The sequence below is a fragment of the Bradyrhizobium sp. dw_78 genome (genome assembly GCF_018449525.1).
In the GTDB taxonomy this organism is placed as follows: domain Bacteria; phylum Pseudomonadota; class Alphaproteobacteria; order Rhizobiales; family Xanthobacteraceae; genus Bradyrhizobium.
Genome location: NZ_JAAVUS010000005.1, coordinates 374930 through 420506, shown reverse-complemented (window position 1 = coordinate 420506; position 45577 = coordinate 374930). Strand labels below are relative to the sequence as shown.

The 45577-nt window shown below is 64.1% G+C and carries 50 protein-coding genes and 1 riboswitch (1 of these 51 only partly in view); of the genes, 22 read left to right on the top strand and 28 right to left on the bottom strand.

The genetic code is table 11. The features are described 5' to 3' along the window. From HB630_RS16350 to HB630_RS16330, 5 genes are all read right to left on the bottom strand, one after another. A partial coding sequence (locus HB630_RS16350) for an RNA polymerase sigma factor region1.1 domain-containing protein (protein ID WP_276571604.1) occupies window positions 1-714 on the bottom strand: 714 nt, incomplete at its 3' end. 338 nt (window positions 715-1052) lie between these two features. Continuing rightward, a complete protein-coding gene (gene dnaG / locus HB630_RS16345; RefSeq protein WP_213773278.1) occupies window positions 1053-3074 on the bottom strand; it encodes a DNA primase in 2022 nt (673 codons plus the stop codon). Window positions 3075-3320: 246 nt separating this feature from the next. Further along, on the bottom strand, window positions 3321-3734 hold the full coding sequence (locus tag HB630_RS16340) for a gamma-glutamylcyclotransferase family protein (protein ID WP_213773277.1): 414 nt from the start codon (window positions 3732-3734) through the stop codon (window positions 3321-3323). 58 nt (window positions 3735-3792) lie between these two features. Further along, entirely contained in the window at window positions 3793-4605 is an 813-nt protein-coding gene (locus tag HB630_RS16335; protein ID WP_213773276.1) for a transglutaminase family protein, read from the bottom strand. 2 nt (window positions 4606-4607) lie between these two features. Further along, entirely contained in the window at window positions 4608-5498 is an 891-nt protein-coding gene (locus HB630_RS16330; protein ID WP_213773275.1) for a transglutaminase family protein, read from the bottom strand. Between the two features lie 97 nt (window positions 5499-5595). Between HB630_RS16330 and HB630_RS16325 the strand changes: the two genes are divergently transcribed. Then, window positions 5596-6399, top strand: a complete 804-nt coding sequence (locus tag HB630_RS16325) for an N-formylglutamate amidohydrolase (RefSeq protein ID WP_213773274.1) — start codon at window positions 5596-5598, stop codon at window positions 6397-6399. Window positions 6400-6570: 171 nt separating this feature from the next. Here the strand turns inward: HB630_RS16325 and HB630_RS16320 are convergent, their stop codons facing one another. From HB630_RS16320 to HB630_RS16310, 3 genes are all read right to left on the bottom strand, one after another. Beyond that, a complete protein-coding gene (locus HB630_RS16320; protein ID WP_213773304.1) occupies window positions 6571-6720 on the bottom strand; it encodes a hypothetical protein in 150 nt (49 codons plus the stop codon). Window positions 6721-6901: 181 nt separating this feature from the next. Further along, a complete protein-coding gene (locus HB630_RS16315) occupies window positions 6902-7384 on the bottom strand; it encodes a MaoC family dehydratase (RefSeq protein WP_213773273.1) in 483 nt (160 codons plus the stop codon). After that, a complete protein-coding gene (locus HB630_RS16310) occupies window positions 7384-7851 on the bottom strand; it encodes a MaoC family dehydratase (RefSeq protein WP_213773272.1) in 468 nt (155 codons plus the stop codon). The genes HB630_RS16315 and HB630_RS16310 overlap by 1 nt, the downstream gene beginning before the upstream one ends. A gap of 201 nt (window positions 7852-8052) precedes the next feature. On the opposite strand from HB630_RS16310, the gene HB630_RS16305 reads away from it, so the two are divergent. Further along, window positions 8053-8346 (top strand): DUF4282 domain-containing protein, encoded by a 294-nt coding sequence (locus tag HB630_RS16305; protein WP_213773271.1) that lies wholly within the window; start codon window positions 8053-8055, stop codon window positions 8344-8346. Between the two features lie 252 nt (window positions 8347-8598). Here HB630_RS16305 and ychF read toward each other — a convergent pair whose 3' ends face one another. The 4 genes from ychF to HB630_RS16285 all read right to left on the bottom strand — a co-directional run bounded on the left by ychF (window position 8599) and on the right by HB630_RS16285 (window position 11895). Continuing rightward, entirely contained in the window at window positions 8599-9696 is a 1098-nt protein-coding gene (gene ychF / locus HB630_RS16300) for a redox-regulated ATPase YchF (RefSeq protein WP_213773270.1), read from the bottom strand. Window positions 9697-9886: 190 nt separating this feature from the next. Further along, a complete protein-coding gene (pth, locus tag HB630_RS16295; protein ID WP_213773269.1) occupies window positions 9887-10498 on the bottom strand; it encodes an aminoacyl-tRNA hydrolase in 612 nt (203 codons plus the stop codon). 131 nt (window positions 10499-10629) lie between these two features. Further along, window positions 10630-11346, bottom strand: a complete 717-nt coding sequence (locus tag HB630_RS16290) for a 50S ribosomal protein L25/general stress protein Ctc (RefSeq protein ID WP_213773268.1) — start codon at window positions 11344-11346, stop codon at window positions 10630-10632. A gap of 264 nt (window positions 11347-11610) precedes the next feature. After that, window positions 11611-11895, bottom strand: coding sequence for an accessory factor UbiK family protein (locus tag HB630_RS16285; protein WP_213773267.1), 285 nt, complete (start codon window positions 11893-11895; stop codon window positions 11611-11613). Between the two features lie 206 nt (window positions 11896-12101). On the opposite strand from HB630_RS16285, the gene HB630_RS16280 reads away from it, so the two are divergent. The 6 genes from HB630_RS16280 (at window position 12102) to HB630_RS16255 (ending at window position 17664) form a co-directional block, all read left to right on the top strand. Beyond that, on the top strand, window positions 12102-12836 hold the full coding sequence (locus HB630_RS16280) for a dienelactone hydrolase family protein (RefSeq protein ID WP_213773266.1): 735 nt from the start codon (window positions 12102-12104) through the stop codon (window positions 12834-12836). Window positions 12837-12936: 100 nt separating this feature from the next. Beyond that, entirely contained in the window at window positions 12937-13806 is an 870-nt protein-coding gene (lgt, locus tag HB630_RS16275; RefSeq protein ID WP_213773265.1) for a prolipoprotein diacylglyceryl transferase, read from the top strand. Beyond that, the gene (locus tag HB630_RS16270) at window positions 13803-14927 is read left to right on the top strand and encodes an SAM-dependent methyltransferase (RefSeq protein ID WP_213773264.1); all 1125 of its coding nucleotides are present in this window, start codon (window positions 13803-13805) and stop codon (window positions 14925-14927) included. The genes lgt and HB630_RS16270 overlap by 4 nt, the downstream gene beginning before the upstream one ends. Continuing rightward, entirely contained in the window at window positions 14924-15691 is a 768-nt protein-coding gene (gene pgeF / locus HB630_RS16265; RefSeq protein WP_213773263.1) for a peptidoglycan editing factor PgeF, read from the top strand. The genes HB630_RS16270 and pgeF overlap by 4 nt, the downstream gene beginning before the upstream one ends. 209 nt (window positions 15692-15900) lie before the next feature. Then, complete coding sequence (locus tag HB630_RS16260; RefSeq protein ID WP_213773262.1) at window positions 15901-16548, top strand: hypothetical protein; 648 nt, start codon at window positions 15901-15903, stop codon at window positions 16546-16548. A gap of 162 nt (window positions 16549-16710) precedes the next feature. After that, window positions 16711-17664 carry a ribose-phosphate pyrophosphokinase gene (locus HB630_RS16255; protein WP_213773261.1) on the top strand — a complete coding sequence of 318 codons (954 nt, stop codon included), beginning with the start codon at window positions 16711-16713 and terminating at the stop codon, window positions 17662-17664. Window positions 17665-17763: 99 nt separating this feature from the next. Here HB630_RS16255 and HB630_RS16250 read toward each other — a convergent pair whose 3' ends face one another. The 9 genes from HB630_RS16250 to HB630_RS16210 form a co-directional block, all read right to left on the bottom strand. After that, window positions 17764-18219 carry a carbon monoxide dehydrogenase subunit G gene (locus tag HB630_RS16250; RefSeq protein ID WP_213773260.1) on the bottom strand — a complete coding sequence of 152 codons (456 nt, stop codon included), beginning with the start codon at window positions 18217-18219 and terminating at the stop codon, window positions 17764-17766. A 9-nt stretch (window positions 18220-18228) separates the two neighbouring features. After that, complete coding sequence (locus tag HB630_RS16245; RefSeq protein ID WP_213773259.1) at window positions 18229-19065, bottom strand: XdhC/CoxI family protein; 837 nt, start codon at window positions 19063-19065, stop codon at window positions 18229-18231. Window positions 19066-19186: 121 nt separating this feature from the next. Further along, on the bottom strand, window positions 19187-20398 hold the full coding sequence (locus HB630_RS16240; protein WP_213773258.1) for a VWA domain-containing protein: 1212 nt from the start codon (window positions 20396-20398) through the stop codon (window positions 19187-19189). Beyond that, on the bottom strand, window positions 20395-21267 hold the full coding sequence (locus tag HB630_RS16235; RefSeq protein WP_213773257.1) for a MoxR family ATPase: 873 nt from the start codon (window positions 21265-21267) through the stop codon (window positions 20395-20397). The genes HB630_RS16240 and HB630_RS16235 overlap by 4 nt, the downstream gene beginning before the upstream one ends. A gap of 116 nt (window positions 21268-21383) precedes the next feature. Beyond that, the gene (locus HB630_RS16230; RefSeq protein WP_213773256.1) at window positions 21384-23804 is read right to left on the bottom strand and encodes an aerobic carbon-monoxide dehydrogenase large subunit; all 2421 of its coding nucleotides are present in this window, start codon (window positions 23802-23804) and stop codon (window positions 21384-21386) included. Further along, the gene (locus HB630_RS16225; RefSeq protein ID WP_213773255.1) at window positions 23801-24301 is read right to left on the bottom strand and encodes a (2Fe-2S)-binding protein; all 501 of its coding nucleotides are present in this window, start codon (window positions 24299-24301) and stop codon (window positions 23801-23803) included. Before HB630_RS16225 ends, HB630_RS16230 begins: the two co-directional genes overlap by 4 nt. A gap of 129 nt (window positions 24302-24430) precedes the next feature. Continuing rightward, window positions 24431-25297, bottom strand: a complete 867-nt coding sequence (locus tag HB630_RS16220) for a xanthine dehydrogenase family protein subunit M (RefSeq protein ID WP_213773254.1) — start codon at window positions 25295-25297, stop codon at window positions 24431-24433. A gap of 352 nt (window positions 25298-25649) precedes the next feature. After that, window positions 25650-26867 carry an MHYT domain-containing protein gene (locus HB630_RS16215; RefSeq protein ID WP_213773253.1) on the bottom strand — a complete coding sequence of 406 codons (1218 nt, stop codon included), beginning with the start codon at window positions 26865-26867 and terminating at the stop codon, window positions 25650-25652. A 120-nt stretch (window positions 26868-26987) separates the two neighbouring features. Beyond that, window positions 26988-27581, bottom strand: coding sequence for a 6,7-dimethyl-8-ribityllumazine synthase (locus tag HB630_RS16210; RefSeq protein WP_213773252.1), 594 nt, complete (start codon window positions 27579-27581; stop codon window positions 26988-26990). A gap of 72 nt (window positions 27582-27653) precedes the next feature. Further along, a riboswitch (FMN riboswitch) is annotated at window positions 27654-27813 on the bottom strand. 449 nt (window positions 27814-28262) lie between these two features. Here HB630_RS16210 and HB630_RS16205 point away from each other — a divergent pair. After that, window positions 28263-28763 (top strand): YbjN domain-containing protein, encoded by a 501-nt coding sequence (locus HB630_RS16205; RefSeq protein WP_213773251.1) that lies wholly within the window; start codon window positions 28263-28265, stop codon window positions 28761-28763. A gap of 234 nt (window positions 28764-28997) precedes the next feature. Beyond that, the gene (gene proC, locus HB630_RS16200) at window positions 28998-29828 is read left to right on the top strand and encodes a pyrroline-5-carboxylate reductase (protein ID WP_213773250.1); all 831 of its coding nucleotides are present in this window, start codon (window positions 28998-29000) and stop codon (window positions 29826-29828) included. Window positions 29829-29958: 130 nt separating this feature from the next. Here proC and HB630_RS16195 read toward each other — a convergent pair whose 3' ends face one another. From HB630_RS16195 to HB630_RS16180, 4 genes are all read right to left on the bottom strand, one after another. Next, entirely contained in the window at window positions 29959-30354 is a 396-nt protein-coding gene (locus HB630_RS16195) for a thioesterase family protein (protein ID WP_213773249.1), read from the bottom strand. 128 nt (window positions 30355-30482) lie between these two features. Continuing rightward, window positions 30483-30686: a tautomerase family protein gene (locus HB630_RS16190; protein WP_213773248.1), complete on the bottom strand. Its 204-nt coding sequence runs from the start codon at window positions 30684-30686 to the stop codon at window positions 30483-30485. A 140-nt stretch (window positions 30687-30826) separates the two neighbouring features. Next, window positions 30827-32344, bottom strand: coding sequence for a histidine--tRNA ligase (gene hisS / locus HB630_RS16185; protein ID WP_213773247.1), 1518 nt, complete (start codon window positions 32342-32344; stop codon window positions 30827-30829). A 125-nt stretch (window positions 32345-32469) separates the two neighbouring features. Further along, window positions 32470-33549 carry a branched-chain amino acid aminotransferase gene (locus HB630_RS16180; RefSeq protein WP_213773246.1) on the bottom strand — a complete coding sequence of 360 codons (1080 nt, stop codon included), beginning with the start codon at window positions 33547-33549 and terminating at the stop codon, window positions 32470-32472. 344 nt (window positions 33550-33893) lie between these two features. On the opposite strand from HB630_RS16180, the gene HB630_RS16175 reads away from it, so the two are divergent. The 3 genes from HB630_RS16175 to HB630_RS16165 are packed head-to-tail and all read left to right on the top strand — an operon-like array spanning window position 33894 to window position 36602. Further along, entirely contained in the window at window positions 33894-34460 is a 567-nt protein-coding gene (locus HB630_RS16175; RefSeq protein WP_213773245.1) for a MarR family transcriptional regulator, read from the top strand. After that, a complete protein-coding gene (locus HB630_RS16170) occupies window positions 34457-35188 on the top strand; it encodes a response regulator transcription factor (RefSeq protein WP_213773244.1) in 732 nt (243 codons plus the stop codon). The genes HB630_RS16175 and HB630_RS16170 overlap by 4 nt, the downstream gene beginning before the upstream one ends. A 25-nt stretch (window positions 35189-35213) precedes the next feature. Continuing rightward, complete coding sequence (locus tag HB630_RS16165; protein WP_213773243.1) at window positions 35214-36602, top strand: ATP-binding protein; 1389 nt, start codon at window positions 35214-35216, stop codon at window positions 36600-36602. Between the two features lie 21 nt (window positions 36603-36623). On the opposite strand, the gene HB630_RS16160 is transcribed toward HB630_RS16165, so the two are convergent. After that, entirely contained in the window at window positions 36624-37178 is a 555-nt protein-coding gene (locus tag HB630_RS16160) for a DUF3617 family protein (RefSeq protein ID WP_213773242.1), read from the bottom strand. Between the two features lie 47 nt (window positions 37179-37225). Beyond that, window positions 37226-37516 (bottom strand): hypothetical protein, encoded by a 291-nt coding sequence (locus HB630_RS16155; protein WP_213773300.1) that lies wholly within the window; start codon window positions 37514-37516, stop codon window positions 37226-37228. 168 nt (window positions 37517-37684) lie between these two features. Between HB630_RS16155 and HB630_RS16150 the strand changes: the two genes are divergently transcribed. From HB630_RS16150 to HB630_RS16135, 4 genes are all read left to right on the top strand, one after another. Further along, window positions 37685-38188 (top strand): hypothetical protein, encoded by a 504-nt coding sequence (locus tag HB630_RS16150; RefSeq protein WP_213773241.1) that lies wholly within the window; start codon window positions 37685-37687, stop codon window positions 38186-38188. Between the two features lie 272 nt (window positions 38189-38460). Beyond that, window positions 38461-39159, top strand: a complete 699-nt coding sequence (locus HB630_RS16145) for a ribonuclease T2 (RefSeq protein ID WP_213773240.1) — start codon at window positions 38461-38463, stop codon at window positions 39157-39159. A 140-nt stretch (window positions 39160-39299) separates the two neighbouring features. Next, window positions 39300-40160: a 23S rRNA (adenine(2030)-N(6))-methyltransferase RlmJ gene (rlmJ, locus tag HB630_RS16140; protein ID WP_213773239.1), complete on the top strand. Its 861-nt coding sequence runs from the start codon at window positions 39300-39302 to the stop codon at window positions 40158-40160. 362 nt (window positions 40161-40522) lie between these two features. After that, window positions 40523-40738, top strand: coding sequence for a cold-shock protein (locus HB630_RS16135; protein ID WP_213773238.1), 216 nt, complete (start codon window positions 40523-40525; stop codon window positions 40736-40738). A gap of 140 nt (window positions 40739-40878) precedes the next feature. Here the strand turns inward: HB630_RS16135 and HB630_RS16130 are convergent, their stop codons facing one another. Next, window positions 40879-41499 carry an outer membrane protein gene (locus HB630_RS16130; protein ID WP_213773237.1) on the bottom strand — a complete coding sequence of 207 codons (621 nt, stop codon included), beginning with the start codon at window positions 41497-41499 and terminating at the stop codon, window positions 40879-40881. Between the two features lie 316 nt (window positions 41500-41815). Here HB630_RS16130 and uvrC point away from each other — a divergent pair, with 316 nt between their 5' ends. From uvrC to prmB, 5 genes are all read left to right on the top strand, one after another. Beyond that, on the top strand, window positions 41816-43915 hold the full coding sequence (gene uvrC / locus HB630_RS16125; RefSeq protein ID WP_213773236.1) for an excinuclease ABC subunit UvrC: 2100 nt from the start codon (window positions 41816-41818) through the stop codon (window positions 43913-43915). A gap of 122 nt (window positions 43916-44037) precedes the next feature. Next, window positions 44038-44664 carry a CDP-diacylglycerol--glycerol-3-phosphate 3-phosphatidyltransferase gene (gene pgsA, locus HB630_RS16120; protein ID WP_213773235.1) on the top strand — a complete coding sequence of 209 codons (627 nt, stop codon included), beginning with the start codon at window positions 44038-44040 and terminating at the stop codon, window positions 44662-44664. Then, window positions 44661-44912, top strand: coding sequence for a molybdopterin converting factor subunit 1 (gene moaD, locus HB630_RS16115; RefSeq protein ID WP_213773234.1), 252 nt, complete (start codon window positions 44661-44663; stop codon window positions 44910-44912). The genes pgsA and moaD overlap by 4 nt, the downstream gene beginning before the upstream one ends. A 23-nt stretch (window positions 44913-44935) precedes the next feature. After that, window positions 44936-45403, top strand: a complete 468-nt coding sequence (locus tag HB630_RS16110; protein ID WP_213773233.1) for a molybdenum cofactor biosynthesis protein MoaE — start codon at window positions 44936-44938, stop codon at window positions 45401-45403. Beyond that, window positions 45403-45577, top strand: partial view of a 50S ribosomal protein L3 N(5)-glutamine methyltransferase gene (gene prmB, locus HB630_RS16105; RefSeq protein ID WP_213773232.1) — the start only. It continues 791 nt past the right edge of the window; the window shows 175 of its 966 coding nt (coding positions 1-175); its start codon is at window positions 45403-45405; the stop codon falls past the right edge of the window. The genes HB630_RS16110 and prmB overlap by 1 nt, the downstream gene beginning before the upstream one ends.

Genomic DNA, 45577 nt, shown 5'->3' with positions numbered 1-45577 from the left:
CCTCCCCGGCTCTCTTCCCAGCTCGGCGGGCCGGCCGTCGGCGCTCGCGGGAGCGCCGATCATCGCCGGGTTCATGTTGTTCTTGGCGTCGGGACCGGCATAGGTCGCTTCGAGATCGATGATGTCGCGAAGGAAGATCTTGCCTTCGTTGAGTTCGTCGCGCCAGATGATGATGGCCTGGAAGGTCAGCGGGCTTTCGCACAGCCCCGCGATCATCGCCTCGCGGCCGGCCTCGATGCGCTTGGCGATCGCGATTTCGCCCTCGCGCGACAGCAGCTCGACCGTGCCCATCTCGCGCAGATACATGCGGACTGGATCGTCGGTGCGCTCGCCGGGCTCGGATTTCTTGACCTCGGTGACGGCCTTCTGCGTGACCTCGACAAGCTCGTTGTCGGTCTCGTCCTCGGCCTCGTCCTTTTCTTCCTCGTTCTCGGCGTCGTCGGCCTCGGACACGTTGATGCCCATGTCGGAGAGCATCGACATGATGTCCTCGATCTGCTCCGGCGAGGTGGTGTCGGACGGCAGCACTTCATTGAGCTGATCGAAGGTCACGAAGCCGCGCTTCTTGGCCTGCTTGATCATCTTCTTGACGGCGGCATCCGACAGATCGAGCAACGGCGACGGCGCGTCGACGGAATCCTTCTCGGGCGCATCTGCGGCCTTGTCGTCTTTTTCCTTGTCCTTGACCTGCAGCGTCTTTGCCTTGGTGGCCATTCATTGCTCCTGAAACGCGCTCATACAGATGCGTCGCCGCGCCTGCCTCGATCCAAACGTCACGTGTGATGCGCAAAGGGCGGCGCTGATCGTTCGCCACCCCCGAATTGCTCCAACCGGTTACGTGCCCCTTAGCCCCGCGCCTCTTCCACAGAAATGACGTGCCATCAGAATACGCGGCATTTTGATATGTCGCATCTTCCAGCGGCGAACCGGTTTGCACTTCGCCGGAAAATGCTACGGACCTCTTAAGCTTTGATTAACCCTGTTTTTGCAGCCAAACCATAGGTTTGGCGAGTCTTTTCCGCGGTTCCGGCCGGGGCCGTCCGCATCATTTTTCAGACGCTTCGCTGGAACCGGCCCGATGATTCGCCGAAGCCCTCGATCAGGGCCTCCGTTCCATCCATCGCGGCCAACCTGTCCTTGACGTCCCGCAGCCACGCCATATTGGCCTCGCTCGCATCCTCGCCCAGGGCCAACTCGGCGTCCTTCAATTCCCTAAGTAAGGAGTGCCACTGGCGATGCAAGGAGACGAGCTGGTGCCAGGTGGAAAGAACGTCCTCGCGCGCCGCGCGGGCCTGCGCGCCCCACACCGCCGAGGTCGTGATCCCCCGCTCAACCCTTTGAAGGATTTGTGAAAATCCGCCAGCCTCGAGGTCGGCGCGCATCTTCTCGCTTTGCTCCGAGACATCCTGGCTGTGGTGGTGGTCATGGGCGAAAGCGGCGATGATTCCGGCGCGCAATTTGTGGCTTTCCGGATGAGCCAATTCCAGCGCCGCCACCTCTTCCAGATGGTCGTGCAGCAGCCAGGGATGGTTAATCAAGGATTGCAGGATCAGGGCCTCCCGGCGCGAGATCGCGCTGCGCTGGCCGCGCATGATCGGGCTCAGGGCCAGCTGGGGGCTCGCCGCCTGGTAGGGTCCACGGGCCAGCGCCGAGGGTCCAGTTATCCCCTGCCCTCTCGGACCGGCGGAAGCGAACCGGCCGCCGGCACCGGCGGTGCGGGGGGTAAAGCGCCGGGGTGATTCGGCGCCGCCTCCCCGATAATTGCCGTGATAATTCCTTTGGCCGTAGCCGCCGCGCGCGCCCTCCGGCGCGAACATCCGCTGCAACCGCTCGGTCAGGTCCTGGCGATAATAGCGCCGCACCACCTCGTCGCGGATGCCGTTGGTGAGTTCGCCGATCCGCGCTTCCAGCGCGGCGCGGCGCTCGGGCGTGGCGTAGGAGCCGCCCTCGATCTCGCGCGACCAGACCATCGCGGCGAGGCCGCGCGCGGCCCCGATCACCTCCTCGATCGCGCCGCGGCCGCCGGAGCGCGCCAAATCGTCGGGGTCCTGGCCCTCCGGCAACAGCGCGAAACGAAGACTCTTGCCGGGTTTCAGATGCGGCAGCGCCAGGTCGGCGGCGCGCCAGGCCGCCTTCTGCCCGGCGCGGTCGCCGTCGAAACACAGGATCGGCTCGTCCGCCATCTTCCACAACAGCGCGAGCTGGTTTTCGGTCAGCGCGGTGCCGAGCGGCGCGACGCTGGCGGCAAAGCCCGCCGTCACCATGGCGATGACGTCGACATAGCCTTCGACCACGACCAGCGGCGCGCCGTCATGCGCGGCCTGCCGCGCGGGGCTGAGGTTGTAGAGATTGTCGCCCTTGTGAAACAACGGCGTTTCCGGCGAGTTCAGATATTTCGCGGCGACGTCCTTCTCCAGCGCGCGGCCGCCGAAGGCGATGATGCGGTTGCGCAAATCCGCAATCGGAAACATCACGCGGTCGCGGAAACGGTCATAGGGCACCGGGATATCGTCGCCCGCGATCAATAATCCCGCTTCGACCATGTCCTCGACCGGAATACCCTGCGCGCCCAGATATTCCTTCAGCGCGAAACGCTCGCCGGGCGCATAGCCGAGCCGGAACTGCACTTGCGTCGCGGGCGAGATCGCGCGATCGGCGAGATAGCCGCGCGCCTTGGCGCCATGACGCGAGGCCAGCGTGTCGGCGAAGAACTTCGCCGCCAGTTCCATCACGTCATAAAGCGTCCTGCGGCGCTGCTCGTGCCGCGCGGCATCCGGCGTCACCGCCGGCAGCGCCATCCCGGCCATCGAGGCCAGCCGCTCGACGGCTTCGGGAAAGGAGACGCCCTCGGTCTCCATCACGAAGTCGAAGATGTTGCCGTGCTTGCCGGTCGAGAAGTCGTGGTAGAATTGCTTCTGGTCGTTGACGGTGAACGAGGGCGTCTTTTCCTGCTGGAACGGCGACAGGCCCTTCCACTCCCGCCCCGCCCGCTTCAGCTTCACCCGCTTGCCCACGACTTCCGACACCGGAAGCCGGGCGCGCAGATCTTCGAGGAATTGAGGCGTGAAGCGCATGAGAGAGGTATGAACTGTGTCTGGAGTGTTGGGCGGCTGCCAACCGGATATGGTTATAGGGCGGCCGGAGCGAAACACGAGGACCATCGGATTCTCCCCCTGCTATTCACAGGGGCTCCTTCCGTCATTCCGGGACGGCTCGAAGAGCCAGGCCTCAGATGCGCAATTGCGCATCGGAGAATCTCGCGCAACAATCTCGAGATTCCGGGCTCGCGACCTCGTCGCGCCCCGGAATGACGGCCTCCGCTATTTCTCCATGAACCGGCCCGAGGCGATCCGCGGCAGCTGCGTTACCGGCCAGTTATAGACATAGGTCCAGGCCTCCAGCACCTGGGGCTCGCCGGCGGCGCCATCGCCCAACGTGACCGGCAGCATCTGCCGGAGATATTCGGTCGGCTCCGGAAAACCTTCGCCGCAGGCTTCGTACATGTCGAACTCGCGCAGCAATTCCCTGGGCTGGCGCAGCCGGTACAGTTCGCCGAACACGGCGTCGGCGGAATCATCCGACAGCACCAGGCCGGGATAGTGCTTCACCAGATAGAGCCGGCCCCGGCAGCGCGCCTCGCCGAGAAAGTCGGCGCTGCGCGACAACAATTGCGCCATCGGATGATCGAAGCCGCGCATCAAGGTGCCGTAAACGAAGAGACGATCGGAGGTCATGGATTGGGTTATACCGTCATTGCGGGCGCAAGCGAAGCAATGACGGTGCGGCGACGGCTCACGCCGGCACGACCTCGTCGGTGACGACGAAGAATTTCACCAAGTCCATCCGGCCGAAGCTGGTGGTCAGCGCCACGTCGGCGGCGTCGCGGCCGGTGCCCATCAGGATGCGGCCGATCCGCGGATGATTATGCCGCGCATCGAAGGTGTACCACTGGCCCGACAGGTAGACCTGGAACCAGCCGGAGAAATCCATCGGCGCGGGATCCGGCGGCACGCCGATATCGCCGAGATAGCCGGTGCAATAGCGCGCCGGGATGCCCATGCAGCGGCAGAAGGTCAACGCCAGATGCGCGAAGTCGCGGCAGACGCCGGCGCGACTCTCATAGACGTCATGCGCCGACTTCCAGTGATGCGCATGCTGATAGCCGAAGGTGACGTGGTTGTGTACGAATTCGACGATGGCCTGGACCCGCGCCCAGCCGGGCGGCGTGTTGCCGAACAGCGACCAGGCGATATCGGTGAGCTTGTCGGTCTCGCAATAGCGGCTCGGCATCAGATAGAGCAGGAGTTCGTCGGGCAGTTGCTCGACCGGAATCTGCTGCGCATCCGGGTTCACCGCATCAGGCAAGCCGCTGTCGCGCACCAGCGCGCTGCCGCGAAAGGTCACGCCGCCGGCGGGCGCCACCAGCCGGCCGCAGACATTGCCGAAACTGTCGCGGTAAAAGCCGATCGGCACATTCGGCTCGGCCGCAATGCTTTCGGTACCGACGATGTCGGAAAAGCGCGAGGGATGGATCGAGAGCATGATCACCATCGGCGTCGGCTGCGCCGCGGCATAGGCAATCTCGAAACCGACCTTGATTTCCATGTTCAGGTCCCCGCATCCTCGGAGGCAGCCACGACATTGATGCTGACGTCCATGCCGGCAAAGGCATCCGGCGAGCCGAGATAGGTGCCGTGCAGCGGAACCGCCTGGCGCGGATCGCGCGCCACCGCGACGCGGATCAGATCGCGGGTGCCGATGATGCCGTTGGTCGGATCGAACTCGATCCAGCCGGCGCTCGGCAGATAGACCTGGACCCAGGCGTGGGTCGAGCCGCCGCCGACATATCCCTGATCGCGCTCGCCATGAACGAACAGATAGCCCGACACGAAGCGCGCGGCGATGCCGAGCCGCCGCAGCGCCTCGATCATGAACAGCGCATAGTCGCGACAGGTGCCCGATCCCGTCTGCAGCGTATCGAGCGGATGCTGGGTGCCCTGCTCGTGCCGCTTGCGGTAGGCGAAACTGTTGCGGATGCCGTGCGTCATGCCGCTCAGGATGTTGAATGTCGGCGTCGGCCCGTCGGCATAGAGATATTGCCGCGCCCAGGCCGACAATTCGCCGTTGGGATCGCCATATTGCGGCGTGATGAACTGAGCAAGATCGGGGAATTCCTCCTCGTCGTAGAGGAACGGATAGAAATAGGCGGGATCGTCGGCGGTCAGCGCGAATTCGTCGGCCGGGTTGTGCTCGACCGTGGCGGTGCTGGTGAACGACAGGGTCTGCGCGCGCCGGTCGAAGGTCGCGATCGCGACGCTGTTGCCGAACACGTCGTGGATCCAGCGCAGCGACGCCGGCTCGGGCACGATCTCGAGATCGCTCGACAGCAGGCGCAGGTCATGGCTGTCGCGCGGGCGCAGCATGATGCGATGCTCGCCGAACGCCACCGGGTGGGTGTAGCGATAAAGGGTCTTGTGATGAACGGTCAGTAGCGGCATCGTCGGGCAATCATCGTCAATTCGGGCCATCTAATCTATACTGACCGCTGCTCATTTCCAGGCCGGTATGCCGCTTAGATAGGCAACACGCGAGAGAATGATTTTGAACGGCGTCAGCGGCATATCACGACTCCTCGGCAGCGAAGAGGTTCCTCCGGTCCACGAACGCCATGAAACGGGACGTTCGCCATTCCTGCTCGCCTGCGACCATTACGGCCGGCTGATCCCGCGCCGGCTTGGCGATCTCGGGCTGCCCGAAAGCGAACTGACCCGCCACATCGCGTGGGACGTCGGCATCGCCGGCGTCGCGGAAACGCTGTCGAACCATCTCGACGCGCATCTGGTCGCGCAGCGCTATTCGCGCCTTGTGATCGACTGCAACCGGCCGCCGGGCGCCGCAAGCTCGATCCCGCTCATCAGCGAGGCCACCACGATTCCCGGCAACGAGGGCATCGCGCGCGAGGCGGCCGAAGCGCGGCGGGCACAGATCTTCGAGCCCTATCACCGGCGCATCAACGAGGTGATCGACGAACGTTTGCGCAACGGCCTGCCGACGCTGCTGGTGTCGCTGCACAGCTTCACGCCGGTCTATGCGGGGATCGCGCGGCCCTGGCATATCGGCACGCTCTATCATCGCGACACCAAACTGCCGCCGCTGTTGCTCAAGCATTTGCGCGCCGAGGCCGATCTGGTGGTCGGCGACAACGAGCCTTACGCGGTGAGCGATGCGACCGACTACACCATCCCCGTGCATGGCGAGGCGCGCGGCCTGATGAATTCAGGGATCGAGATCCGCCAGGATCTGATCGCCGATCAGGCCGGCCAGCAACAATGGGCGGAACGGCTGGCGCGTGTTTTTGGCGAGATCGAAGCCGTGCTGCGGAAGGAGCGGCTGATCTAGATTTGGTGTCGCCGCGTCAAGGCCCCGCTTCGCTCGGGAGCGCTGCGTCCGAAAGCGCCGCATCGCGGCGTATGGTTAGCGAAGTGGATACCGGTTCGCGTGAAGAAAACGCGTCGAAACAACAATCCAGAGCTTCGGTCCTGATTCAATCAGAACCGATCACGCTCTAGCCTATTCGCCGCCGCTCGACGCGGCCTCGAGCGAGTAGGCGCCATCGGCATATCCCTTCACCACCATTCCAGTGGTCAGCATCACCGCCAGCGTCACGGTCGCGAAAATAAAACCGACGAGCTTCAAGCTGCCGCGGTCCGCCATCGTCATCCCCTGTCTTTTCTTCACCCGCGCCGACTATGGCAGGCACAACGTTCAAAATGCGTTAGCAAAAAAATCGTTCCGCAGCGCGCGTGATGACAACCGAGCATGGCAACAATCCGGTCGCCGTAAGCCAAATAGTAACCATATTGCGGATGTTTTCCGGCCCGCGCGTCAACCGGTCCCGATTTCAGACGCCGCCGCTCCGCCGCGGCACGAAGGCGATCACCAGCATCGAGAACACGCGTTCGCCGCGCTGGTTGGTCCCGATGTTTCGGGCCTGCAGAATGCCCCATTCGGGGCGCGACTCCGACGGCCGCAGCGACTCGACCTCGGTGGCGAAGCTGACGGTGTCGCCCGCCAGCACCGGCTTGATCCAGCGCAACTCGCGAAACCCCGGCGAAGGCCCCCAGACCGCAACCTTCTCGCCGCGCGCCACCTCTTCCTCCGCCTGGCGCTGGCCGTCGGCCACCAGCAGTTTCATGCTGACCGACCCGACATGCCAGCCCGACGCCGCCAGGCCGCCGAACAGCGATTGGCGTCCGGCTTCCTCGTCGAGATGAAAGGGCTGCGGGTCGAATTGCGCCGCGAATTTCTTGATCAGCTCGGCGGTGAAGGTGAACGATCCCAGTTCGCGCCGGTCCCCGACCGCGATATCCTCGAAGAAACGCATCAGGCGCTGGTCTCCGCTGCGGCGCCGGCGCGCCGTCCGATCAGGATCGGCGACACCATCTCGCACAGGACCTGTCCGGCCGCGTTGCGCATCATGCATTTGAACGTCACGATGCCGGTTTCGGGACGGCTGCGCGAAAGGCGCGCCTCCGTGACCTCGACATCGAGGGTCAGGTCGTCGCCGGGCCGAAACGGCGCCAGCCAGCGCAGTTCATTGATTCCGGGCGATCCCAGCGAGGCGGCGCGGCCGATAAAGCCGTCGCACATCATCCGCATCATGATCGAACCGAGGTGCCAGCCCGAGCCCGACAGGCCCTTGAGCATCGAGTGCCGGGCCGCCTCCTCGTCCAGATGCATCGGCTGCGGATCGAACTCGGCGGCAAAAGCGAGGATCTCCTCGCGCGTGACATGGCGCGGCCCGAACGTGCCGAGATGACCGGGTTTGAAATCTTCGAAAGTGAGCGTCATGGCTGGGGATGCCGGAAGGAAGGCCCGATTGTGGCCGCACTTTACAGCAATCTCAAGCCGCCCGGGGACATGGCTCGTCTTCTGCGGTCACGCATCGCCTCGGTGCTCGTTCCCGGCTTGCCCAAGACGACATTCAGAGCTAGGGCCTGTGCCGTCAGGGGCAGACGCGAATTCCATTCGGCTTGTGGGGGAGAACGGGCGATGTTTGATTTTCAGGATCTGTTTCAATGGGACCGCTTCATCACGCCCACGATCATCAAGACCTTCTACTGGCTGGTCATCGTCCTGATCGCGCTGTTCGGCATTTCCGGAATTTTCTCAGGGTTAGCCATGATGGCGGTGAGCCCGTTCGGCGGATTTCTTGCGGTGCTTTATTCCATCACTGGCGTGATCGTCGGAATTATCTTCTCGCGCATCGCCGCTGAACTCGTCCTGATCGTGTTCCGCATCAACGAGCATCTCGGCGCGATCCGCGACCAGGGCGGGATGAAATAGGCAGGGACGATATTGCAAGGGACGCAGTCGTGATCGTGATTCCGGGATGGTGCCGCCGGATCCGCGCCGGGCACGGCCCGATCACAGGCTCCGCGTGACAATTCAGACTCTGTCATGCCAGGGCGGGCCGTCAGGCACGAGCCCGGAATCTATTCTGCCACCTTATCTGCTGAACCGTAGATTCCGGGTCTGGTCCTTCGGACCAACCCGGAATGACGGAGCCTCGTTGCCTGTCGCTACGTTGCCCCAGGACTATGTATTGAACCGGAAATGCATGACGTCGCCGTCGGCGACGACATATTCCTTGCCTTCCAGCCGCAGCTTGCCGGCGTCGCGCGCGCCGGCCTCGCCGCCCAGCGACACATAATCCTCATAGGCAATGGTCTCGGCGCGGATAAAGCCCTTTTCGAAATCGGTATGGATCACGCCGGCCGCGGCCGGCGCCTTGGTGCCGCGGTGGATGGTCCAGGCGCGGGCTTCCTTCGGGCCGACGGTGAAATAGGTGATGAGGTCCAGGAGCTGATAGCCGGCACGGATCAGGCGATCGAGGCCGGCTTCCTCCAGCCCGAGCGTATCGAGGAAGTCGGTGCGCTCCTCGCGCGACAGGGTCGCGATCTCGGATTCGATCTTGGCCGAGATCACGACCGCGACCGCGCCTTCCTTTTTGGCGCGCTCGAACACCTGTTGTGAAAAGTTGTTGCCTTCCTTGGCGGCGCTTTCCTCGACGTTGCAGACGTACAGCACCGGCTTCGAGGTGAGCAATCCCAGCATGCCGAAGGCGCGCTCTTCGTCGGGCTTGCGCTGAAGCGCGCGCGCCGGCTTGCCGTCGCGCAGCAGGATCAGCGTGCGGTTGACGAGATCGAGCTGCTCCTTGGCGTCCTTGTCGTTGCCCTTGGCCTTCTTGGTTAGGTTGTCGACGCGCTTTTCTAGGCTGTCGAGATCGGCCAGCATCAATTCGGTCTCGATGGTATCGATGTCGCTGAGCGGCGCGATCTTGCCTTCGACATGGGTGATGTCGGAATCCTCGAAGCAGCGCACCACATGCGCGATCGCATCGACCTCGCGGATGGTGGCCAGGAACTGATTGCCGAGGCCTTCGCCTTTGGAGGCGCCGCGCACCAAGCCCGCGATATCGACGAAGGTCAGCCGCGTCGGAATGATCTGCCCTGATTTGGCGGCGGCGGCGAGCTTGTCGAGCCGCGGATCCGGCACCGCGACCTCGCCGACATTGGGCTCGATGGTGCAGAACGGATAATTCGCCGCCTGCGCCGCCGCCGTCTCGGTCAGCGCGTTGAACAGCGTCGACTTGCCGACGTTAGGCAATCCGACGATACCGCATTTGAATCCCATTTCAGCCTCGATATTTTTGCTTCGTCATAGCCGGGCATAGCCGTTAGAAGAACGGCGTCGCTTTCGCTCGCCTACGCCCGGCCATCCACGTCTTTTTCGTTCACCGCTTTAAGAAAGAAAACACGTGGATGCCCGGCACAGGGCCGGGCATGACGGCAGAGCATGTTGTCCTTGCACAAGCCGCGAGAAATCAGTCCGGCTTCCCGCCGCCCTCTTCCTTTGAAGTGAATCCCTTGGCCTGCATCGCCAGATGCACCTTGTTCTGGAACGTCGAGTCGTGGCCCTTGGCCAGCAATCCGGCGTTATCGGCAACCGCTTCGCAGAGCGCTTCGACCCATGGCCGGTCACTCTTGGCGAAATCCGACAGCACATGGCCATGCACCAGCTCCTTGACGCCGGGATGACCGATACCGAGCCGCACCCGGCGATAGTCATTGCCGAGATGAGCCGAGATCGAACGCAGCCCGTTATGGCCGGCGATACCGCCGCCGAGCTTGACGCGCAGCTTGCCCGGCGGCAGTTCGAGTTCATCCTGAAACACGATGATCTCGCCGACGCCGAGCTTGAAGAAGTTTGCCGCTTCCTGAACCGCGCGCCCCGACTCGTTCATGAACGTCGCGGGACGCAGCAGCACCACCCGTTCGCCATCAAGCGTGCCTTCGGAGGTCTCGCCCTGAAAACGGCGGCGCCAGGGTGCGAAACCATGACGCCGCGCGATCTCGTCAACGGCCATGAAGCCGATATTGTGCCGGTTATGCGCGTATTTCGCGCCGGGATTGCCGAGACCGACAAACAGCAGCATGACGCGGCATCCCGCGGCTAGCGTGCGATCGGCAAAAGTGATCGCCGGTTTTGTGTCCGATCGCGCGCCAACTCATAAATCGACGCATGATCTTTCGCCAAACCGCTCACACTTTGGCGGATCATGCGCGTTTACTTCTTCTTGTCGCCACCACCGGCGGGCGCCTTGGCGCCCGCTGCGGGAGCAGCGGCCGGCGCCGCAGCCGCGCCTGCGGCCGGAGCACCGGGCGCCGCGGCGGCGCCACCGGCAGCAGCAGTGGCCGCAGCCTTCTGCTCTTCGGCGTAACCCGACGGCGGCACGATGGTCACCAGCGTCGCATCCTCGCGCGACAGCGATTTCACGCCGGTCGGCAGCTTGACGTCGGACAGATGCAGCGAATGGCTGATCTCGAGGCTGCCAACATCGGCCTCGATGAATTGCGGAATGTTATCGACCGAGCATTCCAGATCGAGAGTGTGGGTGACGATGTTGACGGTGCCGCCGCGCTTCACGCCAGGCGCGCTTTCCGCGTTCTGGATGTGCAGGGGCACGCTGACGCGGATGGTGGCGCCTTCGCCGAGCCGCATGAAATCGACATGGATCGGAAAATCGCGCACCGGATCGAGGTGGAAGTCGCGCGGAATCACGCGGTGCTTCTTGCCCTCCAGATCGATGTCATAGATCGTGGTGAGGAACCGGCCGGCCAGGATGCGCTGGCGCAGTTCGGCGTCGTCGACCGAGATGGTCACGGGGGGCTGGTTGTTGCCATAGATCACTCCGGGCACTCTCCCGGCGCGACGCACAGCCCGGGCGGCCCCCTTGCCGCTGCTCGAACGTGTGGTCGCCTTCAATTCCTTGACGGTCGCCATTGCGTTAAGTCCTTGTTTTTAAAAAGTTAAAGGCCGCATCGCGGCCCATTTGCTCACTCCGCAGCAAGCCTCCAGGGGTGCGGGGGCTGCGGACGTGGCGGCGTTCTAGCCGCAAAGTCCGGAAATGACAAGGAAATGAAGGGATTTTCTTGGCCCGGGCAACAGCTCCATTGCCGTCCTTGCCGGGCGTCGTAGTCTGCCTTGCGCAGACGACGTGAACTTGCCTGCGCTCCCGGCCATGACGGGGAGAGGCGATCGTTGCCCCTAACCGTCTGTCTTCGTGCTGCCGGTATTCGGCGACACCCCGAGCTTGGCCTCCAGCACGGCGAGGCGCGTCTTCAGCGCGTCGTTTTCCTCCCGCGCCAGCCGCGCCATCTCCTTGACTGCCTCGAACTCCTCGCGCTTGACGAGGTCGAGGTCGCGCAGGATTTTCTCGGCCTGGTTGCGCACCACCGCATCGACCTCCCGCTTCACGCCCTGGGCGGCGCCGGCGGCATCGTTCATCAGGCGTCCGATCTCATCGAAGAAGCGATTGGTGGTCTGGGTCATTCTCGGATGCTCCGGTCGCTGCGTTGGCCGCCATCATAAACCGTCATGATAGCATGACGTCATAACACAATGGCGATCCATTCCGCGCGGTTCAAGGCCGCCATGCCTCGCCAAAGCCCCGATTACCTTGTCATGTTGCGGTTTCCTTGCAATCGTATTCCGCCGCCAGCCCCAAAACCAGAATCACGACAGCCGCAGAAACGCCCATGATCGACCACCAGATCGAGATTCCCACCAAAGACGGCCGCACCACCACTTTCATCAGCCATCCCGAGCGTGGCGGCCCGCACCCCATCATCCTGTTCTACATGGACGCGCCCGCGATCCGCGAAGAACTGCGCGACATGGCGCGCCGGCTGGCAACCTCGGGCTATTACGTGATGTTGCCGAACCTCTATTACCGCTCCGGGGTGATGGAGCTTGGCCAATTGCCGGCCGATCCGAACTCGCCCGAGCGCAAGCGCATGTTCGAATTGATGGCCTCGATCAACATTCCCATGGTAATGGAGGATACGCGCGGGCTGCTCGCTTACGCCGAGGGCCAGGCCGCTGCGCGCAAGGACATGATCGGCGCGGTCGGTTACTGCATGAGCGGCCGCTATGCCATCAACGCCGCCACGCATTTTCCGGATCGCGTCAAGGCCGCCGCCTCGATCTATGGAACGCATCTTGCGACCGAGGAGCCGGAAAGCCCGCATCTCGCGGCCGGCAAGACCCAAGCCGAGCTCTATTTCGGCTGCGCCGAGACCGATATCTACGCGCCGGCGGAAGTCGTCGAGAAGGTCAGGCAAAGCATGAACGGCGCCAATGCCGAGGTGGAGATCTATCCGGGCACCCATCACGGCTTCGCCTTTCCGAAGCGGCCGGTATATAACCGCGACGCGGCGGAACGGCATTGGGAGCGGCTGTTGGCGCTCTACCGCCGCAACCTCTCGGCCTGATCTTTACGTTGTGGTTTTGACGCGTTTTCTTCACGCGAACCGGAAGCCACTTCGGATCAGGTCCGGGGCAGGCTTTCGCTCGACAACGCTATAGGACTTGATGCCCTTCCTCGCCATCGCCTTTCCGACCTTCAACCCGATCGCGATCGCGATCGGACCGATCGCGATCCGCTGGTATGCGCTGGCCTATATCGGCGGCATCGTCATCGGCTGGATCTATGCGCGCGCGCTGCTCAAGAACGACAAGCGCTGGGGCGGGCCAGCGCCGATCACGCTCCTGCAACTCGACGACTTCATCCTGTGGGTCACGGTCGGCATCATTCTCGGCGGCCGCACCGGCTATGTGCTGTTCTACAACCTGCCGTTCTTCCTCCAGAACCCCGCTGAGATTTTCGAACTGTGGAAGGGCGGCATGTCGTTTCACGGCGGCTTTCTCGGCTGCGTCACCGCGGTGATCTGGTTTGCCCGCAAGAATGACATTCCGATCCTGTCGCTCGGCGACATCACCACCGCGGTCGGGCCGATCGGATTGTTCCTGGGCAGGATCGCCAATTTCATCAACGGCGAATTGTGGGGCCGCCCGGCGGATCCTTCCCTGCCCTGGGCGATGGTGTTTCCCACCGGGGGCCCGCTGCCGCGCCATCCGAGCCAGCTCTACGAGGCGACGCTGGAAGGGATCGTGCTGTTCACGATACTGGCGATCATGATCCGCAGCGGCGCGTTGAAGCGGCCGGGCCTGATCCTGGGCAGCTTCATCGCATTTTACGGCCTCGCCCGTATTGCCGGCGAATGCTTCCGCGAACCCGACCCACAGCTCGGATTTTTGTGGGGCGGGCTGACCATGGGCATGTTGCTGTCGGCGCCGATGGTGATCGCGGGAGCGACCATGATGTGGATGGCATGGCGCGGTAAATTTCCGAGGCACGTCCCCGGCTCCCATATCCCCGGTTCGCATCAAGGCACGCCGTGACTGAACTTTCGCCGCTCGCGTCCGAACTCAGCAGGATGATCCATTCGTCGGGACCGATCCCGGTCTGGCGCTACATGCAGATCTGCCTGACCCATCCCGAATATGGCTATTATCGCGCCCGCGATCCGCTGGGACGCGAGGGAGATTTCATCACCGCGCCCGAAGTGAGCCAGATGTTCGGCGAACTGCTCGGATTATGGTCGGCGTCGGTATGGAAGGCGATCGGAGCCCCGTCGGTGTTCCGGCTGATCGAGCTCGGCCCCGGCCGCGGCACCATGATGGCGGATGCGCTGCGCGCGCTGCGGGTGCTGCCGCCGATGTACCAGGCGCTCAGCATTCATCTGGTCGAAATCAATCCGGTGCTGCGCGAGAAGCAGAAGGCGGCGCTTCACGGTGTGCGCAACGTCGCCTGGCACAACACGATCGACGAGGTGCCCAGCGGCCCCTGCGTCATTCTCGCCAACGAATATTTCGACGTGCTGCCGGTGCATCAGGCGGTGAAGCGCGAGACCGGCTGGCACGAACGCACGGTCGAGCTCGACAGCGACGGCCAATTGGCGTTCGGCGTCGCGCCCGATCCCTTGCCGGGATTCGAGGTGCTGCTGCCGCCGCTGGTCCGCGGCGCGCCGCTCGGCGCGGTGTTCGAATGGCGGCCCGATACCGAGATCATGAAGCTCGCACGGCGCGTGCGCGACCAGAAAGGCGCGGCGCTGATCGTCGATTACGGTCATCTGCGCAGCGACGCCGGCGATACGTTTCAGGCGATCTCCCGCCACAGTTTCACCGATCCGCTGCAGAATCCAGGCCAGGCCGATGTCACCGCCCATGTCGATTTCCAGGCGCTGGCGCACGCTGCGGAAGATCTCGGCGCGCGCGTCCACGGCCCGGTGTCGCAGGGCGATTTCCTCAGGCGCCTCGGCATCGAAACCCGTGCCGTCGGCCTGATGGCGAAGGCCTCGCCCGAAATCTCACAGGATATCTCGACCGCGCTGAAACGGCTGATCGGCGGCGGACGGGGCGGCATGGGCTCGATGTTCAAGGTGCTGGCGATCTCGGGACCGCATCTCCCACCGCTGGCGGGCTTCGCCGACGAGCCGAACGAACAGACGGGGCCCCGATGATGCTGACATCGCCGTTGCTTTCCGCCGTTCCCGGCCTGCGCCACGCGTTCTTCTCGCGCGAAGGCGGCGTCTCCGGGGGCATCTATGCGGGCCTCAATGCCGGCGTCGGTTCGCAGGACGATCCCGCCCACGTCGCCGAGAACCGCCGCCGGATGGCGGAGCAGATGGGCGTCGCACCCGCGCATTTCCTCACCGTGCATCAGACTCATTCGCCCGACGCCGTGGTCGCCACGCTCCCTTGGGACACCGCGTCGCGGCCGCGCGCCGACGCCATCGTCACCCGTACCGAGGGCCTTGCGATCGGCGCCACCGCGGCCGATTGCGGACCGATCCTGCTGGCCGATGCGAACGCCCGCGTGATCGGCGCCGCGCATGCGGGCTGGAAGGGTGCGCTGTCGGGCGTGCTGGAATCCACCATCGCCGCGATGGAAAAACTGGGTGCCGCGCGCGGCGGCATGATCGCCGCGATCGGCCCCCTGATCCGCCAGCAGAGCTATGAGGTCGGCGGCGAATTCGTCGAACGCTTCATCGAGGCCGACGCCGAGAACGGGCGGTTTTTCATGCCGTCGGTGCGCGCGGGTCATTCGATGTTCGACCTCGCCGGCTTCATCCGGCTGCGGCTGGAAAATGCCGGCGTGCTGATGATCGACGATACCGGCATCGACACCTATTCCGATGAGCGCTTCTACAGCTACCGCCGCTCGGTGCATCGCAACGAGCCGGATTACGGCCGCCACGTCCATGCGATCGCGCTGGAGCCTTGAGGCGAGAGCGTTTTCGAGCGAAAGCCTGCCCAGACCTGATCCGGGGTGGCCTCCGGTTCGCGTGAGGAAAACGCGTCAAATCAAAATCCAGCGCAGCTGTTTCAAACTGGTGCGGATTTCGCCGCCGGGGGCCAGATATTAAGGCCCGTTTACCTTTGTGAGAGCGCTGCCCTAGACCTTAATGCATTTTAACGATATCGCTGGAGGTAATGAGGGATGCGTCATTCATTCGAGTCCGGATCAGCCGGACGGCTGCACGCGCCGCGCTGGCAGTAGCCTTGTTGGCCATGACCGGCGCGCTCGGCGGATGCGCCGGCAGCGGGGCCGTCAGCGACGCCTACGCGATGGCCGGCAATGGCGGCGGCCATAGCAACGGACCGACCGTCACCTTCGAATCGATCGACGGCCCGCCGCCGCAAGTGTTCGACCGCATGGTTGGTGTGCTCAACAGCGAATCCAAGCTGCGCAACCTTTCCATCGTGTCCCGCGAAGGCCAGGCCTCCTATCGCGTGCGCAGCTATCTCGCCGCCGAAGTCAACCACGGCCGGACCACGATCGCCTGGGTCTGGGACGTCTATGACGCCAATCAGCAGCGCGCGCTACGCCTGTCCGGCGAGGAACCGGCCGGCAGGGCCACAGGCGACGCCTGGGCGGCCGCCGACGACCTCCTGTTGCGGAAAATCGCGCAGGCCGGCTTCAGCGGGCTGACCGACATGGTCAATGGAACCGCGCCGGCGGCCGCACCGCCCCCGGCCGCAGCCCCGGATAAAGGAGATCCCGCGGTGGCGAGCGCCGAGCCGTCGCCGCCGTCGGCGGATGAAGCCGGCGCCAGCGCCCTGAGCTATGCCGCCCGTTGACGCCTGATTAGCCTCGGTGGTCGTTTTGCGCAGGAAAACCGGCGCGACGGGTTGCCAGCCAAGCCATGTCCTTGATATCACGTCGCTCGTCGAGGTCGCCGGTTCCGTGGGTATTCCGATATGCTGAACATCGTTTCCAACAAGGCGCGAGGAGAGGCGTCGATGTCAGCTAAGAACGGCTCCATCAAACTGGTCGCCGGCAATTCAAATCCCGCGCTGGCGCAGGAAATCGCCGACTGGCTGCATCTGCCGCCGACCAAGGCCATCGTCCGCCGCTTCGCCGACATGGAGATCTTCGTCGAGATCCAGGAGAACGTCCGCGGCTCCGACGTGTTCGTGATCCAGTCGACGTCGTTTCCGGCCAACGACCATCTGATGGAATTGCTGATCATCACCGACGCGCTGCGCCGGGCCTCCGCCCGCCGCATCACCGCGGTGGTGCCCTATTTCGGTTACGCCCGGCAGGACCGCAAGGCCGGACCGCGGACGCCGATCTCGGCCAAGCTGGTCGCCAACCTGATTACCCATGCCGGCGCCGATCGCGTCATGACGCTCGACCTGCATGCCGGCCAGATCCAGGGCTTCTTCGATATCCCGACCGACAATCTCTATGCCTCGCCGGTGATGGTGCGCGACATCAAGGAACGCTTCGATCTCGCCAACGTCATGGTGGTGTCGCCCGATGTCGGTGGCGTGGTGCGTGCCCGCGGGCTTGCCAAGCGCATCAACGCGCCGCTCGCGATCATCGACAAGCGCCGCGAACGCGCCGGCGAATCCGAGGTGATGAACGTGATCGGCGACGTCGCCGGCTACACCTGCATCCTGGTCGACGACATTGTCGATTCCGGCGGCACGCTGGTCAACGCCGCCGATGCGCTGCTCGCCAACGGCGCCAAGGAAGTCTACGCCTACATCACCCACGGCGTGCTGTCGGGCGGCGCGACCGCGCGCGTCACCGGCTCCAAGCTGAAGGAGCTGGTCATCACCGATTCAATCATGCCGACCGAAGCGGTTCGCAAAGCCGCCAATATCCGCACGCTGTCGATCTCCGGATTGATTGCGGAAGCGATCGGCCGCACGGCAGCCGAAGAGTCGGTGTCGAGCCTGTTCGACTAAGAAGATGGATGCCGTCATGCCGGGGCGGCTCGCAAAGCCGAGCCCGGAATCCCGAGATTCCGGATCGCCGTTTCGCGCCGTCCGGAATGACGGTGGTTCCTAAGCCACCTCCGCCCCGCCGACCACCTTGCCGAATGAAGCGAAGAACTCGCCGGCCAGTTTCTTCGCCGTCGAGTCGATCAGCCGTCCGCCGAGCTGTGCGAGCTTGCCGCCGATCTGCGCGTCTACTTCGTAGTGAAGAATCGTGACGTCGGGACTTTCGGCTTCCAGCCGTACGGTGGCGCCGCCTTTGGCAAAGCCGGCAACGCCGCCGGATCCCTCGCCGGAGATGCGGTAGCCGTTCGGCGGATCGAGATCGGACAGCGTCACCTTGCCGCCGAAGGTCGCCTTCACCGGCCCGACCTTGAACACCACGGTCGCGGTCATTTCGGTCGGCGAGGACATGTCGAGCGACTGACAGCCGGGAATGCACTGCTTCAGCACGTCGGGATCGTTGAGCGCCGCCCACACCTTTTGCCTCGGTGCGGGAATGCGCTGGCTGTCGTTCATCTGCATGGTGGGTCCTCAGCTACTTTTGACGAGAGAAAGATCGCGCTGGCCGCGGCGGCGCTCGACGGTGATCTCAGCCAGGATCGACATCGCGATTTCCTCCGGCGTGATAGCGCCGAGATCGAGGCCGGCCGGCGCCTTGACGCGGTCGATCGCCTCAAGAGCGACGCCTGCAGCAGCCAGCTTCTCGCGCAGCGACGCCATCTTGCGGCGGCTGCCGACGAAGGCATGATAGGGCGCATCGATCGCGACCGCCGCGCGAAGCGCTGCCTCGTCGCCCTTGCCCTGCGTCGAGACCACGACGAAACGCTTGGCCTGATGGAGTTCGCCGGCCGCAAAGCCGTCGACCAGCACATCCGCGTCGGGCGCGACCGAAAGATCGGAAGCAGGCGCAGCCAGCGTGACGTGATAATCGAATTGCCGCGCCTGCGACGCCAGCGCCATCGCCACCGGGCTGGCGCCGAAGATGACCAGCGCCGGATGCGGCAGCACTGGCTCGACGAAGATGTCCATGGTGCCCTTGCTCGGACACATGTTGCTGGCGAAGCGGATGCCGTCGCGGTTGTCGCCCGGCTTGACGCCGAGTTCGGCCAGCATGTCTTCCGGCTGCACCGAGACCATGCGCGGCTCGCCGTCCGCAAGCGCCTCGCGCGCCGCCTTCAGGACCGCGCCACGGGCGCAACCGCCGCCGATCCAACCGGCCACGATCCTGCCGTCGGGCCGGATGATCGCCTTGGCGCCGGCTTTGGCCGCGGTCACCGACACCGTGCGCACCACGGTGGCGAGCGCGAACGCCTGCTCCGCTGCTTTCATTTGCGCGATGAGATCCAATACTTCGACATGAGCGGTCATCGGGGTGCTCCTGTCAGATCGAACTGCGGCCACACGGGACGCGCGAACTTCCTCCCCCCTTGCGGGGGAGGGGATAAGAGACGGCGGCGGGCGATCGATTCTACCAAAGCCATCACGGCCTCTATAACTTCATGAGATAAGGTTCGAGCGCGGTCAGGCTGTTCAGCGTATTGGCCGGCGCGTAGAGATCGACATGCGGCAACGCCGCCTTGATGCCCGCGGCCTCCGGTGCATAGCCCTGCCACGCCATCATCGGATTGAGCCAGACGATGCGGCGGCAGCGCCGCGCCAGCGCCGCCATTTCGCGCCCCAACAGCGCGGCGTCGCCGGTCTCGTAACCGTCGGAGACGATCATCACGCAGGTGCGCGAATGAATCACGCGCGCGGCATGCCAGCGGTTGAAGGTCTGCAGGCTTTCGCCGATCTTGGTGCCGCCGCCGGCGCCCTGCGCCATGATCGACAGCCGGTCGAGCGCGCGCGCCGCATCCTTTTCCTTCATCGCGTCGGACACATAGGCCAGCCGGGTGTGGAACAGGAACGCCTCGGCCTGCCGGAATTGATCGAGCACGCCGTGGATGAAGCGCAGGAACACGCCGGTATACATGCTCATCGAGCCGGAAGCGTCGAGCAGCACGACCAGACGCAGCGGCGTCTCCTTGCGCCGGCGCCTGACGAGACGGATCGGCACGCCGCCATGGCTGATATTGCCGTGAATGGTGCGCCGCAGATCGAGCCGGTAGCCGCGGCGGCGCGCCAGGTCGCGGCGGGTCAGCCGCGTGCGCATGATCCTGGCCAGCCGCGCCGCCGCCAGATGCGCCTGCTCGATCTGGGCTGGATCCGCCATGTTGCGAAAATCGACCTCGGCGAGATTGTCCGCGCGCGAAGCGCCTTCCATGCGGCCTTCGCCGTCGCGTTCGCCGGGCGCCTCATCGGCCGACGGAATCTGGTCCAGCGCCGATTCATCGCCGCGGCGCGGCGCGGTGCTGTTGCTGGGCAGGCTCTTCAGCGACGGATTATTGGCCGCCTTGGCCGAGCCGGTGGCGATCGACCGCGACCGCACCCGCTTGCCGAGCCAGAACGCATCGAACAGCCCGTCGAATTTTTCCCAGTCGGATCTGCGCGACGAGAACAGATGCTTGAATGCCGAGCGCAGCAGGCCCGGCCTTGCCGCATAGCCCGCCCCCATCAACGATGCCGCGTCGCGGCCCTCGGCGAGGCCGACCGGAAAACCGCTGTCGCGCAGGGTCTCGAGAAAGGCGGCGAGCCTGGCGGAGACGAAGCGCGACACCTCGTCGATCTCGCTATAATTCGCGCCGGGGCCACAGCAGCTCATGCGACTTTCCCCAATAGCCGGTCCGTCACCTCGCGTGTGACGCGCGATTTGTCCTCGTGGGTCTTGAGCAGGCACATCATGGTTTCATGCACCGTCTCCGGCGCGTCGTGCAGGTCGCGCACGTCGATGCCGACCAAGGCTGCGGCCCAGTCCAGCGTCTCGGCGACACCCGGCACCTTGCGCAGTTCTTCTTTCCGGATGCCTTCGACCATGCGCGCGATCTGCAGCGACAGCGACGCGCCGGCGCCCTCGATCCGCGCCATGATGATGCGCGCCTCGCGGTCGGCGTCGGGATAATCGACATAGTGATAGAGGCAGCGGCGGCGCAGCGCGTCGGAAAGCTCGCGGGTGCCGTTCGAGGTCAGCACCACATGCGGGATCGTGATCGCCGAAATCGTGCCGAGTTCCGGGATCGACACCTGGAAATCGGACAGAAGCTCCAGCAGGAACGCCTCGAACTCGTCATCGGCGCGGTCGACCTCGTCGATCAAAAGCACCGGCGGCCTGTCCCGGCGGATCGCGGCCAGCAACGGCCGCTCCAGCAGATATTTTTCCGAGAAGATGCGGTCCTCAACCGCGTCAGCATCGTCGCCGCGATGGGCCTGGATCGAGAGCAATTGCCGCTGGTAGTTCCACTCGTAAAGCGCGGCCGACTGGTCGAGCCCCTCATAGCATTGCAGCCGGATCAGTTCGGTCGCATGCACCGCGGCAAGCGCCTTCGCCACCTCGGTCTTGCCGACGCCGGCTTCGCCTTCGAGCAGCAGCGGACGCTTCAGCAACTGCATCATCGAGATCGCGGTCGCAAGTTCGGTATCGGCGATATAGCCGGAAGCCGCCAGGGCTTGCGCGATCTCGTTACGGTCTTTCATCTTCCATCAAACCTTCAGTCATTCCGGGGCGTCGCGGCAGCGACGAACCTGGAATCTCGAGATTCCGGGTCTGGTGCTAGCGCACCATCCCGGAATGACGGCTGCGGACAATGACACTACACAAACACTCCCAGTTCCTTGGCCGCCCGCCAGTTGCGCCAGAAGTCATGCGGCATCTGGATGTGGGTCGAGCCTAGAAACGAAAACGCGTCGTTGACGGCGTTGGAAAACGCCGGCACGCCGCCGACATTGGGGCTTTCGCCGACGCCCTTGGCGCCGATCGGATGATGCGGCGACGGGGTGACGGTGAAGTCGGTCTCCCAATGCGGCGCTTCGACCGCGGTCGGCATGAAGAAGTCCATGAACGACCCGGTCACGACATTGCCTTCGTCGTCGTAGCGGATCTCCTGGCCCATCGCGATCGCGAAGGCCTCTGTCAGCCCGCCATGCACCTGGCCCTCGATGATCATCGGGTTGATGCGGGTGCCGCAATCGTCGAGCGCGTAGAAGCGCCGGACCTTGTAGACGCCGGTATCGACGTCGATATCCATCACGCAGATATAGGCGCCGAACGGATAGGTCATGTTGGGCGGATCGTAATAGCTCACCGCTTCCAGACCGGGCTCCATGCCCGGCGGCACCGAATTATACGCCGCCCAGCAGATGTCCTTCATCGACATCGTCTTCTCCGGCAGGCCCTTGACGCGGAAGCCGTCGATGTCCCATTCGAGATCGTCCTCGTGAACTTCGAGCTTGTAGGCCGCGATCATCTGCGCCTTGGCCCTGATCTTGCGCGCCGCCATCGCGATCGCGGCGCCCGCCACCGGCGTCGAGCGCGAGCCGTAGGTGCCGAGCCCGTAAGGTGCGGTGTCGGTATTGCCCTCCTCGACCATGATGTTGTCGGCGGGAATCCCGATCTCGGTGGCGATGATCTGGGCCCAGGTGGTCTCGTGGCCCTGGCCCTGGCTCTTGGTGCCCATGCGGGCGATGCCCGCGCCGGTCGGATGCATGCGGATCTCGCAGGAATCGAACATCGCAATCCCCAAGATGTCGCAATTCTTCGACGGGCCGGCGCCGACGATCTCGGTGAAGAACGACACGCCGAGGCCCATGATCTCGCGGGTCTCGCCGCGCTTGAACGCCGCGCGCTTCTCGGCCTGCTGCTTGCGCAGGCCGGCATAGTCGACCGATTCCATCATCTTGCGCATCGCGGTGGCGTAGTCGCCGGAATCATATTCCCAGCCGAGCGCCGAGTGATAGGGGAACTGCTCCGGCTTGATGAAGTTCTTCAGCCGCAGTTCGGCCGGATCCATGCCGAGCTTCTGCGCCAGGATGTCCATCGCCCGCTCGATGCAATAGGCGGCCTCGGTGACGCGGAACGAGCAGCGATAGGCGACCCCGCCCGGCGCCTTGTTGGTGTAGACGCCGTCCACCGCCAGATGCGCGGTCGGAAAATCGTAGGAGCCCGTAACGATATTGAAGAAGCCCGCCGGCCATTTCGACGGATCGGCGCAGGCATCGAAGGCGCCGTGATCGGCCAGCACATGCACGCGCAGGCCGGTGACCTTGCCTTCCTTCGTGGCGGCGATCTCGGCCGTCATGTGGTAGTCGCGCGCGAACGAGGTCGAGGTCAGGTTCTCGATGCGGTCCTCGACCCATTTCACCGGCTTGCCGGTGACGATGGAGGCCACCGCCGCGCAGATATAACCCGGATAGGCGCCGACCTTGTTGCCGAAGCCGCCGCCGATGTCGGGCGCGATGACGTGGATCTTCTGTTCCGGAATCTTGGCGATCAGCGCCACCACGGTACGGATCACATGCGGCGCCTGGAAGGTGCCCCAGATCGTCAGTTCGCCCTTGATCTTGTCGAACGAGCACAGGCACTGGCAGGTCTCCAGCGGCGACGGATGGGTGCGGTGATAGGAGATCATCTCCTTGATCGTGACCTCCGCCTTGCGGAAGGCGGCATCGGTCAGGTCCTTGTCGCCGACGGTCCATTCGAAGATGTGGTTGTGATGCTTGCGCGGGCCGTGCGCGCCCGTGGTCTTGCCGGCGAGGTCCTCGCGCAGCATCGGCGCATCCGCATCCATCGCCTTGAACGGATCGACCAGCGGCGGCAGCGGCTCGTATTCGACCACGACCTTGTTGATGCCATCGTCGGCCGCATAGCGGTCGGTCGCGACCACAAAGGCGACCTCCTGGTTCTGAAACAGCACCTTGCCATCAGCCAGCACCATCTGCACGTCGCCGGCCAAGGTCGGCATCCAGGCGAGGTTGACGGTTTTCAGCGTCTCGGCGGTGATCACCGCGAGCACGCCGGGCACCTTCAGCGCTTCGTCGGAATTAATCGATTTGACGCGCGCATGCGGATGCGGGGAGCGGACGAAATCGCCATGCAGCATGCCCGGCAACTTGACGTCGTCGACGTAAGTGCCCTTGCCCTGCGTGAAGCGGATATCCTCGACACGCTTGCGCTTGCAGCCCATGCCTTCGAGTACGGCGGTGCGTTGTTCCCGCGTGGGGGTCATGTCGTTCATTCCGCAGCCTCCTGGAATTCGACGCCGTTGATCTTGGCGGCGGCATATTGAATCGCCCTGACGATGTTCTGGTAACCGGTGCAGCGGCAGAGATTGCCCGAGATCCCCATGCGGATTTCGGCTTCGGTCGACGACGGATTTTCCATCAACAGCCGCTGCGCGCGCACAATCATGCCCGGCGTGCAGAAGCCGCATTGCAGACCGTGCATCATGCGAAAACCTTCCTGCAGCGCGGAGAGCGAGCCGTCGGCATTGGCCACGCCTTCGATGGTCGTGATCTCCGAACCGTCGGCCTGCACAGCGAAGACGGTGCAGCTTTTCACCGACATGCCGTCGAGATCGACGGTGCAGGCGCCGCAATGCGTGGTCTCGCAGCCGATATGGGTGCCGGTCATCTGCAAATTCTCGCGGATGAAATGCACCAGAAGCGTGCGCGGCTCGACGAGGCCCTCGACCTCGGCGCCGTTCACTTTCATGGTTACGTGGGTTTTAGCCATATCTCCATTCCTCCCTGAACGATCGATTCCAGTCACCGCCCTCATGGTGAGGCGGCGCGCTTGCGCCGTCTCGAACCATGAACGCCGCACGTGTCGCCATCCTTCGAGACGCGCACAAAAGCGCGCTCCTCAGGACGAGGCCCGTGCAAATGCGCGCGTGAGCGCCCGCGTCACCATGATGCCGCCGACATGCTTGCGGTATTCGACCGGGCCGCGGGCGTCCGCAGCCGGCGACATGATCGCTTCCGCCGCCGCGGCCGCTTTTTTCAGCGTCGCCGCATCGAGGCCGGTGCCGATCACGGCCCTGGCGGCGTCTTCGGCCGATAGTGGCGTTTCGGCCAGATTGGTGAGGCCGATCGTGCAGGTCGCGACCTTGCCGCTCGCCATCGTCAGCACCACGGCCGCCGCCGCGGTGGCGTAGTCGCCGACCTTGCGCTTCAGCTTTTCATAGGCGTAGCCGTGACCGGCGGCAGGGGCCGGAATCGAAATCGAGGTCAGCAGTTCGCCGGGCTCGAGCGCGGTGAAATAGGCGCCCTGGTAGAATTCGGAGGCAGCGACGTCGCGCGCGCCGGACGATCCTTCGAGCCGGTAGCTCGCGCCGAGCGTCATCATCAGCGCCGGCATGTCGTTGCCGGGATCGCCATTGGCGACATTGCCGCCGATAGTGCCGCGGTAGCGTACTTGCGGATCGGCGATCAGGAGCGCGGCTTCGTGCAGGATGGGAGCAGATCTGGCGATCTCGTCCGACGCCAGCAATTCATGCTGGGTGGTCATCGCACCGATGACGATCCGGTTTCCGTCGCGGCGAATGCCTTTCAGCCCTTCGACGCCGTGCAGATCGACCAGATGCTCGGGCGTCGCCAGCCGGAGCTTCATCATCGGCACCAGGCTGTGGCCGCCGGCCAAAGGACGGGCATCGTCGCCGAGACTGGCCAGCAGCTTGACCGCATCGGCCACGGTCGCCGGCCGGTGATAGTTAAAGGGGCCCGGAATCATCGTTTCCTCCATCCGTCATTTGGTGCCCTCGGGAAGCACAAGACGTTGACAGAAACGCTCTCTCCGGAAACGTTTGCGCGCAAGATCGCGGCGCCGACGGCGTCACAAGGCGGCGAAATTCGCACGAACTGCGCTTGGCCACACACGAAATGCGTCAGCCTTGGCGACCTAACGATTTGAGAAGCAGGCTTGGCATGATCGCGGGTTCAATCCGTACGCCCATCTCAAGATCGTCGTCGGGAGAGTGCAATGCAGCGAAGTCGAACACAAGCTTCGCCCTTCGAGACAGCCGCTGAGAGGCCTCCTCAAAGCGGCGGCGATGACAACAATGATGTGAGCCTTTATCCCGCCCTTAGGCGTGGCGCCGGACCAGGCCGAGCCGGGCCTTGACCTCGGCGATCTTGGCGCGGCTGACCGGTACCCGATGCGGTGACGGACCATCGAGCTCGATCACCGCGCCGTCGCCTTCCTTGCGCACCAGCGTGACATGCGGGATCGCCACGATATGGCTGCGATGGACGCGAAGGAACAGGCTGGGATCGAGCTGGGCTTCGGCCTCCGAGATCGACCACGGGCACATGCGCTCGCGGGTGCCGTCATGCACCTTGGTATAGTGAGCGTCGGCGCGGACGCTGCGCACATCGGCGGTATCGATGAAATGCGTGCCGTCGGCGCTTTCGACCGGAAGCCGCGGCGCCGGCGCGGCACGGGGCGGCTGGCCGAGACCGCCAAGCGGCGTCGGCCTCAACCGCATACCGGCCGAGGCTACGGCCGCCTCGGTGGCGGGAATGTCGGCCTGGAGAGCGTCCGCCTCCGCCACCGAAGCCGCCACAGCGGCGGATTTGGCCGCCGCCTTTCGGCGCGGGTCCGGCACCAGCGACAATAGAAAGCCCGCGGCGATGACGAAGCACAACAGCGCCACCACCAGCGACAGAATTTGCGGCGATGCACTAAGCCCGTCGATGTGATGATGCGATTCGCCGGCCGGCGGCACCAGATGCATGCCCATCATGGCGGTGTAGTGCATGCCCGAAACCGCGATGCCGAACGCGATCGCACTGAGGATCAGTTGCACGCCGCCCCGGCGGGCCAGGAACGCGCGCAACCCGCCATAGGCCGCCGCGATCGCGATCACGACCGACAGCGCGACCATCGAGACGTCGTGCTCCATCGCGAAAGGACCGGACAGGCCGTGCATGCCGACATAATGCATGCTGGCGATGCCGAGCCCGAGCAGCACCGCCGAGCACACGACGCGCAACAGCGACGGCTCGCCGATGCTGACGAAAAACAGGGAAATTCCGACCACCAGCGCGCAGATCAGGAACGAGACAATGGTCGGCAGCACCAGATAGACCGTGCCGGCCGGCAGCGGCGCCGCCAGCATGCCGACGAAATGCATGGTCCAGATACCGACCGCGAGGAAACCCGCGGCTCCCGCGAGCAGCAGACGATGACTGGCGTCCGGCGTCCCGCGGATGCGCGCCGCGAGGCCGAAACCGGTGTAACCTCCCAGAATCGCGATCGCCACCGAGAGCGCGACGAGATAGGGATCGTGTCCTTCGAACATGATCGTCTCGGCCGCCCGTCATCACGGACGTGCCTCCTCCCGGCCCGAGTTTATAGGCGCGGCGATGGAAATGACAATCGGCCGATAGGAGTTCTCTATTAAATCGGAGTCCCCAATTAGTTAGACGATCCCCGCGGCGACCTGGCTGCGCAACCGTTCGAGACTATGCAGCGTCTGGGCGCAGGCTTCCGCGACTTCGATTCCCTTGATGACGAAGTGTTTACGGAAGAATTCGACATGCACCGCGCTCTCGTGGAATTGCTGCGGCGTCAGCACGCCCGAGAACACCGGGACTTCCGTTCGCAACTGCACATCCATCAGCGCCTTGATCACGGTGTCGGCGACGAATTCGTGGCGGTAGATGCCGCCATCGACCACCAGGCCCGCAGCCACGATCGCGGTATAGCGCCGTGTCTTGGCGAGCAGCTGCGCATGCAGCGGGATCTCAAACGAACCCGGCACCTCGAACAGATCGACCTGCGCGCGCGCGATGCCGCGCGTCTCGATCTCGTCGAGGAATGCGACGCGGCATTCATCGACCACCTCGCGATGCCAGCAGGCCTGCACGAACGCGACCCGCTGCGGCTTGAGAAATCGCGGATGCGGCGGTGTCGGCGGACGGTCGGGCGTTTCGGGAGGGTCTTTTAGGTCGGAGACTTCCAGATCGGGGGTTTTTAGTTCGGCAGCTTCGGGTTCTTGCAGCGTCTGATTCATGGCTTTCCTCTTTCAGGACCAGAACCAGGGCACACGGAACGACAACGCCGCGCGACCTGCGCGGGCTACCGCAACCGTTCTCTTTCATCCGGACTTTAACCGTCGGCCTCGGCTTCGCACCGAATCTGCTGACCCTTCACCTCAAGGAAACCTAAGGAAGAAGGCGCTCGCGGGCTTGGGCGACGTCACCCTTACCGCCGGTGGGGAGTTTCACCCCGCCCTGAGAACATCAGCCGCCCGGGACGAGCGGCTTGGGAAGAGATATGACCGCTTGCTGGCGGACCGGCAAGGACCCCGACTATCGGGAATCCGCATGACCCCCATGATTCCAAGGACATGACTCCGAAAAACGCAGCCCGCTCCGACGGCGCGGAGTCTGCTCCGGTGCCGGCCTCCTCCGCGAAGGGCCGAAAAAAATTAACGATTAAGGCGAGAAGCGGATTCCGATTCCGGTTTGTTCTTATCCCGACAATCAGGACGCGTAAGAGCTGTGGACGGGCATCGCATTGGCTGTGGACGGACTCGGCGTGCGGTTGCGCGGATTCCGCAAATCACATCACTTCACGCTGGCAGGCTGCAAGGCGTTTAAGGGGATTGCGGCCGGCAGCAGCGCGATACCTCCAGCGCGTGCCAATTCTCGCGTGCGTATCAACATAATCAAGAAGCAAGGGTCGAGACGGCATGTCCCTCCTCGAAGGCATCATCGATTCCCCGAACCATCCGCTCGCGGTGGTCGAGGATATTGCGACCGACAACAACTGGCCGTTCGAACGCTCCGGCGACGACGAAGTGACCATCGTGTCCAAGGGCGAGTGGACCGATTATCAGATGTCCTTCACCTGGATGAACGAGATCGAGGCGCTGCATCTGGCCTGCGCTTTCGACATGAAAATTCCAGCCCTGCGCCGCGCCGAGGTGCAGCGGCTGATCGCCGCGATCAACGAGCAATTATGGATCGGGCATTTCGATATCTGGACCCACACCGGCATGATCATGCACCGCCAGGCGCTGGTGCTGCCCGGCGGGATCACCGCCTCCTCCGCGCAATGCCAGACCATGCTGGCCGGCGCGATCCACGCCTGCGAACGTTACTATCCGACGTTCCAGTTCGTGGTCTGGGCCGGCAAGACCACCGCGGAGGCCATGAGCGCCTCGATGTTCGACACCGAGGGCGAGGCGTAAGGCGGCACGGTCCCCCTGCTCCTAATGTCGTCCTTGCCGGCAGGAGGGCTCGCGGCACCGTGGCCACGCATGACACCCGCGACCGGCTCCGGCGCAAAATGCCGGTGGCGCTTCGATTTTACTGCTGGAGCATGATCTTTTCGGAAAACCGGTTTCCACTTTTCCGGATCATGTTCTAGAACCGCCCGGGGGTTAGGTTCCGGTAGTCGCCGGGACGACGAGAAAGTGTCCCTGATGCCGTCAGTCACCGCCACTCAAGCGCTCTCGCAAATCAAAGGCACCATCGCGCTGGCCGGCGCGGGCAAGATGGGCGGCGCGCTGCTGCTGGGCTGGCTGACCGGCGGGCTGGACGCCAGCCGTGTCGTCGTGATCGACCCCTATCCCTCCGACGAGATCAACGCGCTGGCCCGGCGGGGCATCCGCCTGAACCCGCCGGCACGGGACGCCGTCGATACGCTGGTGATCGCGGTGAAGCCGCAATCGTTCCGCGAGGCCGGCGCCGCGTTGAAACCATTCGCCGGCCCGTCGACGCTGGTGGTCTCGATCATGGCCGGCATGACCATCGCCTCGATCTCGGAAATCTGCGGCGGCGCGGTGGTCCGCGCCATGCCCAACACCCCGGCCGCGATCGGCCGCGGCATCACGGTCGCGGTCGCCGCCGGCACTGTCAGCGCCGCGCAGCGCGCGGTGGCCGACGCGCTGCTGCGCGCCACTGGCTCGGTCGAATGGACCGGTAACGAGCAATTGATGGATGCGGTCACCGCGGTCTCCGGTTCCGGTCCCGCTTACGTGTTCCTGCTGGCGGAAGAACTGGCGCGGGCCGGGATCGAGGCCGGCCTGCCGGCGGAGCTCGCCACCAGGCTCGCGCGCGAAACCGTCGCCGGCTCCGGCGAATTGCTGCATCGCCTGGAGATTCCGGCCGCGACGCTGCGCCAGAACGTGACCTCACCCGGCGGCACCACCGCAGCCGCGCTCGACGTGCTGATGGGACCGGAGGGCATCCAGCCGCTTCTGACCCGCGCGGTCGCCGCCGCGACGAAACGCTCGAAAGAGTTGGCGAAATAATTGATCCCTCGTCCTGAGGAGGCGCGAAAGCACCGTCTCGAAGGATGGCGATAGGGAGGTTTGCGTCTCATGCTTCGAGACGCGGCTAAGAAGGCCGTTCCTCAGGATGAGGGCGGTATTGACGGCTTAGCTAGCCCGCGCCGAAGTGCCGCATGAAAGTGTCGGCATTGACCAGGCCGCGGGCGTGGCGGCCGTCACCGATCCGGCGCTTGTCGTTGAAGGCCTCGACCTCGAAGCGGATCACCCGGCGCTCCACCGCGATCACCCTGGCGACCGAACGCACGCGCCAGCCGACCGGCGTCGCGGCCGTATGCCGGATGTCGACTTCGGTGCCGAGCGTGATCCAGCCGGGTTCGAGATACGGGGCGATGGCATCGGCGGACGCCATCTCCATTTCCAGGATCATCATCGGCGTCGCATAGACCAGCGGCATGTCGGCGACGAAATGCCCGACGGTGCGCTCCGCCGGCACCACCAGCAGTCGCTCGGCGCTCATGCCGACCTTGATGACGTCGCGTGCGTCCATGATGAACCAAAATTGCTGCCGTCATTCCGGGACACGCGCTTGCGCGTGGACCCGGAATCCATACTCCCGATCGTGGTTATGGATTCCGGGTCTGCGCCAAGCGGCGCATCCCGGAATGACGAAAGGGGCTACTTCTTCGCCGCGGCGGCGCGCTCCACGAACGTCTTGCCGCCCTTCATCTTGTTATGCAGCGGCGCCTCGTTGATCTGGATCACGACGGAATCGGCATCGACGCCGAGATTCTTCACCAGCGCCTGCGTGATGTCGCGCATCATGCTGGCCTTCTGTTCGTCGGTGCGGCCGGCGGCCATGCTCACGGTGATCTCAGGCATCCTAACTACTCCCTTTGCTATTGTTCACTCGCCAGATCGTTATTGCCGGGCAAAAGCGCGGAGCGCGTCTTTGACATCGATGACTCGGCAATCCATCATTTTAAAGATGGATACGCGGGTCAAGCCCGCGCATGACGATTTCAGTTTCCCCATTTCACCTCATGGCGCGCCAGAACTTCCCGCACTTTTGCGACCAGTTCATCCTCGCTGCATGAAAACTGCGCGGGCCGGGTCTCGCGCCATTCCTGGTTGGAGGCGATCGCGGCGGCGGCTTTGGCGCCCTCGATCAGATCCTTGATCTGCACCTCGCCGCGCGCCTTCTCATCGCTGCCCTGGATGATCACGCAAGGCGAATTGCGGCGATCGGCGTATTTGAGCTGGTTGCCCATGTTCTTTGGATTGCCGAGATAAAGCTCGGCGCGAATATTGGCGTTGCGCAATTGCGCGACCATCTTCTGATAATCGGCGACGCGGTCGCGGTCGAACACGGTGACGACCACGGGACCGAATTCAGGCGTGGTGTCGATCTTGCCGAGCATCGTCAGCGCGGCCTGCAACCGCGACACGCCGATCGAAAATCCGGTCGCCGGCACCGGCTCACCGCGAAACCGCGAGACCAGACCGTCATAACGCCCGCCGCCGCCGACCGAGCCGAAGCGCACGGGACGGCCCTTTTCGTCTTTGGTTTCGAGCAGCAGTTCAACCTCGTAGACCGGGCCGGTGTAATATTCCAGACCGCGGACGACGGAAGGATCGATGCGGATGCGGTCTTCGCCATATCCCCCTGCGGTGACCAGCTTTGCGATTTCTTCCAGTTCGCTGACACCGATCTGGCCGGTCTCGCTCTTGGCTAGATAGATATCCGCCGCGGCAATCGCCTCTTTCCAATCGTGGCGCTGTTCCGTGACAGCAAGAACGACATGTGCATCGGCCGAACTAAGTTCAGCACCTTTCGTAAAGTCCCCTTTGCCTTCTTCGCCACCATCCCACCTGCCAGAACCAAGCAGCTTGCGAACCTCGTCGGCAGGAAATTTATCTAATTTGTCGATCGCCCGCAGCACCGTTAAGCGACGCCCCGCATTCTCGTCACCGCCAAGCCCGATGCTTTCCAGCACCCCATCGAGCACCTTGCGGTTGTTCACCTTCACCACGTAGGAGCCGCGCGGAATCCCCAACGCTTCCATCGTGTCGGCCGCCATCATGCACATTTCGGCATCGGCGGCCGGTGAGGCGCTGCCGACCGTATCGGCGTCGAACTGCATGAATTGCCGGAAGCGGCCGGGGCCCGGCTTCTCGTTGCGATAAACGTAGCCGGCGCGATAGCTGCGATAGGGCTTTGGCAGTGAATCGAAATTTTCCGCCACATAACGCGCCAGCGGCGCGGTCAAATCGTAGCGCAGCGAGATCCACTGCTCGTCATCGTCCTGGAACGAGAACACGCCCTCGTTGGGCCGGTCCTGGTCGGGCAGGAATTTGCCGAGCGCATCGGTGAATTCCATCGCCGGCGTCTCCACCGGCTCGAAGCCGTAGCGTTCGTAGACGGCTCGGATCTTCTCCACCATCTGCCGCGTCGCATGGATCGCGGCGGGGCCGCGGTCTTCCAGACCGCGCGGCAGGCGGGCTCTCAGTTTTTGCAGTTTTTTCGGTTTATCGGCCATATCAAGCTCTATCAGTCAACGTTGACTTACAACATAAACGTTGACTTACAACGTAAATGTCGAGCTATCAGCCACTCGGCCGACCGCTTCCCTTCCCTTCTCCCACAAGGGGAGAAGGAAACCGGTCACAGCACCTTTCTGATCCAGTCGTGCGGGTCGGGCGCGCGGCCGTACTGGATGTCGACCAGCTTCTTGCGCAGCCCCATGGCGACCGGGCCGGCCGCGCCGCCGTTGATGAGAAAATCGCCGCTGGCGGAACGCACCTTGCCGATCGGCGAGATGACGGCCGCCGTGCCGCAGGCGAAGGCTTCCTTCAGCTTTCCGCTGGCGGCGTCAGCGCGCCACTGCTCGACCGTGTAGAGTTCCTCGCGCACGCGGGTGCCGGAATCCCTGGCAAGCGCGATGATCGAATCGCGGGTGATGCCGGGCAGGATGGTGCCGAGCGGCGGCGTCGCGAGCGAACCGTCGTCGAACACGAAAAAGATGTTCATGCCGCCGAGTTCCTCGATGTAGCGGCGCTCGACCGCATCGAGGAAAACCACCTGGTCGCAGCCGTGATCCATCGCCTCGGCCTGCGCGCGCAGGCTGGCGGCGTAATTGCCGCCGCATTTGACGGCGCCGGTGCCGCCGACCGCAGCGCGCGTGTAGTGCTCCGACACCCAGATCGACACCGGCGCGGGTCCGCCCTTGAAATAGGAGCCGACCGGCGAGGCGATGACGGCGAAGATGTATTCGGCGGACGGTTTCACGCCGAGGAAGATCTCGCTCGCGATCATGAACGGCCGCAAATAGAGACTGCCCTCGCCGCCCGGTATCCAGGCGCGGTCGATGCGCACCAGTTGCTCGATCGCTTCGATGAACACCGGCTCGGGCAGCGGCGCCATCGCCATGCGCTCGGCCCCGTCCCGGAAGCGCCGGGCGTTGGCGTCGGGGCGGAACAGGTTCACGCCGCCATCGTCGCGCCTGTAGGCCTTGAGGCCTTCGAAAACTTCCTGTGCATAATGCAGCACGGCCACGGCCGGATCGAGCGAGAAATTCGCGCGGGATTCGATGCGCGCACCGTGCCAGCCCTTTGCCAGATCGTAGTGGAGCACAGCCATGTGATCGGTGAAAATCTGGCCAAAGCCCAGGTCCATCAGCCTTGCCGCGCGCTCCTGCTCGGACACCGGATTCGCCGCAGGCTGGATTTCGAATTTCAAACTCATTCCCTTGCTTTCCGCTATCGGAACCGACGCGATTTCCGGCGCCGGCCTCACTCTCCGGCTCCGCTGGCCTGATGGGTCCGGACTTCACCTGCACCAGCCTTGGTGCGCCAGCCTTGCCGCTGGTTTCCGCCGCCAACGCGTCCCACAGGACATGCTTTTGCGGAATGAGGAAGTCCAGTATGTTTGCCGTGGAAATGCCGTTCGACAATCGCACGGTAGTAGAAATTAACGGTCGGCACCGCAACCGGTGGAATTCGGCCATTTGGGGTGCAGCCGGTCGCGAAACGATCTAATATTTCACGATGACTGGCAGTTTTGTAACATTGAACCCAAGATATGTCAACATGACTGACATTAATTTCTCAAACCCGTCAGCCGGCCGGGATTCGGGGGAGTCTTCCGGCTCCTCCGCTTCCGGCCCCCTCCCCTCCGGCTTTGGCGAAACGCGGTGGGATATTATCGAACTGCTGTTCTTCGCCTACCGGGACTTTGTCGGCGACGCCGATCAGGAGCTGGAAGCGTTCGGTTTTGGCCGGGCGCATCACCGGGTGCTGCATTTCGTCCACCGCTATCCCGGCCTGAAAGTGGCCGATCTGCTCGACGTGCTGCGCATCACCAAACAGTCCTTGGGCCGGGTGCTCAAGCAATTGCTCGACGAAGGCTATATCCTGCAGCGGACCGGCAACAACGACCGCCGGCAGCGCCTTCTTTTCGCCACCGCAAAGGGCGAGGCGCTGGTGGCGAAGCTCGCCGGGCTGCAGACCGACCGGATCAACCGCGCGCTGCGGGAGATCAGCCCGGCCGGGGCGGATGCGGTCAGGGCGTTCCTGCGCGCCATGATCGATCACGACGATCCCGACAAGGTGCTGGAGATCATCCTCAAGCCCGGCAATCCAACCGCAAAGGAATGAGCGTGGCCCAGGCCGCAACCCGACCTCGCATGCCCCCGCAACCGGCCGACGACGCCCCGCATCTGCTGCTGGTCGACGACGACCGCCGCATTCGCGACCTGCTGTCGCGCTTTCTCGCCGGCGAAGGCTACCGCGTCACCACGGCGACGAGCGCCAAGGATGCGCGGGCCAAATTGCTCGGCCTGCATTTCGACATGCTCATTCTCGACGTCATGATGCCCGGCGAAACCGGCTTCGACCTCGCCCGCTTCATCCGCACCTCGTCGTCGGTGCCGATCATCATGCTGACGGCGCGGCATGAGGCGGAAAGCCGGATCGAGGGCCTGCAGATCGGCGCCGACGATTATGTGGCCAAGCCGTTCGAGCCGCGCGAACTGGTGCTGCGCATCGGCAATATCCTCAAGCGCACCGCGCCGCAGCCGGTGGAGACCTTCGAGTCGATCGCGTTCGGGCCTTACGTCTATCACCTGGAGCGCGGCGAGTTGCGCTCCGGCGACGAGGTGGTCCATCTCACCGACCGCGAGCGCGACATGCTGCGCATCCTGGCGGCGACGCCGGGCGAGACCGTGCCGCGCGGCGCGCTGACCGGCGGCGACGGCTCGGTCAACGAGCGCGCGGTGGACGTTCAGATCAACCGGCTGCGGCGCAAGATCGAGCGCGATCCCGCAAGCCCGCTCTTCCTTCAGGCCGTGCGCGGCGTCGGCTATCGCCTGGTCGCTTCCCCATGAACCGCTGGCGGCAGATCATTCACCGATGAGCACGATCGACACCGGCCTGACCCTGATCCGCACGGCGTCGCGGCGCGTGTCCGCGGCCAATGGCTGGATGGGCAACGCGTTCAAGGGCTGGATGCCGACCGGCCTCTATGCCCGCGCGCTGCTGATCATGATCGTGCCGATGGTGGTGCTGCAGTCGGTGGTGGCGTTCGTGTTCATGGAGCGGCACTGGAACACGGTGACGCAGCACCTGTCCGCCGCGGTGGTGCAGGACATCGCCAGCCTGATCGACATCTACAACGACTATCCGCAGGACAAGGACCGCGCGCTGTTGCGGCGCATCGCCCAGCAAAGACTGAACCTCGTGGTCGATTTCCTGCCTACGGGCGACCTGCCGCCGCCCGGCCCCAAGCCATTTTTCTCGCTGCTCGACCAGTCGCTGTCGCGACAGCTCGGGCGGCAGATCGGGCGGCCGTTCTGGATCGACACCGTCGGCAATTCCAACCTGGTCGAAATCCGCATCCAGCTCAACGACACGGTGATGCGGATCTTTGCCCAGCGCAGCGCGGCCTACGCCTCGAATTCGGAAATCTTCCTGTTCTGGATGGTCGGCACTTCCTCGATCCTCCTGATCGTCTCGGTCCTGTTCCTGCGCAACCAGATCCGGCCGATCCTGCGGCTGGCGGATGCCGCCGAAAGCTTCGGCAAGGGCCGTGAGGCGCCGAATTTCCGCCCGCGCGGCGCGCGCGAGGTACGCCGCGCGGCCCAGGCTTTCCTGGAGATGAAAACCCGCATCGAGCGCTCGATCGAGCAGCGCACCGCGATGCTGGCGGGCGTCTCGCACGATTTGCGCACCATCCTGACCCGCTTCAAGCTCGAACTGGAATTGATCGGCGACAGCCCCGAGGTCGACGGCATGCGCAAGGATGTCGACGAAATGTCGGGGATGCTGGAGGACTATATCGCCTTCGCCCGCGGCGACAGCGGCGAGAACGCGCAGCCGACCGACATGACCAAGGCGCTGGAGGAATTGCGCAGCGATGCCGAACGCAACGGCCACAACGCCAGCGTAAAATTCCACGGATTGCCGGTGGTCACGGTGAAGCCGGCATCGTTCAAGCGCTGCCTGGGCAATCTGGTGTCGAACGCGGCCCGCCATGCCGATGCGATCGCGATCACCGGCCACCGCGATCACCGCTATCTGACCGTCACGGTCGACGACGACGGGCCCGGCATTCCGGCCGCCATGCGCGAGGAAGTGTTCAAGCCGTTCCTGCGGCTGGACGACGCCCGCAACCAGGATGAGGGCGGCTCGGGACTCGGCCTCGCCATCGCCCGCGATATCGCACGCTCGCATGGCGGCGACATCATGCTCGGCGACAGCCCGATGGGCGGCCTCCGCGCCATCGTGCGGATCCCGGTTTAGTCGGCTTTCCAGTTCCCGGGGCTACTTCTGCATCGATTTGGGCAGCAAACTCTTCAGCTTGTCCAGATCGTGGATGTTCATCTTCAGGCCGCCGGGCATGACGATATCGCCCGGCTTCTGATCCGGCTTGCAGGCCCCGAGCCATTTCGCCTCGATCGTCATCGCGTGGTCGCCTTGCATGGCGGCTGGACCGCCCTGGGCATTGGAGGTGGACTTGACGGTGTAGGCGGAGCTGAAGTCGCCCGTGATCTCGGCATGCGAGGTGATCGATACCCCGGCGGCGCCGCAAACGGAATCGCTGACATAGCCAGTTGCGGTTTTCTGGATATCCTTCCTGGAGCAGACTTCCTTCGACATCGGCGAGAACGTCGTGAACAACTCCCTGTCGGAGGCCTCGTCGGTGCATTGCTGGATCGTCGTCTCCGGCGAAGACGAATTGGCCCGCGCCATCTTCATTTCCCACAAGCCGGCCTTTCGCAGCGGCAGCTCGTCGGCGCGTGCGCCGAACGCCGGCAACAGCAGGCAGGACGCCAGCAAACAGGGCGTCAGACAAAGCGAGATAAGCCGTTGCGTCATGTCATGCGCCTTCCGGTAAATCTTTTCCGACGAAGCTCGCGCCCCTGTCAGTAGCGGGCGCGCACCGGCCGATCGAGCGCGCCATACGGCGCCCAGCGGCAGGCAAAGGAAATGTAGCCGCCGTAATGCGGCTCTACCGCCAGGAACTTCACCACCTTGCCGTATTGCGCGCAGTGGTCGATCGCGAGCGAACGGATATCGGTCTGCTGGGTCAGGGGATAGGCGATGATGCCGCCGGTATCGTTGCCCCGGAAGGGAGGAACGGTATCGGCATGGGCCGACGAAAACGCCAGCATCCCGCAGGTGGCAACCAAGCTCGCGGCCCGAATCATTCGCATCATGGACTCCCTCATCATCGGGACATCTTAAAGCGCATCCGCGGCCGTGAAAAGAACGCCGGTGCGGAAGACCAAGGAGTTGCCGCCAAGTGTTGCCGCGTTGCACTTGACCTCGCCCCGGCTTCGCGGCACCGTCGCGCCTTGAAATATCACCTTGGCGGATCGCCCATGCTCGACATCTTCAAGTCTTTGAAACAATCCAGCCTTGGAAAAAAAGCAAATCTTGGAAAGGCCGGCGCCGCCGCTGCGCTCGGCGTGGCTCTGGGACTGCTGGCATTCGGCCAGGCCGCCGAAGCGGCCAATCCGCTGGAGCTGAACTTCTGGCTTTCCGGCCCGAAATATGACGGCCGGGTGGCTCCCTGCGAGTCGGCGCTGTCGACCATCTCCTCGCAGTTTCACGAGAAGGAAAGCACCTTCTGGAATTCCGATCTCGCCATCACCGGATTCGGCAACATTCGCGAAACCGCGTTCCGGCCCTGGCAGTCCGACAATATCCCGCGGCGCTATTGCAGCGGCGACGTCATGCTGAGCGACGGCAAGCTGCGCCACGTGCATTACTCGATCATCGAGGATGGCGGATTCGCCGGGTATGACCAGGGCGTCGAATGGTGCGTCACCGGGCTCGATCGCAACTGGGCCTATAATCCGAGCTGCCGTTCCGCCAAACCCTGATTCGCCCAAAATCCCTCCGCTGACGGCACCAGCCGCTGTTCGCGGCCGGTGGCTGCGTGTTTGTTCTTGAAATGTTCCGGCAGCCTGCTAGGCTGCAAAACGATTGAGCCTTTTGGCCTGAGCGAATCGGCGCCGAGGTCCGATCATCTTGTTGTGACGTGTTTTCTTGACGCCAACCGGAGGCCGCCTCGTTCTCAAGGTCCGGGGCAGGCCTCGCTCCAAGACGCTGTAAATGGCTGGCTGTCAGTGGCTGTAAGTTAAGGGGCATCGCCATGTTTCGTTTTCGCCGGACTTTGATCTGCGGACTGATCGCCTGCGGCCTGCTGGTCGTGGCGGCCACACTGAACGCAGGGACGGCATTGGCGCAGGACAGCCGGCAAAACGCGCCGGGCGAGTTCGACTATTACGTGCTGTCGCTGTCCTGGTCGCCTTCGTTCTGCGAGGAGGCGGAAGCGCGCGGCAGCGGCCGGCGTTCGCAGGCCCAATGCGGCGGGCGGCCATTTTCGTTCGTGGTGCATGGCCTGTGGCCGCAATATGAGCACGGCTTTCCCGAATATTGCCAGCGGCCCTCGCCGCGGCTCGCCCGCAATATCATGACGTCGATGCTCGATTTGATGCCGGCCCCCGGCCTCATCTACAGCGAATGGGACAAGCACGGCACCTGCTCGGGCCTGGACGAGCGCGCCTATTTCGAAACCATCCGCAAGGCGCGCGCGGCGGTGAAGATCCCCGAGGAATATCTCCAATTGTCGGAAGAAAAGACGGTGGCGCCCGCCGAGATCGAGGCGGCCTTCGTCAAGGCCAATCCCGGTCTCAGCACCTCCGCGATCGCCGTGACCTGCAACCGTACCCGGCTCAGCGAAATCCGCATCTGCATGAGCAAGGATTTGCAGTTCCGCTCCTGCGAGGAGATCGACCGCCGCGCCTGCCGGCGCGACCAGGTATCGATGCCGCCGCTGCGCGGCGGCTAAGCCTCAACCGTCATTCCGGGGCGATGCGCGAGCATCGGATCCGGAATCTCGAGGGTGCTAACGCACCATTCCGGAATGATGATGGCCAAGGTTACGACGGCCGGGGTTACATTCGTCGCCCGATGTCGTAACGCTTTGGCATGAACTACCGTCATGCCTTTCACGCCGGCAATTTTGCCGATGTCATCAAGCACATCGTGCTGGTGCGCATCCTGACTTATCTGCAGGAAAAGCCGGCTGCGTTCCGCGTCGTCGATACCCATGCCGGCGCGGGCGTGTACGACCTGACCTCCGAGGAAGCGCGGCGCGGCGGCGAGTGGCTCACCGGTATCGCGCGGGTGATGCAGGCGCGGTTTTCGCAGGAAGCAGGGGCGCTGATCGCGCCCTATCTCGACATTGTGAGGGCCTTCAATCCGCAGCGCGATCTCGGAACCTATCCGGGGTCGCCTTTGATCGCGCGCGCATTGCTGCGGCCGCAGGACCGGCTGACCGCATGCGAGATCGAGCCCCATGCGCGCAAGCGCCTGATCGGGGCGTTGCGCCGCGACACCCAGGCCCGTGTGGTCGATCTCGACGGCTGGATGGCGTTGCCGGCCTTCGTGCCGCCGAACGAGCGGCGCGGCCTAGTCCTGATCGATCCGCCGTTCGAAGCCAAGGATGAGTTCGAGCGGATGGCTGCAGGCTTCGCCGAAGCCTTCGCGAAATGGCCGACCGGCAGCTATTTGCTGTGGTATCCGGCGAAAAGCCGGCGCGCCACCGACAATCTGGCGCACCATGTCGCCGGGATCGTCGCATCGGCTGCATCACCCGGAAAATGCCTGCGCCTGGAATTCAGCGTCGCGCCGCAGGTTGCGGGCACGGCGCTGGCCTCGGCCGGCCTTTTGCTCGTCAATCCGCCCTGGATGCTTGCGAACGAGCTCAGGATCATCCTTCCCGAGCTTGAAAAGCCGCTCGGCCAGGGCGGCGCCGGCCGCTTCAGGCTCGAAGTGCCTAAACCTTAGAGCCTTTTCGGTTCTGATGGCATCAGAACCGAGGCTTGCTTCTTTTGTTTTAACGCGTCTTCTTCACGCCAACCGGAAAGCCACTTCGCTCGAAAACGCTCTAAATCTATCAACAGCGCTTGCTAAAAGTCTGATTTCGTCCGTAGGCAATTTGCCGAAATCTGATTATGCTTAGTTGCTATAATGGACTGGCTTTACGTTCCGCTTCCGCGAATGGTAGCGGCGGAGTGATTGGGCCTCAATTTTTTTAAGGCGGATCGGCGGTGTCGCCTCATCCGCAAGTGATGGCCAAGCTTCCGGCAGCGAATGTCCGGTCGGGCCGATACGCAAAAAGCGTAGCGGCTGAGCGGGGGAGTTTCCCGATGGCCATGACTGGGACGGTTAAGTTCTTCAATGCGGAGCGCGGTTACGGCTTCATCAAGCCCGACGATGGCGGTCGCGACGTGTTCGTTCATGTCACCGCGGTCGAACGCGCGGGATTGAAGGACCTGGCCGAAGGACAACGGATCACCTTCGAGGTTGAACCGGACAAGAAGGGCAAGGGCCCGAAAGCGGTCAACCTGGTGGTTTCATCGTAGGGTTGTTGCGGTTCCGACAAGATCGGAGCTTTAGCTTTGGTTTGGCGCGTTTTTCGGCGCGAATTTTGTTCGAAAACACGACAAAAAAATCCCGGCCGCAAGCGGCCGGGAGGTTTTGACACGGTATTTTCTTGTTGATCTCAGAAATGATAGTTCACGCCGGCGCGCAGCACGCCGAACTGGTAGCCGTTCGACGCCCCGGTGATGCTGAAACGCTCGTCCGAAAGATCGACATAGAGATATTCGACCTTGGCGCTCCAGTTCGGCGCGATGCCGAATTCCGCACCGACACCCGCCGTCCAGCCCGCAGTGGTGTGGGATTCCGACAGCCCATAGGTCTCGCCGCGCGTTTCGCCGAACGCCAGACCGCCGGTGCCGTAGAACAGGATGTTGCTGAAGGCGTAGCCGACCCGGCCGCGCACCGTTCCGAACCACGGGTTCGAGAATTTCCAGGGCGCGAAGGTGTCGTCCGCGCCACTGATCTGGATGTCGCCTTCGACGCCGAACACCAGCGGACCCGATTGCCAATTGTAACCGCCCTGCAGGCCGCCTTCCAATCCGGACGGGCTGGTCGGATTGCGATCGACCGAACCCCAGGCGTAGCCGAGATTGCCGCCGAGATAGGGACCGGCCCAGCTATAGGCGTTGAGCGGCTGGTTGACCGTGTAGGGAGCCCGCCCATAGGGCAGATCGGCCGCCTGCGCCGACATGATCCCGCTTCCGGCGATCACCGCCAAAGCCCGCAAAGCAACCTTACTCATCACCCTACTCCACATTACGCGACAGCCGCGACCGCGGTTCGAGAACCCGCATGGTTACGGAATTCCAATTCTTTCAAGCGGATTTATCGAGAGTTTTAAGTTAAAGGCCTGTTAAGCGCCGTTAGCGCTCCGCTCATCATTGTTAAGAGAACCTTACCGGGACGGAACCGGCGCAGGGCGCGGCCGGCAAACCCGGGCAAGCCTTGGGCGTCAAGCCTTGAGCGTCAGGCCCTGGGCGTTTCGCATCAAACTTCCCGGTCCCGGCGGCCACCCCAGGAACTTCAAATCGGCCGCATCCGCGCTTAAGTTCAGGTCCATGGCTCACGATTCCACTGAACAACCGGGAACATCGGCTCCTCGGGAGCGCCCGCGCGGCCCCGAGGCGGAGCTGCCGACGCCGGACGGATCCGCAGGCGATATCGATCCGGCGACCGCCATCGCCGAGGACGATGACGAGGTGCGGCTGCCCGATGTCCCGGAGGAGCCTGTCGAAGCGATCGCGGAAGGGACGCTGGCGGTCGGTCACGGCGCGATCGAGAACGCGGTGCGGCTGGCACCGACCTCGCCCGGCGTCTACCGCATGCTCAACGCGGCCAACGACGTGCTCTATGTCGGCAAGGCCAAGAACGTCCGCAAGCGGCTGTCGTCCTATGCGCGGGTCAACGCGCCGCTGCCGGCACGCATCCTGCGCATGATCGCGGCCACCGTCACGGTGGAGATCATCTCCACCACGACGGAGACCGAGGCGCTGCTGCTCGAGGCCAACCTGATCAAGCAGCTGCGCCCGCGCTTTAACGTGCAGCTGCGCGACGACAAATCATTCCCCTATATTCTGATCACCGGGGATCATTGGGCGCCGCAGATCCTCAAGCACCGCGGCGCGCAGTCGCGGCCCGGCCGGTATTTCGGCCCGTTCGCTTCCGCCGGCGCGGTCAACCGCACCATCACGGCGTTGCAGCGCGCGTTCCTGATCCGCTCCTGCACCGATGGATTTTTCGAAAGCCGCACCCGGCCCTGCCTGCTCTACCAGATCCGGCGCTGCTCGGGCCCATGCACCGGCGAGGTCGATTTTCCCGGCTATACCGAACTGGTGCGCGAGGCGACCGGATTCCTGTCCGGCCGCAGCCGTTCGGTGAAGCAGGAACTCGCCGCCGAGATGGAAAAGGCTTCGGCCGAGCTCGAATTCGAGACCGCGGCGGTCTATCGCGACCGCCTCGCCGCGCTGTCGGCGATCCAGTCGCAGCAGGGCATCAATCCCCGCACCGTCGAGGAAGCCGACGTGTTCGCCATCCACCAGGATGGCGGCTATTCCTGCGTCGAAGTGTTCTTCTTCCGCACCGGCCAGAACTGGGGCAACCGCGCCTATTTCCCGCGCGCGGAGAAATCCTTCACCCCGGAAGAGGTGCTGGGCTCGTTCCTGGCGCAGTTCTACGACGACAAGCCGCCGCCGAAACTCGTGTTACTGTCGCACAAGATCGAGGAACCGGAACTGCTGGCCGATGCGCTGTCGGTCAAGGCCGGGTTCAAGGTCGAGGTCTCGACGCCTCAGCGCGGCGAGAAGAAGGAACTGGTCACGCACGCCCTGACCAATGCGCGCGAGGCGCTCGGGCGCAAGCTGGCGGACACCGCGACCCAGAGCCGGCTGTTGCAGGGGCTGGCCACGACGCTCGGCCTGCCGCAACCGCTGCGGCGGATCGAGGTCTACGACAACAGCCACATCCAGGGCACCAACGCGGTCGGCGCCATGATCGTGGCGGGGCCGGACGGCTTCATCAAGAACCAGTACCGCAAGTTCAACATCCGCTCCGAGGGCCTGACGCCGGGCGACGACTACGCGATGATGCGCGAAGTATTGCAGCGGCGCTTCAAGCGGCTGCTCGCGCCTGCGGACGATGGCGCCACGGCCGGGACCGACGGAACCAAAGCGCACGGCAGCAAGGCGGACGACGATTCCTTTCCGCAATGGCCCGATCTCGTCATTATCGACGGCGGCCGCGGCCAGCTCAACGCCGTCAGGGAGATTTTCGAGAGCCTGGGGCTATCGCGGGTTTCGCTGCTGGCGGTCGCCAAGGGACCAGACCGCGACGCCGGCCGTGAAACCCTGTTCATGCCGGACCGCGAGGCGATCAAGCTCGAACCGCGCGACCCCGTGCTGTATTTCATCCAGCGGCTGCGCGACGAGGCCCATCGCTTCGTGATCGGCTCGCACCGCAAGCTGCGCAAAAAGGACATCCGCGAGGCCGGATTGCAGGAAATTCCCGGCATCGGCCCGTCGCGGAAACGGGCCTTGCTGCATCATTTTGGAACGTTGAAGGAGATCGAACGGGCGTCGATCGCCGACCTCGGCAAGGTCCCGGGCGTCAGCGCGGAAAGCGCCCGCAAGATTTTCGAGTTTTTCCACGCGCAGCCGGGTTGAGGGCAGGTTTCGCGTCATATTTGCATGGTCTACAGCGGATCAGTGGTCTAGAGCAGACCGGTTGAACGGACCATTTGCGCCATACGGTTGACCTTCATGCTGCGGCGGTATTGGTAAGGCGGATGAACATCGCGACAACACGAACGACGAGGGGCACGGCGAAAGGCACGTTGTCCCTGCCGAATATCCTGACCTGCGCCCGCATCATCGCGATCCCGGTGGTGGTGGGCTGCATCTATGCGCAGGCCATCATGGACGGGCCGCTGTGGCTGCGCTGGGTGGCGCTGGCCGTGTTCATCGCCGCGGGCATCACCGATTATCTCGACGGCTATTACGCGCGGATCTGGAACCAGCATTCCGCCTTCGGCCGGATGCTCGATCCGATCGCCGACAAGCTCCTGGTGGCGTCCTGCCTGTTGATGCTGGCGGCGGACGGGATCATCCACGGCTGGACGCTGTGGGCCGCAATCGTGATCCTGTGCCGCGAAATCCTGGTGTCGGGCCTGCGGGAATATCTCGCCGGCCTGCGGGTCAGCGTGCCCGTGACCCGGCTCGCCAAGTGGAAGACGACCATGCAGCTGATCGCGATCGGCTTCCTGCTCGCGGGCGAGGCCGGGGACGAGATCGTTCCGGTCATCACCCAGCTCGGCCTGCTGCTGTTGTGGGCATCGGCGATCTTCACGATCTATACCGGCTGGGACTATTTCCGCGCCGGCATCCATCACCTCATCGAGGAGGATGAAGGATGAAAGTCAAATATTTCGCCTGGGTGCGCGAACGGATCGGCAAGCCGGAGGAAACCATCGAGCCGCCGGCCGATGTCCGCACCGTCGAGGATCTGATCGGCTGGCTGGCGCGTCAGGGCGAGACCTATGCCTACGCCTTCGAGCGGCCGCGGGTGATCCGCGCCGCGATCGACCATAGCCATGTCAGGCCGGACGCCATGATCGCCGGCGCCCGTGAGATCGCTTTTTTCCCGCCAATGACCGGCGGATAAACCTTCACCATCGCGACCACCGCATGACCGCCATCGTAACCATCCGCGTCCAGGAAGCCGATTTCGACGTCGCGCGCGAGATCGAAGCGCTGACGCGCGGCCGCAAGGATATCGGCGCGGTGGTGAGCTTTTCCGGGATCTGCCGGGACGGCGACGGCGGCGCCTCGCTCGCCGCGCTCACGCTTGAGCATTATCCCGGCATGGCGGAAGCCGAGATCACCCGCCACGCCAACGAGGCGATGTCGCGCTGGCCGCTGACCGGCCTGACCGTCATTCACCGCGTCGGCCGCATCACGCCCGGCGAGAACATCGTGCTGGTGCTGACCGCCTCGCAGCACCGGCAGGCGGCGTTCCAGGCGGCCGAATTCCTGATGGATTACCTGAAGACCAGCGCGCCGTTCTGGAAGCGCGAGGAAAACGCCGATGGCGCGGACTGGGTCGAGGCCCGCGATCGTGACGACGCGGCGGCCGCACGCTGGACCCGGTCCTGATGGCGAAACGCGCCAAGACGGCCGCCAAGCGCGGCCGCACCGTCTCCCGGTTTCCGAAAGTCGCTCCCGGCGAACTGCTGACGCCGATCGATTTCGTCCGCTATGCGGTGAGCCGTTTCGCCGAGGCGAAGCTGGTGTTCGCGCACGGCACCACCGATCCCGTGGCCGAGGCCG

What these genes read in the sequence shown, in the direction of transcription:
- dnaG (WP_213773278.1), bottom strand. Translation starts at nt 3,074, where the DNA reads ATGCGCTTCACGCCTCAATTCCTCGAAGATCTGCGCGCCCGGCTTCCG.
- HB630_RS16340 (WP_213773277.1), bottom strand. Translation starts at nt 3,734, where the DNA reads ATGACCTCCGATCGTCTCTTCGTTTACGGCACCTTGATGCGCGGCTTC.
- HB630_RS16335 (WP_213773276.1), bottom strand. Translation starts at nt 4,605, where the DNA reads ATGGAAATCAAGGTCGGTTTCGAGATTGCCTATGCCGCGGCGCAGCCG.
- HB630_RS16330 (WP_213773275.1), bottom strand. Translation starts at nt 5,498, where the DNA reads ATGCCGCTACTGACCGTTCATCACAAGACCCTTTATCGCTACACCCAC.
- HB630_RS16325 (WP_213773274.1), top strand. Translation starts at nt 5,596, where the DNA reads ATGATTTTGAACGGCGTCAGCGGCATATCACGACTCCTCGGCAGCGAA.
- HB630_RS16320 (WP_213773304.1), bottom strand. Translation starts at nt 6,720, where the DNA reads ATGACGATGGCGGACCGCGGCAGCTTGAAGCTCGTCGGTTTTATTTTC.
- HB630_RS16315 (WP_213773273.1), bottom strand. Translation starts at nt 7,384, where the DNA reads ATGCGTTTCTTCGAGGATATCGCGGTCGGGGACCGGCGCGAACTGGGA.
- HB630_RS16310 (WP_213773272.1), bottom strand. Translation starts at nt 7,851, where the DNA reads ATGACGCTCACTTTCGAAGATTTCAAACCCGGTCATCTCGGCACGTTC.
- HB630_RS16305 (WP_213773271.1), top strand. Translation starts at nt 8,053, where the DNA reads ATGTTTGATTTTCAGGATCTGTTTCAATGGGACCGCTTCATCACGCCC.
- ychF (WP_213773270.1), bottom strand. Translation starts at nt 9,696, where the DNA reads ATGGGATTCAAATGCGGTATCGTCGGATTGCCTAACGTCGGCAAGTCG.
- pth (WP_213773269.1), bottom strand. Translation starts at nt 10,498, where the DNA reads ATGCTGCTGTTTGTCGGTCTCGGCAATCCCGGCGCGAAATACGCGCAT.
- HB630_RS16290 (WP_213773268.1), bottom strand. Translation starts at nt 11,346, where the DNA reads ATGGCGACCGTCAAGGAATTGAAGGCGACCACACGTTCGAGCAGCGGC.
- HB630_RS16285 (WP_213773267.1), bottom strand. Translation starts at nt 11,895, where the DNA reads ATGACCCAGACCACCAATCGCTTCTTCGATGAGATCGGACGCCTGATG.
- HB630_RS16280 (WP_213773266.1), top strand. Translation starts at nt 12,102, where the DNA reads ATGATCGACCACCAGATCGAGATTCCCACCAAAGACGGCCGCACCACC.
- lgt (WP_213773265.1), top strand. Translation starts at nt 12,937, where the DNA reads ATGCCCTTCCTCGCCATCGCCTTTCCGACCTTCAACCCGATCGCGATC.
- pgeF (WP_213773263.1), top strand. Translation starts at nt 14,924, where the DNA reads ATGATGCTGACATCGCCGTTGCTTTCCGCCGTTCCCGGCCTGCGCCAC.
- HB630_RS16260 (WP_213773262.1), top strand. Translation starts at nt 15,901, where the DNA reads ATGAGGGATGCGTCATTCATTCGAGTCCGGATCAGCCGGACGGCTGCA.
- HB630_RS16255 (WP_213773261.1), top strand. Translation starts at nt 16,711, where the DNA reads ATGTCAGCTAAGAACGGCTCCATCAAACTGGTCGCCGGCAATTCAAAT.
- HB630_RS16250 (WP_213773260.1), bottom strand. Translation starts at nt 18,219, where the DNA reads ATGCAGATGAACGACAGCCAGCGCATTCCCGCACCGAGGCAAAAGGTG.
- HB630_RS16245 (WP_213773259.1), bottom strand. Translation starts at nt 19,065, where the DNA reads ATGACCGCTCATGTCGAAGTATTGGATCTCATCGCGCAAATGAAAGCA.
- HB630_RS16240 (WP_213773258.1), bottom strand. Translation starts at nt 20,398, where the DNA reads ATGAGCTGCTGTGGCCCCGGCGCGAATTATAGCGAGATCGACGAGGTG.
- HB630_RS16235 (WP_213773257.1), bottom strand. Translation starts at nt 21,267, where the DNA reads ATGAAAGACCGTAACGAGATCGCGCAAGCCCTGGCGGCTTCCGGCTAT.
- HB630_RS16230 (WP_213773256.1), bottom strand. Translation starts at nt 23,804, where the DNA reads ATGAACGACATGACCCCCACGCGGGAACAACGCACCGCCGTACTCGAA.
- HB630_RS16225 (WP_213773255.1), bottom strand. Translation starts at nt 24,301, where the DNA reads ATGGCTAAAACCCACGTAACCATGAAAGTGAACGGCGCCGAGGTCGAG.
- HB630_RS16220 (WP_213773254.1), bottom strand. Translation starts at nt 25,297, where the DNA reads ATGATTCCGGGCCCCTTTAACTATCACCGGCCGGCGACCGTGGCCGAT.
- HB630_RS16215 (WP_213773253.1), bottom strand. Translation starts at nt 26,867, where the DNA reads ATGTTCGAAGGACACGATCCCTATCTCGTCGCGCTCTCGGTGGCGATC.
- HB630_RS16210 (WP_213773252.1), bottom strand. Translation starts at nt 27,581, where the DNA reads ATGAATCAGACGCTGCAAGAACCCGAAGCTGCCGAACTAAAAACCCCC.
- HB630_RS16205 (WP_213773251.1), top strand. Translation starts at nt 28,263, where the DNA reads ATGTCCCTCCTCGAAGGCATCATCGATTCCCCGAACCATCCGCTCGCG.
- proC (WP_213773250.1), top strand. Translation starts at nt 28,998, where the DNA reads ATGCCGTCAGTCACCGCCACTCAAGCGCTCTCGCAAATCAAAGGCACC.
- HB630_RS16195 (WP_213773249.1), bottom strand. Translation starts at nt 30,354, where the DNA reads ATGGACGCACGCGACGTCATCAAGGTCGGCATGAGCGCCGAGCGACTG.
- HB630_RS16190 (WP_213773248.1), bottom strand. Translation starts at nt 30,686, where the DNA reads ATGCCTGAGATCACCGTGAGCATGGCCGCCGGCCGCACCGACGAACAG.
- hisS (WP_213773247.1), bottom strand. Translation starts at nt 32,344, where the DNA reads ATGGCCGATAAACCGAAAAAACTGCAAAAACTGAGAGCCCGCCTGCCG.
- HB630_RS16180 (WP_213773246.1), bottom strand. Translation starts at nt 33,549, where the DNA reads ATGAGTTTGAAATTCGAAATCCAGCCTGCGGCGAATCCGGTGTCCGAG.
- HB630_RS16175 (WP_213773245.1), top strand. Translation starts at nt 33,894, where the DNA reads ATGACTGACATTAATTTCTCAAACCCGTCAGCCGGCCGGGATTCGGGG.
- HB630_RS16170 (WP_213773244.1), top strand. Translation starts at nt 34,457, where the DNA reads ATGAGCGTGGCCCAGGCCGCAACCCGACCTCGCATGCCCCCGCAACCG.
- HB630_RS16165 (WP_213773243.1), top strand. Translation starts at nt 35,214, where the DNA reads ATGAGCACGATCGACACCGGCCTGACCCTGATCCGCACGGCGTCGCGG.
- HB630_RS16160 (WP_213773242.1), bottom strand. Translation starts at nt 37,178, where the DNA reads ATGACGCAACGGCTTATCTCGCTTTGTCTGACGCCCTGTTTGCTGGCG.
- HB630_RS16155 (WP_213773300.1), bottom strand. Translation starts at nt 37,516, where the DNA reads ATGCGAATGATTCGGGCCGCGAGCTTGGTTGCCACCTGCGGGATGCTG.
- HB630_RS16150 (WP_213773241.1), top strand. Translation starts at nt 37,685, where the DNA reads ATGCTCGACATCTTCAAGTCTTTGAAACAATCCAGCCTTGGAAAAAAA.
- HB630_RS16145 (WP_213773240.1), top strand. Translation starts at nt 38,461, where the DNA reads ATGTTTCGTTTTCGCCGGACTTTGATCTGCGGACTGATCGCCTGCGGC.
- rlmJ (WP_213773239.1), top strand. Translation starts at nt 39,300, where the DNA reads ATGAACTACCGTCATGCCTTTCACGCCGGCAATTTTGCCGATGTCATC.
- HB630_RS16135 (WP_213773238.1), top strand. Translation starts at nt 40,523, where the DNA reads ATGGCCATGACTGGGACGGTTAAGTTCTTCAATGCGGAGCGCGGTTAC.
- HB630_RS16130 (WP_213773237.1), bottom strand. Translation starts at nt 41,499, where the DNA reads ATGAGTAAGGTTGCTTTGCGGGCTTTGGCGGTGATCGCCGGAAGCGGG.
- uvrC (WP_213773236.1), top strand. Translation starts at nt 41,816, where the DNA reads ATGGCTCACGATTCCACTGAACAACCGGGAACATCGGCTCCTCGGGAG.
- pgsA (WP_213773235.1), top strand. Translation starts at nt 44,038, where the DNA reads ATGAACATCGCGACAACACGAACGACGAGGGGCACGGCGAAAGGCACG.
- moaD (WP_213773234.1), top strand. Translation starts at nt 44,661, where the DNA reads ATGAAAGTCAAATATTTCGCCTGGGTGCGCGAACGGATCGGCAAGCCG.
- HB630_RS16110 (WP_213773233.1), top strand. Translation starts at nt 44,936, where the DNA reads ATGACCGCCATCGTAACCATCCGCGTCCAGGAAGCCGATTTCGACGTC.